This window comes from Nitrospira sp., from assembly GCA_016873435.1.
Taxonomy (GTDB): domain Bacteria; phylum Nitrospirota; class Nitrospiria; order Nitrospirales; family Nitrospiraceae; genus VGXF01.
The window spans coordinates 57,074-113,941 of the sequence record VGXF01000004.1; the positions used below are offsets into that span (position 1 = coordinate 57,074).

Here is a 56,868-nt window from a genome sequence, read left to right on the forward strand (position 1 = left end):
CGTCGCGCGCTGAGTACCGCCTGCTGCTGCGCCACGACAACGCCGATTTTCGTCTGACGGATATCGGTCGCAGACTCGGGCTCGTCCCGGATGCGGTGTATGCCCGTTTCGATGAAAAACGCATCCTCGTTGAGCGGGAGATCCGGCGCTTCAATGGATCGAGGGTTTCGGCATTTGACAGACTTCGCGAAAGAATCTTTTCCATTTCCCCAGAACCCCTGGCTCCGGACGCTACGCTGGCCCACGTGCTGCGCCGTCCCGGCATGAGCTACGATGCACTCCTCCATCTCCTTGGAGAGAAACCTACTAGCAAAGAATCATCGCAAGCTGTTGAAATATCTATAAAATATGACGGATATGTAAGACGACAACTGGAACAGATTTCTCGATTTGAAAAATTGGAAGGGAGAAAAATTCCCCTCGAGTTCAACTATGCAGGCGTATTAGGCCTCTCGCATGAAGTCCTTGAAAAACTCACGAAAATCAAACCCGCCTCTGTTGGCCAAGCGTCCCGGATTTCCGGCGTTACGCCTGCAGCCGTCTCACTACTCCTCATCGCGCTCGAACGTGATCGCCGTCGCTCACAGGGATCATCCTCGACTGTCCTGGCCAGCTAACCGCCTTGTCTACTCTTTCAGGCTAAGATCCTTTTTATCTAATTCCGCTTGACCTCTCCCATCAGTTTGGCGTAGATGTTCCACGTGGAACAGACACAATTTGTAGTGGAACTTATTGAAGGTTTATCTACATTTGGTATATCGTTATGCCAGGAACAGATTGACGCCTGCTCAACTTACTACGATGAACTAATCCGGTGGAATGCCCGGGTCAGTTTGACGTCGATCAAGGACAGAAAGGAAATTGCCATTAAGCACTTCGTCGATTCATTCGCCTGCATACAGGCCGTTGGAAAAGAGACAACCTCTCTGCTCGATATTGGCAGTGGAGCAGGATTCCCAGGGCTCCCCTTAAAGATTCTCAGACCTGATCTCTTGGTAACGCTCCTGGAGCCGAATGAAAAAAAGACGGCATTCTTGCGCTATCTCATTGGCACATTAAACCTAAAAAACATTTCAGTTGTTTCTAAGACGCTGAGAGAATTCGCCAAACCCGAGAGTGTGCGGATGGGATTTTCCTCCCTCATCACGCGCGCTTTGGCAGCGCAGGAGATTCTTCCGCTTGCTGTATCACTACTGACGTCAAGGGGCCACGTGATCCTATGCCGTGCCAAACCGTTCGATATGAGCCCAGAACAACATGGGCTGACTCTATTATCTGAGTTTTCCTATGAGCTGCCTTCCGGCTATGGTCACCGCGTTCTGACCAAACTACAGCTGAAAACGGCCTGATGTTCCACGTGGAACAATGGAGATTGCACTAATATGGCTCGTATTATTGCAGTAGCGAATCAAAAGGGAGGCGTTGGAAAAACAACGACTTCCGTTAACTTTGCTACATCCTTGGCGGTCTCGGAGCAGTCTGTTCTGCTGGTTGACCTTGACCCACAGGCTAATGCCACAAGCGGCTTGGGCGTGGCTACTAACAGCGCCTCCAAGACTGTCTATAACTGCCTCGTGCACGGGGAGAAGATTGAGAATGTCTCTGTCCCAACTTCGATCACGCACCTGTCCGTTGCACCAGCGACCACTGATCTTGTTGGCGCTGAAGTCGAGCTGGTCTCCATACCGGGGCGTGAGTCGCTGCTCAAGCAGGCACTCCAGAGCAGTCATGATCGCTTCGACTACATCATCCTGGACTGTCCGCCGGCGTTGGGCCTGATCACAATCAACGCGTTCACGGCCGCCTCGTCCGTCCTTGTACCCTTGCAGTGCGAGTACTATGCGATGGAGGGGCTGAGCCGGCTCATGGCCAATGTCGAGCGTATACGGCAGTCGCTTAACCCATCGCTAGAATTGGAAGGCATCGTGCTGACAATGTTCGATGCGCGCAATAGCCTCTCAAAACAGGTGGCTGATGAAATCCGCAAGCATTTCAAGGACAAGGTCTATCGTACGGTGATCCCCCGCAATGTCGCACTCGCCGAAGCACCCAGCTTCGGACGGCCGGCATTGCTCTACAACGTTGCGTCGACCGGCGCGCAGGCCTATCTGCAACTTACAAAGGAGATACTCGATGGAAAAAAAGGCTCTCGGTAAGGGACTGGGTGCGCTGCTGCCGGAAACGCTTCCGAAGATTTTTCCCATCGAGCGGGAGGCAACGCAGGAGATCTCGGTCGACCGGATCGTGCCAAACCGCTACCAGCCCCGCCAGACCTTTGAGCCGGGGGAACTGGCGCAGCTGGCCGAGTCAGTGAAACGCAATGGCGTCCTGCAACCGGTGCTGGTCCGGCGCATGGCTGACGGGCTCTTCGAATTGATTGCGGGCGAACGGCGCTTTCGCGCGGCCAAGCTGGCCGGCCTCAACCAGATTCCAGCAGTTGTGCGGAACAGCAACGACGAACAGTCCATGGAGTTTGCGCTAATCGAAAACCTGCAGCGTGCAAATCTAAATCCGATGGAGGAAGCGCGAGCCTATCAACGTCTCGTGGCCGAATTCGGCCTGACTCAGGAAGCACTCGCGCAGCGGTTTGGTAAAGATCGCTCGTCTATTGCCAACTCGCTGCGATTAATTAGTTTACCTAATGAAATAAAAGAGTTGGTCGAATCGCTCAAACTTTCCATGGGCCATGCCAAGGTGCTACTTGGCCTGACAAAACTGGATCTGCAACTCAAGCTGGCCCAGCGCATTGTTGCGGAGCAGCTCTCCGTGCGCCAAGTGGAACAATTGATTGCCGCGGAAGGGCACGAAGGAAAAGTCAGAGTGGCGGCCCGGAAGCCAGCGGCGTTTCCTGATCTCGAGGCTGCGCTCAGAAAACGCCTGGGCACCAAAGTGCTGATTCACAAAAAAGGCACGGGCGGGCGCATCGAAATTCATTACTATCAACCCAGCGAGCTGAACCGGCTGGTCGAGGCAATGCTAGCTTAGGCTGCTCCCGGCACAAATAGGAATTTTCTTGCCTTAGGCCCCACCTCGTTCTAAGCTCGCCTCCGAAGCGTCGGTCCCTGAGATTAGGGACTGCGGCCTCGCCTCATTAGCTACTCAGCGTAGGAAAAACAAGCGGTTCTCTGGCTCTAGCCGAGCAGGACAACCCTGGTTCCTCAAATTGAGGCCGTTGACGACCACCTCATACGCTATCAGCCATTGAGAATCGCTCAACGCAAGAGGCGGGCCTAAGGAATAATCCGGCTGCTCCCCCTGGCAACCGTGACTGGCTGGGGCAACGCGCCGACGCTCGCAATGGAAGAGGGCGTGCTGCTTAACGGCAACCTCGAGATGCTGCACGCGGACGTACGCGAGCGCGCGCGAGGCGATACGCGCCGTAAATCCGCAGACGTCTAACGTCGAGCGCGTCACGGGCTAAGCCGGAGCGGTGGATGAACCCGCTGATCGTGCCGGCGACAGCCTCAAGAGGTACACATGTGGGAAAAAAGTAAAAACAAGCGCCCCAAGGACGAAGAAGAGAATTTCACCTTCCTAGGCCGGGGGGTAGACTTCAAGGGCATCGTCAACTTAGAAGGGACGGTGCGCATCGACGGCCGCCTGGACGGGGAAATCTATACCAAGGGCACGCTCATCGTCGGCGAGCACGCCGTCATCAAGGGCGTTGTCATTACCGGCACCCTCATCAGCCACGGCAAGATCAGGGCCACTGTGACCGCCTCAGAAAAAATTCAGGTGCTCAAACCCGGCATTTTAATAGGCGACATTCGCACCCCCTCCTTCATGATGGAGGAAGGAGCGCACTTCCACGGCCTCTGTGACATGGGCCCCGCTGCCTGGGATGCGGAGGAGCGCCAGGACTTCGAAAAGGTCGACGACCTCGCGGCCCATCGCGGGAAAGTCCGCCTGCAAGATCTGCCCTCGTGACAGTACATACCCTCTTCCTGTAGCATGACGCGGGTGTCCGGAACGATCCGGACGCTGATATCGCTCACCATTCCTTCGCAACGATTAGGATTCGGATCATGTCACGGCCTCGCGTCATCGTCGGAATGAGTGGCGGCGTCGACAGCTCTGTTGCCGCCGCGCTCCTTGTGCAACAGGGCTACCAGGTGCAGGGCGTCACGCTCCAGGTCTGGGAGCCGGAGGATGAGTCTGCCGCCGTCTCCAAACGCTGGCAGGAGCGTAGTTGCTGCAAGATCGGCATCGCGAAGCATGTCGCCAAGCGCCTGGCAATCCCCTACGAAATCATCGATACCCGGCAGACGTTCCGCACCAGCGTCATCGACGATTTTCTCTCCGGCTACCTTGCTGGCACCACGCCCAATCCCTGCGTCCGCTGCAACGAGCGGGTGAAGCTGCGTTCGCTAATCGCGCTGGCGGAGGAGCGCGGCGCGGACTTCGTCGCCACCGGCCATTACGTACAGATAGGACGAGACGACACCGGACTGAGCCTGCAGCGCGCAGCCGATCTGCGCAAGGATCAGAGTTATTTTCTGTATCGCCTTCGTCCCGAATGGCTCCCACGCCTGTTGTTTCCTGTGGGAGGCCTGCAGAAGGCAGACGTGTGGCGGCTCTCGGAATCGCTTGACCTGCCACCGGACGAAATCAAGGAAAGCCAGGAAATCTGTTTCGTGACGCAGGGCGACTACCGCGCGTTTATCGAGTCGGAGGCCCCGCAGGCAAAGATGCCCGGCCGATTTGTCGGCACGGACGGCAGAGATCTTGGCGCACACGACGGCATCGCCTTCTACACCCCCGGACAGCGCCGCGGCCTAGGCGTATCGGCAGGACAGCGCCTCTACGTGCAGCGCGTGGAACCGGCCACCAACACCGTCAGGCTCGGCGCTGACGAGGATTTGCTGCGTTCCGACTGCACCGTCGCCGATCTCAATGTATTCGACCGCTCGCTGCTAGAACAATCACGCGCGGCCGAGGTCAAGGTCCGCTATGCCACGCCCGCGGCAGCGGCTATGCTGACGCCCAATCCAGACGGCACACTCACCGTGCAATTTTCCGTTTCGCAGCGGGCCTTGAGCCCGGGCCAGTCCGCCGTGTTTTACGAGGGCGATCGCGTCCTCGGCGGTGGAATTATTCGTTAAGATTTCCCCCCGTTTCCCTTCTTGACAGGTCCCTTTTCGCAATGCTACTGTGGCCCGTTTTTCGTGCCCCACCGCACGAATTTTTCCTTGTTCATCGCGGAGTTTCGAGATTTTTAACAAGAGCCCACTATGATCAAATCCTCCATCGCGCGCCGGTACGCCAAAGCCTTTTTCGAACTGCTGGACACCAAGAGTATTGAAGCGGCGCGCACTGGGCTGACCGCTCTCGGACAGGCCGTCGAGCAATCCGCCGAACTCAGACACGTTCTGGCGTCACCGGCCTTCACCGCCGACGAAAAACTCGCGGTGTTGAACGCGCTGGTGCAGAAGCTCCCTTGTCCGCCTGTCACCGCCAGTTTACTGGGCCAGCTCGTGCACAAGAACCGCCTCGAATTTCTCACGGACATCGCGGACGCCTTCGCTGAACTTGCCGATCAATCCAGGGGCACCAGGCAGGCGTCCGTGACGTCGGCCGCCGCGCTCAATGCGCTCGAGCAGGACCGCGTGCGCACGCGCCTGCGTGACCTGCTTAAGGGCGACGTGGATGTCACCTTCCAGACTGAGCCAAAGCTGATCGGGGGCTTACAGATCCGGATCGGGAGCACGCTCTACGATAGCAGCGTGCGCAGCCGATTGAACGCCATGCAGACGACTTTGACCAAGGAGTAGCTGATGCAGATCAAAGCGGACGAGATCAGTTCGATCATCAAGGAAAAGATCAAGGGCTTCGACAAGCGCGTCGACGTCAGTGAGACGGGTTCCGTCATACAGGTCGGCGACGGTATCGCCAAGGTCTATGGACTGGACGGGACGATGGCCGGCGAGATGCTGGAGTTTCCCGGCAACCTATTTGGCATCGCACTGAATCTTGAAGAGGACAACGTCGGCGCCGTATTGATGGGCGACGACACCGGCATCAAGGAGGGCGATCCGGTCAAGCGCACGGGGCGCATCGCGGAAATCCCTGTGGGCGAGGCGTTGGTCGGACGCGTGGTCAACGCCATCGGCCAGCCGATCGACGGCAAGGGCCCCATCAAGTCGTCACACTCCTCGCGCATCGAGGTTGTCGCGCCGGGCGTGGTCACGCGGCAGTCCGTCCGGGAGCCACTCCAGACCGGTATCAAAGCCATTGACGCCATGATTCCAATCGGCCGCGGCCAGCGCGAGCTGATCATTGGCGACCGGCAGACGGGCAAGACCGCCATCGCCGTGGACACGATCATCAATCAGAAGGGCCTCGGCGTCTTCTGTATCTACGTCGCCGTGGGCCAGAAGCGCTCGACCGTCGCGCGCGTGGTGAAAACTCTCGAGGAGAACCACGCGATGGACTACAGCATGGTCGTCTCGGCCACCGCGAGCGATCCAGCGCCCCTGCAGTTCCTCGCGCCCTTCGCTGGCGCGGCCATTGGCGAATACTTCCGCGACAACGGTAAGCACGCGCTGATCGTCTACGACGATCTCTCCAAGCATGCCGTGGCCTATCGCCAGCTCTCGCTGCTACTGCGCCGGCCGCCAGGACGGGAAGCCTATCCGGGGGATGTGTTCTACCTGCACTCCCGCTTGCTGGAGCGCGCGGCCAAGCTCAACGACAAGCTGGGTGGCGGCAGCCTCACGGCGCTCCCCATCATCGAAACACAGGCGGGCGACGTGTCGGCCTACATTCCGACCAACGTCATCTCAATCACAGACGGACAGATATATCTCGGCAGCGACCTCTTCTATTCGGGCATCCGGCCCGCGATCAACGTCGGCCTCTCCGTCTCGCGCGTCGGCGGCTCCGCGCAGATTAAGACAATGAAGCAGGTGTCCGGCACGTTGCGGCTCGACCTCGCGCAGTACCGCGAAATGGCCGCCTTCGCGCAGTTCGGCAGCGAACTCGACAAGGCAACGCAGGCCCAGCTCGCGCGTGGCGTCCGCATGGTGGAACTGCTCAAGCAAGGCCAGTACAAACCGATGCCCGTGGCCGACCAGGTCCTTGCGATCTACGCCGGCACGCAGGGGTATCTAGACGACGTGGCGGTGGACAAGGTCCAGCAGTTCGAAGAAGACCTGCTGCACTACGTGACGCAGAATCATCCGGAACTGCGCAAAGAGATCGCCAGCATCAGCAAGATTGACGACGCCGTGGGTGCGAAGCTCAAGCAGATGCTCACGACGTTTAAGCAGAAGATGGGATACGGCGCGAAAGGATAACGATGACTGCATAGTGATGAACCAGAAACAGAAACAATCACCCTTCTGTTCATTCAGCGTTCATCCTTCATCGCTGTAGACTAAGATGCCAAGCTTACAAAGCCTCCGCCGCAAGATTTGGGCGGTCAAAAATACGCAGAAGATCACCAAGGCCATGAAGATGGTGGCCGCGGCAAAGCTGAAGCGCGCGCAGGATCGCGTCCTGGCCTCGCGCCCCTACGCGCACAAGATGCGCGAGGTGCTAGCCAGCCTGAGCCGCCGCGTGAACCGGGCGTCCCACCCGCTGCTCCAGAAGCGGGGCGGTAGCAAGATCGAGGTTCTGGTTGTCACGAGCGACCGAGGACTCTGCGGGGCTTTCAACGCGAACATTCTGCGCAAGGCCGTCGAAACGCTCCGGCAGCACGAGGCCAACGGGAACAAGGTTGCCGTGAGCATCGTGGGCCGCAAGAGCCGTGACTTTTTCCAGCGCCGAAACTGGGCCATTCGCCAGCAGTGGACGGATCTCTTCGACAAGCTCAGCTTCGAGCATGCGCTGGACATTGGGCAGGACCTCACGGACAACTTCGTCAAGGGCACCTTCGACGAGCTCTACGTGATCTACAATGAATTCAAGTCAGCGATTCAGCAGCGCGTCATCGTCGAGCGGCTCTTTCCGATCGAGGCGCTCGAAGCAGACGGGACGACGGCGGCCGCGCTGGGTGGCAGCTACGAATTTGAGCCGGACGAAGAGGCGCTCCTCAAGACACTGCTCCCGAAACATTTTCAGGTGCAGACCTATCGCATTCTACTGGAATCATCCGCCGCAGAGCAGGGCGCACGCATGGCCGCCATGGACGGCGCAACGCGCAACGCGGGGGAGCTGATCAAAAAAGTCACACTTTATTACAATAAGACGAGACAAGCCTCCATTACGAAGGAACTCATGGACATTGTGGGCGGCGCTGAGGCGCTCAAATAAATTACCCGGTGCATGTTTAAAAGTACCCGTTCAATTTTCAGAAGATCGAATGCGACCAATGCAACATTCAACAGTGAAAATTCAACATTACACAAAAGGTGACTGATGAGCACAGCGGGCAAAGTTCTCCAGATCATCGGCCCGGTCGTGGACGCGCAATTTCCACCCGGCCAGCTGCCGAACATCTATAATGCGCTGCGGATCGAGGAGGCCGAGGACACGAAGGCCGGGCGGCCGGCGATTCAGCTGACGCTCGAGGTCGCGCAGCACCTTGGCGAAAACCGCGTCCGCGCGGTCGCCATGACCTCCACAGACGGCGTCGTCCGCGGAATGAACGTCAAGGATACGGGCGCTCCCATTTCGGTGCCAGTCGGACGTGAAACCCTGGGCCGCCTCATCAACGTGCTCGGCGAGCCGGTGGACGAAATGGGCCCACTGAATGCCAAGAAGAAGTATCCGATCCACCGCCCGGCGCCGAAGCTGGACGAGCAGGAGACCAAGACTGAGGTACTCGAGACCGGGATCAAGGTCGTGGATCTGCTGGAACCCTATTCGAAGGGCGGCAAGGTCGGTCTCTTCGGCGGCGCAGGGGTCGGCAAGACCGTAATCATCATGGAGCTCATCAACAACATCGCGCTCCACCACGGCGGCTTCTCGGTGTTCGCGGGCGTGGGCGAGCGGACGCGCGAGGGCAACGATCTCTGGCACGAAATGCGGGACTCGAAGGTTATCGATCCCAAGGACTTCACCAAATCTAAGGCCGCGCTCGTCTACGGGCAGATGAACGAGCCGCCGGGCGCGCGTCTTCGCGTGGCGCTCACAGGCCTCGCGGTCGCAGAATATTTTCGCGACGAGGAGAACCAGGACGTATTGCTATTCGTGGACAACATCTTCCGATTCACGCAGGCGGGCTCGGAAGTGTCGGCGTTGCTGGGCCGCATGCCCTCGGCGGTCGGCTACCAGCCGAACCTCGGCACCGAGATGGGCGCCTTACAGGAGCGCATCACCTCCACCAAGCGCGGCTCGATCACGTCGGTGCAAGCCATTTATGTGCCCGCCGATGACCTGACCGATCCGGCGCCGGCCACGGCTTTCGCGCACTTGGACGCAACGACCGTACTCTCGCGCCAACTCGCCGAGTTGGGGATTTATCCGGCCGTGGACCCACTGGACTCCACATCGCGCATTCTCGATCCGCAGGTCGTGGGCGAAGAACATTACAAGGTCGCGCGCGGCGTGCAGTCCGTGCTCCAGCGCTACAAGGACCTACAAGACATTATCGCGATTCTTGGGATGGATGAACTGTCGGAAGACGACAAGCGCGTCGTGGCGCGCGCGCGGAAGATTCAGCGCTTCCTCTCGCAGCCGTTCCATGTCGCTGAGGCCTTCACCGGCTCGCCGGGCAAGTACGTGAAGCTCAAGGACACGGTCCGCAGCTTCAAGGACATCCTTGAGGGCAAGTATGACGATCTGCCCGAGCAGGCCTTCTACATGGTGGGCTCGATCGAGGAAGTCATCCAGAAGGCGGAAAAGCTTGGCGTCAAACGTTAGACGTGCAACCTAACCGGTGACGACGTCACCGCGAGAGCGTCTCACGTTTAACATTTCACGAGAAAAGATGGCTGGCAAGATTCTGTTAGAAGTCGTGACCCCCGAGCACCTGCTGCTCAGCAAACAGGTGGACGAGGTCATTGCGCCTGGCGTGGACGGCGAATTTGGCGTCCTCCCGGGACATGCGCCATTTCTGACCTCGCTCAAGATCGGCGAGCTGCAATACAAGATGGATAACGTCTGGCACTACATGTCCGTCCTGTGGGGCTATGCTGAGGTGAATCAAACGAAGGTCACGATCCTCGCCGAGGTCGCCGAGAAGGCTGAGGATATCAACGTGGAGCGCGCGGCGCAGAAAGTCGCCGACGCCGAGCAGCGCCTGAAGACCGGCGGCCTGCCGTCCGACGTCAAAGACGCCCAGATCAGTCTCGAAAAAGCCCGTCTCCGCCAGAAACTCGCCGAACGCGCGCGCAGCGCCGCCCGCCACTGACCGGTCACAAATCGCTTTGTTCCCTCCGTCCGTTCCTGTAGAGTAACAGCGTTTTAAACACCTTCCGGAGCCCCATGCAGCCAACGGAATTTCCGCAATACCTACACGACCTCGCTAAGCATCACGCCGCACTCGACCCCATGCACCTGATGTACGACAACGTGCTCAAGTCGGGGTATCTGCATTTCGGCTTCTGGCCGACGGAGCAGGCGCGGGAAGTCGGTCTGCTGGCGCGTTTCGCGCAGGCCCAGGAACGGTTCGCGGACGAATTTCTCGCCTACTTGCCGCCCGGCCGTCACCAGGTGCTGGATGTCGGTGCCGGCATGGGCCGCCTGGCTCACGAGATGACCGTGCGCGGTCACACCGTCACCGCGATCACGCCGTCGTCCGTGCAAGCCGAACATATTGCGAAACGATATCCCGCCGTTACCGTGAAGCAGGGGCGGCTTCAGGACATTGGCCCGTCGCTTGCGGCCGGCGGGTACGATGTCCTGGTCTTCTCGGAAAGTTTCCGCTATATGCCGCTTAAGCAGGTGCTCCCACTGTTCGAACGGCTGCTGAGCCCTCAGGGCCGGATCATCATCGGCGACTGGTTCGCGCAGGACTCGGCGCCCCCGAGCCGTGGGCACGACCATTTGGAAGCCGCGTTCCGCGCCCAGGCGCAGGCGCAGGGGTGGACCGTGCTGAGCGAACGCGACATTACACAAAACATCCTGCCCACACTGACGATGGCGCAGGAAATTCTCTGCGGGCTCTATCTGCCGCTGGCCGGACTGGTGCTGTCAAAATTCGCGCAAAAGCGCCCGCGCCTGTTTCGACTCTGCCTGCCCTGGATGACGCGCGCGCTGGAGCGAAAGCTGCTGCCGCAACTGATCGGCCGCTTCGAGCCGGCCGTCTTCGCCAGCCATTACCGCTATCTCTTTCTCGTGCTGGGACGCGCCGCAGCCCGCTGATCCGCTTCGTTTCGCTCCGACCGCACGCGACATGATTACGGAATTTCTCATCACCGCTGGCGAAAAACCGAAGCGGCTCGACGTGTTTCTGGCCAACCGTGAGCCGGACCTCTCGCGTTCCGCCATTCAGCGCTTCATCGAATTGGGCCGAATCCAGGTCAATGGAGAAAAGGTCAAGCCGAGCCAGAAGATCAAACCGGGTGACCACATTACAATGGATACGCCCAAGGCCGAGCCGCTGACGCTCAAGGGTGAGTCGATCCCGCTCGATATCCTTCACGAAGACGAATCGCTAGTTGTCCTGAACAAACCGGCCGGGCTCGTCGTGCATCCGGCCCCTGGTCATTGGTCCGGCACGCTGGTCAATGCGTTGCTGCACCACTTCGAGCGACCAGGTGGCTCACTCTCGACCGTCGGCGGCAAAGAACGGCCAGGATTGGTCCACCGGTTGGACAAGGACACCTCCGGCGTCATGGTCATCGCCAAAACGGACAAGGCCCATCGCGGACTCGCTGCGCAGTTCAAGGACCACACGATCACGCGCAGGTATGAGGCACTGGTCTGGGGCGTCCCGAAAAAAGGACACGGGCTAATCGAACTTGCCATCGGACGCGATACAAAGGAGCGAACAAAGTTTTCTGAGAGGACGGCGCGCCCCAAGCCCTCCGTCACGGAATACAAGGTCGTCGAGCGGTTCGCCACGCTGGCTGCGCGCGTGGATCTCTTTCCCAAAACCGGCCGCACGCATCAGTTGCGCGTGCACATGACCTCCATCGGCCATCCGCTGCTCGGCGACCCGACCTACGGCGGCCGCAAGGTGAAGGCGCTCGAACATCTCGAAATCCCGCGCGTGATGCTGCACGCCAAAACCCTCGGTTTCCAACATCCGGTGACTGGGAAACAGATGGAATGGACTTCTCCGCTGCCGCTCGACATGGAGACAATCCTCACGGCGCTCCGCGGGACCACGCGCACGTCTTGACAGGTTTCCACCGGCGGCGTATCTCTCACGACATGGAACTGACAGAAGGACTCGATCTCCTCGGCAATTTGATCGCCACGCTCAAGCAATATGCCTCGAAGCTGCCGGAGCGGGTGCCGTTGGCCGCTGTGCCGGGCGGCATCAAGCCAACGATCGAAGCCATTGACGCGTACGAACAGGCCATCGCGCGGTTTCGCACGCAGAGCGGCAGTTCCGTCTTTCGGAAATTCAACGAGCCGCTGATCGAATCCCTGGAATCATTCGAGGCAGGCAAGTTACTGAGCGCCGTTCAGCCGCTGCTGGCCGTGCTCGATCATCTGGACGTGCTGAAGCGCGACAAGCAACTCGCGGTCAACCAGTCGGATGAGAAACGGATCGCCGACTACCGCGCCGCGCTACATAAGATTTTACCGGGCAATAAACCTGAACTGGAGGGGGCCGGGCGCGGGCTGTAGCCGCACCAATGTTCAATGCCAAATGTTGAATGTTAACTGGCAGACACTGCCGGGAGGTTCAATCCAACATTCATCCTTGAAAATTGGACATTGCAACTAATGGCCCATCTTCGGGCCGGCCGCGTTGGCGCCCTGGGTCACCAGCTTCACACGCACGAGCTCGTGACAATGCGGACATTTCGTGCGAACTGTCGTCTCATCGAGCACTTCCATATCCTTGCTATTTATCCACATCAGCTTGAAGCAGCGCGGACAATTCCGAACCTTCGTCATGTCGTTCACCCTCATCATTGATTTTGGTCTTGCATCAGCGGGGATTACCATAATATAAGGAAGCGGCCGCTCTCAAGAGCATGCTCACTTTCTCCGAACGCACAGACTTCGCCCCCGCCCATCTCGTCGCCCTCTACCGCTGCGCCCCCTGGGCCGAGACTCGTAAAACGGATGACATCATGGCCATGCTCTCGCATTCGGACCTGGCCATTTCCGTGTGGGACGGCCCGCGGCTGATCGGTTTCGGACGCGTGCTCACGGATTATGTCTACCGGGCCTCCATCTGGGACGTCGTCGTGGACACGGAATACCAAGGCCAGGACATCGGCACCCTGATCATGGAAAGGATTCTGCAGCATCCGAAACTCGCCCGCGTGGAAAAATTCTGGCTCTGCACGCGCGACAAGCAGACCTTCTACGAGAAGCTCGGCTTTAGCTCAAAAGAACAAACCGGCATGGTTTGGGATCGCCAGACACATCAACCACCGAAGTAATCTCCTCCTGGCGACGAAGAACTAGGCGGCCCCGCACGCGAAGCGCTTAGGCGAGAACAGCACGGAGAGGATAAACACTGCTGTGGCCAATAAGACGATCGCGGGGCCGGACGGCAGATCAAATGCCGCCGAGAGCACCACGCCGCCGGTCGCGCAGAGCATCCCAATGACGACCGAGAGCAGCGTCATTTGTGAAAGACTGTTCGTAAGCTGGTAGGCTGTCGACGCGGGAATCAACACCATCGCGTAGACGAGAAGGGCCCCTACCGTTTTGAGTGACACCACCACCGTCACCGCCACCAGTGTGAGCAACAGATAAAAGATCCTCCGTGCCGGCACGCCGGACGCTTCAGCCATCTCCTGATTGAAAGCAATAAAGTAGAGCTCCTTGGAAAACAGTATCAGTATGCCCATGACACAAACTCCCAATGCGGCAATGACGCGCAATTCATCCGGGGTTACCGACAGCACGCTGCCGAACAGGTAGCCATAGACCTCAGCGTTGTAGCTTTTCATCAGGCCAAGAAACAGGATCGCCAGCGCCATTGTTGCCGTGTAGAAAATACCAATCGAGACGTCGAGTTTCATCTGTCCCCGCTCTTCCAGCAGGCCCGTGATCCAGACAGTCGCCAGCCCGAAGAGGATCGCCACCGCCAGCGGAGGCCAGCCCATGAGATAGGCCAACGCCACGCCAGCGAAGGCGGCGTGCGCCGTGCCCGCGCCCACGAAGGCGAGCCCCCGCAGCACGACGAAGACACCGATCGCGGAGCAAACCGCACCAACCAAGATGGCCGCTACCAGCGACCGCTGCATGAAATCGTATGTGAGTATTTCCAGCATCAATGCCGCATTAGTGATGGTGGTGATAGTCTGCGACCGTGACGAGATCCTTTTCCGTGATGACGAGGTCCTTGCCGTAGACATCTCGCAGAATTTCCGGTCGCAGAACCTCCTTGGGAGGACCGGCCGCCGCCAGTCTGTTTTTCAGCAGCACGAGCCGGTTGACGCGCTCACGGATCATATTGATGTCGTGGGTGACCAGCAGCACGGTCAGCCCCAGGTCACGATGGAGCTGCTGGATCAGATCCAGGACGCTGTACTGTGTTGTGATGTCGATGCCGGTGGTCGGCTCGTCGAGCAGGAGCACTTGCGGCTGCTGCGCCAGGGCCCGCGCGATAAACACCCGCTGTTGCTGGCCGCCCGAGAGGTGTCCCAGCGCCGTGCCCGCACGGTCCTGCATGCCGACGTTTTTCAGCGCCCGCAGGGCGATCTCGCGGTCTTTTTTTGAAGCCCGAGCAAACAGCCCCAGTGCCCCGTAGCGGCCCATCGTGACCGCCTCCAGCACCGTGATGGGGAAGTTCCTATCCAGCGATTCCGTCTGCGGTAGATACCCAATGCGCGCCCGGTGGTGGCACCGCAGTTTCTCGCAGGCGCAATCGAAAATTTGCAGATGGCCAGACACGGGGGGCAGGAGTCCCAAAATGGCACGGCAGAGCGTGGTTTTGCCAGAACCGTTCGGACCGATGACGCCAACAAACTCGCCCTCGGCGATATCCAGCGAAATGTCGTGCAGCGCCACCACGCCTGGAAATCCGAAGGTGGCCTGCTCGAATTTGATAATGGATTTGGCCATGGTGGTCAGGGGATGCGGAGCGCCTGCACCAATTGCGCCACATCATAACGAAGCATATCGAGATAGGTGCTAGTGCCCGGGACGCCACCCGGGATGGCCGTCAGCACCACCAGCTGTGCGCCGGATTCCCGGGCCAAAATACGCGGCAATTTTTGATTGAGCTGCGGCTCCGAGACGATTACGCGGATATGATCGGACCTGATCTTCCTGGCCAGTTCCTGGAGATGGCGTGCCGAGGGTTCGGCGCCCGACTGCGTGACGATTTCTCCGGCGATATCAAAGCCGAATCGCCTGGCGAAATAGGGCCACGCCGGATGGTGGACAACAATCCGGCGTTCGGGCGCCCCCCGCAACATGTCCATCAGTTCGGTTTCCAGCTGGCTGATTTCCCGGCGATAGCGGGCCGCGTTGGCACTGTATTCTCCAGCATGTGCCGGATCGACGGCCGCCAACGCTTCCGTGATCCGCCCCACCATCAGCTTCGCATTGTTTGGATCGAGCCAGATGTGCGGGTTGCCGTCGCCATGACTGTGCGAATCCGATCCAGCAGGGTGATCGGCGAGGCGCGGGATCTGTTCAGACGTGGTGACCACGCGCAGACCCGCGTTACCCGCGTTGCGGATTAGCGGACCAACCCAGGCCTCCAGTCCCATGCCGACTTCGACAAAGACCCAGGCCTTGCGCACGGCGAGGAGATCGCTCGGCTTAGGCGAATAGGTATGCTCGTTCTCTTGCCCCGACAGGAGCGAGACGACGCGGACGTGCGTGCCGCCGACCTGTTCGACGAAATCCTTCAGGACCGGAATCGTCACGACGACCGTCAGCGGTGTCGAGGCAAGAGCGGGGCCGGCAAGCACGGCGCCGCACAGCGCCGCGATGAACAGGATGCTCCGGCCAGACATGCGCGGACCGTAGCACCCGATTTCCGTCAAAGTCAAACCTCACTTGACCGCCTCCGACGGTTCGGATAGCGTAGCGCGTACGGTGTGAGAACGTCATCCTATGATTCATAGCCGCTGGCTGATAAAACGAACCGCCATCGGCCTTGCCCATACACCAGCGACCATCACCCCGTAGTCATTTGCATATGCGCGTTGTCGGCTTGATGTCGGGCACCTCGGGAGACGGCGTGGACGCCGCCCTCGTGGACATCCGTGGAGCGGGCCATGATCTCAAAGTCAAACTGCTGGCCTTCGTCTCCACCGTCTATCCGCCAGAACTGCAGCAGCGCATCCTCGCGGCTTCCACCAAGGGCACCGTCGCCGATATCTGCCACTTAAATGCCGTCCTTGGCGAATGGTTCGCCAAAGCTGCCCTACGCGTCATCAAGCAAGCAGGGCTCGAGCCGGCCAAGGTCGACCTGATCGGCTCGCATGGCCAGACCGTCCATCATATGCCGCAGCCGGTGGGAGAACCGGGGATCGGCACCATCCGATCCACCTTGCAGATCGCAGAGCCGGCGATTATTGCCGAGCGTACCGACGTCACAACCATTGCGAACTTTCGTCCGCGAGACCTGGCGGCGGGCGGCGAGGGCGCCCCGCTGACGCCCTATGTCCATCATGTCCTTCTGCGCGACAAGAAACGGTCTCGCCTCATCGTCAATCTCGGTGGCATCGGCAACGTCACCTATCTGCCGGCTGGCAAAGGGATCGACGGCGTGCTGGCCTTCGATACGGGACCGGGCAACATGGTGATGGACGGGCTGATGCAGCGACTGACCAAGGGCAAGGAGACCATGGACAAAAACGGTCGGCTAGCTGCGAAGGGGAAGGCAGCCATCGGCCTACTGGCCAAGCTCCTCGCGCATCCCTTTCTCCAGCGTAAGCCGCCGAAGTCCACTGGCCGGGAAGAATTTGGTGTGTGCTTTGTGGAGCAACTACTCGACGCCCGGAAAGCGCACCGGCTCAAACCCGAAGACCTGCTCGCCACCGCGGCGCTGTTCACGGCGATTACGATCGGCAGCGCACGCAAGTGGCTCCCGGGTCCGGTGGACGACGTGATGATCGGGGGCGGCGGCGTCCGCAACCGCACACTCATGAGTAATTTGTCCTCGGTCTTTTCACCGGTGCCTGTGCGCACACTCGAGGCTGCTGGCTGGAACAGCACGGCCTTTGAAGCTGTGGCCTTCGCCGTGCTGGCCCATCAAATGTTTCGCGGCGAGCCGGCCAACGTGCCCTCCGTTACCGGCGCCAACCACCCGGTCATTCTCGGCACCATCGTGCCGGGCCGCAGGATGCCCTGATCCATGCCCGCTACACCGGTTTGGACGACAGTGCCCGCGGCTCTTTTGATCGGACCGCCGCCTCTGACTGTGCCCGAAGTACGGAGAGTCCGTCCAACGCGCGGTGGTCATAGAAGATGGACGTTGTGCGCCCGTGAAATAATGCTGGGGGCATCGATTCGAGGGATATTGTGAGCGCATTTCAGGTTTCGCTGCACGCCCAACCGCTGCTGACCAAGGATGAGGTGGTCTTTTACAATCTGCTACGCCTAACCGTGCAGGACCAGTATCTGGTCTTTGCACAAGTGCCGGTCTGGTGCCTCGTGGACGTGCAGGCCAAGACCCCTCACGCCCGCGCGGCTTTTTTCAACACGATCGCCCTGCGGCGCGTGGACTTCGTGCTCGTCCATCCGGGCACGCTGGCCACGGAGAAAATCATCGAACTGGACGACCCGGCTGTTCCAGCGGCGCAGAAGGAGGACCGGAACAAGCTGATCGACGGGATTTTTACGGAAGCCGGCATTGCGCTGGTGCGACTGCAGAATCCCGGTACCTATACGTGCCCAACACTGGCCACCGCGCTGGGCCTTGGGGACTAGGTCCAATGGCACCGAGCGATCTTCCGTATCTCAAACACGAAGTATCTGAACCACCGCTGCACGAGCCGCCGCCCAATCCGGCCGGGGGACGCACGCTGATCGTGGATGCAAGCGACCCCGGAGCCTATGTGCGGCCCAGCGCCGCGCTCAAAGACGCGCGGGACGATGACCAGATTTTCGTCCGCCCCGGCACCTATGAAGACAAGGTCTTTGTTACCGAACGGCCGGTCTTGCTGGTGGGTGCGGGTCGCGAACACGTGCAGATTTTCTCTCGGCGCAGCGGGCCGCTGTACTTACAGCGCGTGACGGGCGGGCGCATCAGCGGCATGACCTTCCGCTATGTCGGCAGCGACCAGCACTCTGCCATGAATATCCTGGATTCCACCTGCACGATCACGAACTGCCGCGCGATGGAGGGCCTCCTGTCGGGCGTCGTGATCTACGGACCGAACTGCCGGCCCTCGTTCATGGACAACGACGTCTGCTTCAACCGGGAGTCAGGCATTTTCGTGTTCGGCGGGGCCAAGCCCTACGTGGCGCAGAACCGCTGCTACGGCAATCACCATTTCGGAATCGCGGTGCGCGACCCCGGGTCGCACCCGGATCTTGTGCGGAACTGCTGCGAGCGGAACATGCTGAGCGGGATGCTGCTATTCCATCAAGCGGAGGCGATGATGCTGAACAACATCTGCCGGGACAATCACTACTGGGGGTTGGTGACCACGCCCGAATGCCAGACCTCTCCGGCCCGGGAGAAGCTTGGAACCCACAACGAACTGGCGTCCAATCCACGCGGGGACGTGCAGGTCACGGAGCAGCCCCTCGGTGAAATCGGACGCTAGCGGGTTGAAAAAGATGGACTCCGCAGCCTGAGCCTGCATGTTCGGGTGGGAGCCGGCGAGATTATTAACCTACCGGCGGAGCCTCAAGGAAACTACGCCGCGCTCCAGAAGCGCACCGCTAACGGGGCAGAAATACAGGCAAAACAATTTGGTTGCGGGGGAAGGATTTGAACCTTCGACCTTTGGGTTATGAGCCCAACGAGCTACCGGACTGCTCCACCCCGCAGGCGGATACTAACACAGACGGCGCGAGTTGCGTCAAGGCAACTACCCGCAAATAGTGAATAGACAATGGCGGAGAACCGAAACAATTTCGGAGCTATGCGCTGCTTGCTGTCAGCCTCTCCTGCCCTGATCGGTTGATTTCCCTCCGACCGCGTGCTACCACAGCCCCATGCGTATTGTGTTCATGGGCACGCCGGAGTTTGCCATCCCCTCATTGAACGCCCTGTTGGACTCGCCTCACGATGTGGTTGGGGTCGTCACACAACCGGACCGGCCGAAGGGCCGCGGGCAGGAACTAGCCACCTCGCCGATTAAGCAATTGGCGCTGGAGCGCGGGGTCCCGATCCTGCAACCACTGAAGATGAAAGATCCGGCGTTTCTGGAGGCACTGGCTGCTTGGAAACCAGACTTGATCGCCGTCACGGCGTTCGGGCGCATTCTTCCAAAAGTCGTGCTCGACCTGCCACCGAAAGGCTGCATGAACGTCCACGGCTCACTGCTGCCGAAATACCGAGGCGCAGGCCCCATTCAATGGGCCATCATCAAGGGCGAGCATGAAACCGGCATCACGACCATGCTAATGGACGAGGGCATGGACACGGGTGCGATGCTCTTACAGGAGACACTACCTATCACGCCGGTCGATACTGCCGGCACGCTCTCAACCAGGCTGGCCGAGGTGGGCGGACGGCTGCTGGTCACGACGATCGCGGGACTGCTGGACGGGACTGTAGCGCCTAAGCCCCAGGATCATAGCCGCGCCACAATGGCCCCGCTGCTCCAAAAGGAGGATGGCCTCCTTGACTGGACGCAATCGGCTGTTGATCTCGTCAACCGCATCCGTGGCCTCACACCTTGGCCCGGCGCCTATACTTTTGCGAAGAACGAACGCTGGGCAATTTGGCGAGCCTCGGTGATGGAGCAGTCCGGGGGCGGAACACCCGGGACCGTGCACAGTACCACCAAAGATGCAATCCTTGTCACGACCGGCAAGGACCTGCTGGTACTCACAGAATTACAGCCCGCCAACAGCCGCAAAATGACCGCCGCGCAGTATCTGGCTGGACACCCGATCCCACCCGGTCTCGTGCTGGGCGCCGGGCTGGCCCCGGCAACCAACGAGTGACGACACATCAACCTTCTAATAAACCGCCTCGCCGGGCCACGGCGAGAACGCTGGCCCAGCGCGTGCTGCTCGATGTCGAGCAGCACGAGACCGCAGCCAATGAAACGCTTGACGAGCAGCTTCGCCGGTTTCCGCTCGAAGCCCGCGACCGGGCCCTCGCGCAGGAACTGATCTACGGCGTACTACGCCACCGAAGCCGTCTGGACTGGCGACTTGATCAGGTGGCGAGCAAACCGATGGCCAAACTGCCGGCCCACATCCGGACCGTGCTCCGCCTAGGCGCGTATCAATTATTATGTCTACACAAAATTCCCCCCTCAGCGGCTGTCAACGAATCCGTCTCACTGGTTAAAACAGGCCGGACCGCACCCGGCTACTGGACCGGTTTCGTCAATGCGGTGTTGCGGGCCTTGATTCGCACCGATATACCTGAAGAACCCGCTGATGGACCGGTCCCTTCGCTCTCGATCCGTCATTCCTGCCCACCCTGGCTGACGGAACGATGGATTGCGCGATTCGGAACGGAGCGCGCGGCGGCGCTGTGTGAAGCTACCACGACGGTTCCGCCTCTAACGATCCGCGCCAACACCCTGCGTATCTCGCGCGATGTGCTGCAGGCCGGGCTCGCCGAGCTCGGCTATCAGGCACGGTCGACGGCCGTCAGTCCGGTCGGGCTTGTGCTGGAGAAATGCGGCTCCATCGAGGAGATTCCGTTGTTCCACGAAGGACTATTTTATGTCGAGGACGAGGCGGCACAACTCATTCCGTTGCTGCTCGATCCGCAGCCGGGTGAATTAGTGCTAGATGCCTGCGCCGCGCCGGGAGGTAAAACGACGCATCTGGCCGCACGCATGGAGAACCAAGGGGAAATCATCGCGCTCGACCGGAGCGCCGCGCGATTGAAATTCGTGGGAGAGAATTGCCGTCGGCTGGGTATCACGATCGTGCACCCGATCCGCGCCGATGCGACCGCACCATTTTCATCGACAGCGCGCGACCGCCACTTCGACCGCATTCTTGTGGACGCCCCGTGCAGCGGACTCGGCGTGCTGCGGCGCCATCCGGAAGCCAAGTGGCGGAAGGAGGCCGCATCGCTGGCGCGGCATCCCGCAATACAACGACAGACCCTCGATCAAGTCTCCCGTCTCTTGCGACCCGGCGGGGTCCTCGTCTATAGTACGTGCTCGAGCGAGCCGGAAGAAAACGAACAGGTGATTGACCAGTTCTGCCGGGAGCACCAGGACTTTCACCGTGAATCCATCGCGCCGTGGCTGCCCCCCTCCGGCTCCTCCTTTGTGACCATCCAGGGCGATCTATCCACCATGTCGAACGACCAGTCCATGGATCTGTTCTTTGCGGCCAGGTTGCGAAAGGCATCGTGATGTCGACCGTTCGAATCGCGCCGTCCATCCTCTCGGCTGATTTTGCCCGTTTGGCCGATGAAGTCGCACGCGTTGAAGCCGGCGGCGCGGACTGGCTGCACGTGGACGTCATGGACGGTCATTTCGTCCCGAACCTGACGATCGGCCCCCCGATCGTCGAAGCGCTTCGAAAAGTGACAAAGCTGCCGCTTGACGTCCATTTGATGATCACGAACGCTGACGGCTATATTAGAGAATTCGCCGACGCCGGGGCGGACTATCTGACCGTCCACGTCGAAGCCTGCCCGCATCTGCACCGGACGGTGCAGTCCATCAAGGAACGCAAGGTCAAGGCCGGCGTGACGCTAAATCCGGCTACCCCGCTGTCATCCGTCGAGGCAATCCTGCCGGACGCGGATCTGCTCCTGATCATGTCTGTCAATCCGGGCTTCGGCGGCCAGTCGTTTATCCCCGCGTCGCTGGAGAAAATTGCACAGGCCCGTGCCATGATCACCCGCACCGGTAGCCGCGCCGTCTTGGAAGTCGACGGTGGCGTGAAGGTGGAGAATGCGGCGAAGATCGTACAGGCTGGCGCAGACATTCTCGTCTCCGGTTCCACGATTTTCTCCAGCAAGGATTACGGCGCGACAATCCAGGCCCTGCGGCAGGGCGGAAACACTTCGGCGCAATCCGCCCGAGCGGCCGCTACGCGGTGACCGTGGATATCGCCTCTCTCATCGGCAGCCTGCACCCGCTTGAGATCAAATTCCTTCTAGGGCTCCGCGAAGCCCACGCCCGCGGCCCGCTGAAGGAAGAGCAGATGGCCCAGGTGGCGGGGCTCGAACCCTCCCAGCTCAGCATGGCCGTCGAGTGGCTTCTGGCCAAAGCACTGATCCAGGTGGCGTCGGAGACCACGACCCCGATCGTGTCGCTGACCAAAACCGGTACACACTATTTCGAGAACTCCGCACCGATCGAGCGCATTCTCTCTCGCCTGCGAGAGACCAGCGAGACCGGCAAGCGCCTCACCATTCAGGATTTGCAGACGCAGGAGGAACTGGAACCAACCGCCGTCAGCAGCGCCATCGGCACTCTTAAGAAAGAAGGAGCGATCCGTATCGTCCCGGGCGGATTTGTCGAATCCACGGGCAGCGCAAGCCCCTCAACGGAAACGTTGCGCGAACTGTTGAAGCAGCTCTGTGGGACCTCAAAGGATTATCGAAACTTGCCGGAACCGATGCAGCGCGTGGTCAATCAGTACGCCGTCAAGCGGGGCAATACGAATGAGCCATTCCGGATCGATGACCATGTCGAGCGGACCTTCGCGCTGACTGAAAATGGACGTGGGGCCGCCGATGCGCTCGTGCAGCAGGGCGTGGCGGACGAGGTCTCCCAGCTCGCACCGGAGCTTCTCAAGGACGGTAGTTGGCGGACGAAGCGATTTCGGAAATACACGATCAGCTTGCGGGCGCCGCGCATCGCAGCGGGCAAACGGCATCCCTATCGCGAGTTTCTCGACCGCGTCAAAACGAAGCTAGTCAGTATGGGCTTCCAGGAGATGCGCGGCTCGCTGGTGGAAACCGAGTTCTGGAATATGGATGCGCTCTTCATGCCACAGTTCCATCCAGCGCGGGACATCCACGACGTCTACTTCGTCAAGGAGCCGACGCATGCCTCCGACATCGCGGAGCCATTCTTCTCCCGCGTGGCCGCAGCCCATCGCAACGGCGGGCATACCGGCTCCTCCGGCTGGAACTACGACTTCAACGAAGATCGCGCCAAGCGCCTAGTACTGCGAAGTCAGGGCACCGCGGTGTCAGCCCGTACGCTGGCCTCTGGCCCGGCCGTGCCAGGAAAATACTTTTCCATCGCGCGCTGCTTCCGCTATGACCAAGTGGACGCGACGCACGCGACCGACTTTTTCCAAATTGAGGGTATCGTCCTTGGCAAGGACATTAATTTCCGCACACTCCTGGGTCTGCTTGAACTCTTCGCGCGCGAGGTGGCGCAGGCGAAGGAGATCAAATTTTTACCGGCCTACTTTCCGTTCACGGAGCCGTCGGTCGAGCTGCACGTCCGCCATCCGCGCCTGGGCTGGATGGAGTTGGGCGGTGCCGGCCTGTTCCGGCCGGAAGTCACGACGCCGCTTGGCGTGACTGTGCCGGTGATCGCCTGGGGGCTCGGCCTGGACCGCATGGCGATGGTGGCGCTGGGCATCCACGATATCCGCGATCTCTTCTCCTGCGATCTGGACATGATCCGCACGACGCGAGGACGGTTCTAACATGCCGACAATTTCCGTCAATTTAAAGGATCTGTCGCAGCTCCTCGATCAGGGGCCGGTTACGACTGCCCAGGTCGAGACCTGGCTGCCGCTCGTCAAGGGCGAGCTCAAGGATCACGATAGCGCCACGAATGAACTGCGGATCGAACTGCAAGACAGCAATCGTCCTGATCTATGGTCCTGCGAGGGCATTGCGCGCCAGATCCGGATCAAGTTGGCCGGCAAAGGCTCTACCTATCCCTGCTTCAAGTCGAAAAAACCGACGAAGCAGCTTCTGGTATCTCCTGGGCTCGACCAGATCCGGCCCTACGTGGCCGCATGCACGGCCGTCGGGTACCGCGTGACCGTCGAAGGACTCGCCCAGTTGATCCAGATGCAGGAAAAGCTGGCCGACATTTTCGGACGCAAGCGACGCACTGTTTCGATCGGCGTATACCAACTGCCGAACATCGTCTTCCCAGTCGCCTATACGCTGGCAAAACCCCAGGATGCCAAGTTCACGCCGCTTGGCTTCGACGAACCGATGTCGCTGGCCGAGATTCTCTCGGTGCATCCCAAGGGCGTCGAATATGGACCGATCCTTGCCGGGCATGCCCGCGTGCCACTCTTGCGGGATAAAGAAGGGCAGATCCTGTCACTGCCGCCAGTGATCAACAGCCGCGAGATCGGCGAAGTGCGGGTTGGCGACGACGCACTCTTTGTTGAGGTGACGGGCACTGATCTGCCCATGGTGATCCTGACGCTCAATATTTTGGCTGTGAATCTAGCCGACCGCGGCGCGGCCATTGAACCAATCGCGGTCTCCTATCCCTATGCCACGCCGATGGGAAAAATAGTGCGGACGCCGCTGGATTTCTCGAAGCGCCATACGATTCCAGTCAAAACGATCGAGGCGGCACTGGGGCAATCGTTCGGCGCCATGCCCATCGCCCGCGCGCTGGCCGCCTACGGATATCGCGTCACGCCTGAACGGGGCGCCGTCGCCGTGACGCTGCCGCCCTATCGCAACGACGTGATGCATGCGGTGGATGTGGTCGAGGACGTGGCGATCAGCCGGGGGTACGGGGAGTTTGCGCCGGTCATGCCGTCGCAATTCACCGTCGGCGGCCTCTCGCGCGTGGAGCAGATTTCGGATCGGATTCGCGATCTCATGGTCGGGCTCGGCTTTCAGGAGGTTATCTCGAACATCCTGGCTTCGCGCCAGGAACTCTGCGACCGCATGCGGCTAGGCACCACGCAGTGGAGCCAGTTGGTTGAAGTGGACAACGCCATGTCGCAGAGCTTCTCCTGCCTGCGGCAGTGGATCACGCCGTCGCTGCTGCGCGTGGAATCAGCCTCAACACGCGTCTTCTACCCGCACCGGCTTTTCGAAGTGGGCGAGATCGCCGTCTACGATCCGACCGACGTACAGGGCACGCGCACGGTCATGGCCCTAGGAGGGCTCATCGCGCACGCCGGCGCAAACTTTTCAGAGATCCATTCCTGCCTGGACCTGCTCCTGTTCTATCTGGACTATCCCTACACACTGGAGCCGGTCGCACATCCATCTTTTCTGGAGGGACGAGCGGGACGGATCATGTCTGGCGGACGGGCTATTGGAGTGATCGGCGAACTGCATCCTGAAGTGCTGGAACAGTGGCAGAGCGGGATGCCCGCCGTGGCCTTTGAGCTGGAAGTAGACCCGCTAGCTGAAAAACCGTGAACAGAGCTGAGAATTAAAGAGTTGAGAATGGAGAATGCTCCACTCTCAACTCTCCGATCCTAATTACGCCGCGCCCGCCTTGGCCATTGCGGCGAGCTTGTCGAACCCCGCCGGATCGTTGATCGCCATCTCGGACAAAACCTTCCGGTCGAGCATCACCTTGGACTTTTTGAGCGCACTGATGAACCGGCTGTAGGTAAGACCGTGCGCCCGCACGGCCGCGTTGATGCGCGCGACCCAGAGGCTGCGGAAATTCCGCTTCCGCTTCCGCCGGCCGACATAGGCATACTGCTGGCCCTTATCTACCGATTCGGTCGCGCTGCGGAAGAGCCGGCTCTTTGCCCCGTACTGGCCCTTCGCCAGTTTGAGCCGTTTTTTACGACGTTGTCTGGTCTTGGAACCGCCTTTTACCCGTGGCATGGTGCTGTTCTCCTTCTCTATCTACCGAGTGTTACCCGTTATACGGCATCAGCCGCTTCATCGACAGGGTCATGGCCGGACTGACGATGACACTGTCCGACAGGCGCCGCTTCCGGTTGCTGGCCTTGCTGGTTAGCAGATGCCGCCGGCCGGCCTTTTTCCGAGCGATTTTCCCGCTGCCCGTTTTCTGAAACCGCTTCTTCACTCCGCTGTGACTCTTCAATTTCGGCATGACTCGAATACCTTCCTTTCCCCTGGTTAACTCTTCGGCGCCACCACCATGATCAGGCTCCGGCCTTCCATACGTGGCGCATATTCGATGGTGCCGACCGTCGCCAGCTCCGCGATCACATTACTCATCAACGTCCGGCCCATCTCCTGATTCGCCATCTCGCGCCCGCGAAAGGTCAGCGTGACCTTGGCCTTGTTGCCGTCGGCCAGAAAGTTCTTGATCTGGCGGACCTTGATCTCCAGATCGTGCTTGTCGGTCCGCGGCCGGATCTTGATCTCCTTGACCTGCGTAGACTTCTGGTGCCGCCGGCTCTGATGCTCCTTCTTCTGGAGCTCGTACTTGTATTTACCGTAATCCATGATCCGGCAGACAGGCGGCTGCGACGTCGGCGCCACCTCCACCAGATCGTAACCTGATTCCTGGGCCCGTCGGAACGCATCCGGTGTGGGCATGATGCCCAGCTGCTCCCCCTCAGCCCCGATCACACGGACCTGCGGGATCCGGATCTCCCGATTCACTCTGAGTTTAACGATACTCCACCTCTGGTTTCAGATTATGTGCTTAACACCGCCTGCGCGGTGTCCTTCTTCAATAAGTCGATCACGGCCGGGACTGGCATGCTGCCCAAATCCGCCTTACTCCGTCCCCGCACAGCCACCTGGCCGCTCTGCATCTCGCGGTCGCCCACGACCAGCATGAAGGGGATCTTGGCCTTCTCAGCCTCCCGGATTTTGAACCCAATCTTCTCATTCCGCAAGTCGGATTCCACCCGAAAGCCGGCGGTGCGCAACTGGGAGGCCACCGTCTCAGCGTAGGCCTGCTGCTTGTCGGTGATGGGCAGGAGAATCACCTGCACCGGCGCCAGCCACGTCGGGAAGGCCCCCGCATAGTGCTCGACAAGAATGCCGAAGAACCGCTCGATGGAGCCCATGAGCGCCCGGTGGATGATAATCGGCTGGTGTGCCTTGCCGTCTTCGCCGGTATAGGTCAGCTCGAAGCGCTGCGGATTGTTGAAATCCACCTGCACGGTAGAGCACTGCCAGGACCGGCCCAGCACGTCTTTGATCTTAATATCAATTTTGGGACCGTAGAACACGCCTTCCCCTGGATCGATCTGGTAGGCCACGCTGCGGCTCTTGAGCGCGGCCTCCAGCGCGGCGGTCGCCAGCGCCCAGTTCTCAGCTGAGCCAACAGCTTTCTCCGGCTTTGTCGAGACGTAGACTTCGAATTCCGTGAAGCCGAAGGTGCGGAGGATAAAGAACGTAAAGTCCAGCACGCGGCTTACTTCGGATTCGATCTGGTCCGGCCGGCAGAAAAGATGCGCATCGTCCTGCGTGAAGCCGCGCACGCGCAGCAGGCCGTGCAGCACGCCCGTCCGCTCGTAGCGATAGACCGTTCCCAGTTCACCGTAGCGAATCGGCAGGTCTCGGTAGCTGCGCAGGTGCGACTTGTAGATCATGATGTGGAAGGGACAGTTCATCGGCTTGAGCTGGTACTCGCTGTTTTCCACCTTCATGGTCGCGAACATATTGTCGCGGTAATAGTCCACGTGCCCGCTGGTCTTCCAGAGATCGAGCCGTGCCACGTGCGGCGAATACACCAGCTCGTAGCCGGCCTTGAGGTGCTGCTCCCGCCAGAAATTCTCGATCAGCAGCCGCACCAGTGCGCCCTTCGGATGCCAGAGGACCAAGCCAGGCCCGATCTCGTCCTGGGTCGTGATGAGATCGAGTTCCTTGCCGAGCTTGCGGTGATCACGGCGCTTGATCTCTTCGAGCTTGTCCAGATGCGCCTTGAGTGCGTCCGGTGTCGGGAAGGAGGTGCCGTAAATGCGTTGCAGCATCGGGTTGCGCTCGTCGCCGCGCCAGTAGGCGCCGGCGCTCGACAGTAGCTTGAACGCCCCGACGTAGCCCGTGCTCGGCAGATGTGGCCCTTCGCAGATGTCGGTGAAATCGCCCTGCTTGTAGAGCGAGATTACGGGGTCCGGAATGATGGTTTCGATGATTTCAGCCTTGTAATTTTCGCCTTGATCCTTGCTGAGCTTGATCGCTTCGGCGCGCGGCATTTCAAGCCGCGCGATCGACAGGTTGCGCTTGATGATCTCTTTTGCGCGCTCCTCTATTTTTGTCAGATCCTCCGGCGTAAACGGGCGGTCGAAGGCAAAATCGTAGTAAAAGCCCTCTTCGATCGCCGGGCCAATCGTCATCTGCGCGGAGGGGAACAGCTCCTTGACGGCCTGGGCCATGATGTGGGTGCTGGTGTGGCGGTAAACGTCCTTCCCGTCCGGCGAGTCGAAGGTGATCGGCTCAATCGAGGCATCGGCCGTGAGCATCGCGGATAAATCCCTCGGCACGCCATTGACCTTGGCAGCCAGGATATCCCTCTTGAGCGACTTGCCGCCCAAGGCCTCACCTGCGGTCGTGCCGGCCGGCACGGCCTTGCGGGTTCCGTCCGGTAATGTGATCTGAATGGTCTGTGCGCCCATGGCACTCCCAAAAAAAGAAAAGGCATCGGAACCGCAGCCGAGGCGGTTTGATGCCCCAACCTGCACAATCTTGAGCGTTCTATTGCATCAAGACGCTATAGCTGCACGGTCCGTACGATGTTTCTCCGCTGCCCCAATCAACAAGAATCGTTGAGTCGACGGCGGTACCAGCAAGCTGGGTACGATGGTAGGCGCGGACGGTCTTGAACCGTCGACCTCTACCGTGTCAAGGTAGCGCTCTACCCCTGAGCTACGCGCCTGTCGTCGGTGGCCATGCTAATCCAGCCCCAGGAAAATTGTCAAGAACGCATGCGTGCTAAGATCGCGGAAAATAATGCGAGTTTGTGGTTGGAGAAGGCCAAAACGGGGTGGGTACCCCCCCCGATCAAACAGCACTGAGTTTGGACGCGCGGCCGCGTTTGACGGGAATCCGGAATTCCATGATTTTCTTCCGTAACGTGTTACGGTTCATGCCCAATAAATGGGCAGCTTCAATCTGGTTGCCGTTGGTTTCGCGAAGTGCCAGCGCGATCAGGGGCCGCTCGACTGCTGAGATGAGCATCGGATGGAGGTCGCGTGCGGAGCCCTTACGCATGGTTTTCACAAAGGCACTCAATTTGGTCTCGATGATATCGTCCAAGGCCGCCTCGCGCCGGGCTTGTGTCGGCAACCGCCCCCATCCGTTCGTCATGACCTGCAGAACTTCGGCCGATTGGATCAACACGCTGGACGAGCCCATCACAATCATGGTGCGCGTTGGCTCCACGAGCTGCGAAGCCTCAACAAAGTCCTTGAGCGACCCCTGCCGGGCCTCCACCAGCACTGCATCAAATCCCTGTTTCACCGCAGCGCGCGGAATGGCGGTCACGTCGCATGCGGCGGTAACCGTGAAGCCTCCAAGGGTCTGTGTGATTTTTTCGTGTAGCGCGGGATCGCTACTGAGCAGAAGAACACTGAAGGCTACAGACCGCATCTGGGCAACGTTGTTTCCGAATGAAGGGTGCGCATTATCTCGACCGGCGCACTGGTTGTCAATCGTCATTTGGTTAAGCAACTTAAATGCCGCGTGCGCGCGCTACAATCGGTTGTAGGGTGCCTGAGAAATCGTCAATTTTGGGGGCAGTGAGGGCTTCGTGTTAAAAAAATATTTTCCCTGCCCTGTGCTTGTATGGATTTCCACACAGCGGCACGGGTCATACACGCGCGTGTTATGCACACCCGCATGTTGACAGGTTGGTGACAAAGCCGCGGCGTCCGCGGGCTATGGGGCAACTCCGCTGACGCAGACGCCCGATGCCTCTGTTTTCAAACCGGCTGCGGGCGTTTTTCTTGTCGGACTTGACAGTTTTGACTCAAGAACGGTATAAGCGTACTCTGTTTTATTTCCCATCGGAATAGTAGGAAATGAAATGAGGGTGTCGCTCAAAGCCATGTATGGCATTTTGGCCACGCTTGATCTGGCGCTCCAGAATGGCTCTGCGCCGGTGCAGTCCAAGGCCATTGCCAAACGGCAGGCGATCCCGCTCCGGTTTCTCGAGCAGGTTCTCAATGCAATGAAGCAGGGCGGGTTGGTCAACAGTCTGCGCGGTGCCCAAGGTGGCTACACATTAAGAAAAAAACCGGCAGAGATTTCGCTCGCCGAGATCGTCGAAACACTCGACGGGCCACTGGTGCCGCCTTTTAACAGATCCTCGGCTCCGAGGCTACGCGGCCAGATGAAACCCGATGCGTTGCTGGGTTCCGTGTGGGAACGGATGTACCAGGCCCAATTGAGCGTGCTCAGCACCGTGACGCTAAAGGAGTTGGCCGAGCGCCAGCGGCAGCTTGAGCAGCAGAAAACGCTGATGTACCACATTTAAGGGGACGACCATGACGCCTCCACAGACGACCCATCCGGTCGAAGTCAAAACCGCACCGATCCCCGCGCATATCCGTGAGGAGATCGAGGTGTTTGAAGAGGAAGTGCGTAAGATGCTCGCGGGCGACCTGTCCGTGGACATCTTCAAGCCCTTCCGCCTCCAGCACGGCATCTACGGCCAGCGCCAGCCGGGGGTGAACATGGTCCGCGTCAAGATCCCCTTCGGCGGACTTACGGCTAACCAGTTGCGCCGAATGGCTGAGATGGCCGAGACCTACGCTACCGGCGTCGGGCACGTCACCACGCGCCAGGACATCCAGATGCATTTCGTTCCGCTCAAGGACGTCGGCACGATCATGCGCGGCCTGGCCGAAGTCGGCCTAACAACCCGCGAGGCCTGCGCCAATACGGTGCGCAACGTCACGGCCTGCCATCTCGCAGGCATCTGCCAGGGCGAGGTCTTTGACGTGACGCCCTACGCCAAAACCGTGGCGCTACATCTCTTGCGCAATCCGCTCAATCAGAGTCTTCCGCGCAAGTTCAAGATTGCCTTCTCCGGCTGCCGCCATGATTGCGCGCTCACACCGATCCACGATATCGGCCTGCTCGCCGCCAAGCGCGAGGACGGCATGATCGGCTTCCGTATGGTGGTGGGCGGCGGGCTGGGCTCCGCGCCGCGCATTGCACAGGTGCTGCGCCAGTTCGTGCCGATGAACGAGCTGATCCCGACTATCGAAGCCGTTATCAAGGTCTTCGACACGCTCGGTAACCGCAAGAATCGCAACAAGGCGCGCATGAAGTTCATCATCGAGAAGCTGGGCTTCAAGGAATTCGCGCGGCGGTGGGAGGAGGCCTACGCATCCATGGGGTACGCGCGACCCGACCACGCGTCGATCAACCTGCTAACGCACCAGGACGACCCGGTGCCGCTCATCATGCCGGCGTCGGTGAAGTCCAACGGCGGCGGCAACGCGGGGAACGGGCAGACGGCCATCAAGCAGGAGACGCCGTTTCAGATGTGGACGCGGACGAACGTTGTGCCGCAGAAACAGGCGGGCTATGCGGCGGTCGTGATCAAGCTCCAGATGGGCGACGTGACATCGCAGCAGATGCTGGCCGTCGCGGATATGGCCGAGCGCTACTCCAACGGAAATCTTAGGACCACGATCAACCAGAATCTGATCGTCCGCTGGGTACCAGAAACGGCGGTGCGGGCACTCTACGACGATCTCGCCGCCGTCGCGCTGGCCGATCCCGGCGCCGAACTGGTCGAGGACATCATCGCCTGCCCGGGCACTGATACCTGCGGTCTGGGCATCACGTCATCCAAGGGCATGGCGCGTGCCATGGCCGAGGTCTTTCCGCCCGGCCGCGTGCCTGCAGACTTGAAAGACGTGAGCGTGAAGATCAGCGGCTGCCACAATTCCTGCGCGCAGCATCACATCGCCACGATCGGCCTGCACGGCGTGGGCAAGCGGATGGGCGAGCATGTGGCGCCCTACTATGAACTGCACCTGGGTGGGCGGGTGGACGGCGAGGCAAAGATCGGCCAGATGACGGTCAAGTTACCAGCGCGACGCGTGCCGGAGGCGATCGGCCATCTCGTCGAGGTCTATCGGCGTGACCGCAAGACAAACGAGAGTCTGCCGGCCTTCATCGATCGTGTCGGCAAGGCAGCACTTAAAGAGGAATTGATCTCCTACACGATCGCGCCAACCTTCGAGGAGGACCCGACTTTCTATTACGACTGGGAAGGCGACGCGCCGTTTATTACCGAGGACCTCGGTCCGGGCGAATGCGCCGGCGGCGCGTTGGAAATGATGGGCGACCGGATTCTCGAGGCGGAGCAGGAGCTCTATCAGGGCAAGCTACTCGTCGAGAAGCACCAGTACTCGGTCTCCGTAAACAAATCCTACCGTGCGGTGCTGGCGGCGGCCAAGGCGATGTTGGTCACCGAAGGCCTCGATCCCTCCACGGATGCGGAGACATTCAGCGAGTTCGAGCAGCGCATCGCGGCCAAGGGCGTGGTGCCGGCGTCGCACCGAAATCTGTCCAGGGAATTCGGCAACCTCGGGCCAAAAGATACGACGCAGCAATTTGCCCAGGCCAAGGTGGAGTTTGCACGCGGCTTCGTGCAGGTCTGCAAGACAGCCATCGACCAGGTTGGCCGTGATCTCAAGCTGAAGTCAGTGGAACTGGGGGCCGCGGCGCCGAAGCCCGCGCCGGCCCCTGCGGCCACGCAGGAGGGGCCGTCCACGACCGGCGCGCCGGTGTACGATCTACGCGGCGTCGCCTGCCCGCTGAATTACGTCAAGACCAAACTGAAACTCGAGATGATGGATGCGGGCGAGCAGCTGGAAATCTGGCTGGATGCGGGGGAGCCAATCAAGAACGTGCCGATGAGCCTCCGCAACGACGGGCACAAAATTCTTCTGGAAGAACCGCTACAAGCGGAGAAGGTGCACTTCAAGGTGCTGGTGGAGAAGGTGGACGGCTGAAACATGACGGGCCCGATTCAACAAAAGATACGGCCAACAAACGAGGCGCTCAAGGCACTGAGCGACTCGTTCGAGTCGAAACAGCCGCAAGACGTGCTGGCCTATGCACTTAAGCAGTATGGCTCGAACATCCTCCTGGCCTGCAGCTTTGGCGTGGAGGACGTTGTGCTTGTGGACATGATCCAGAAGATCGCCCCACGAACGAAGCTCTTCTATCTGGACACGGATTTTCTGTTCAAGGAAACGCACGACGTGAAGGACCGCGTGATCGCCAGGTACGGGCTGAAGCCCGAGCAAATCATCCAGATGCAATCGCTCCTGACGCCCGAGCAGCAGGCGGCGCAGTACGGCGACGCGCTCTGGTCGCGCACACCGGACCAGTGCTGCCAATTGCGGAAAATTGAACCGCTGACGCGCGTATTGAAGGGCTATGCGGCCTGGATCACGGGTATCCGGCGCGACCAGGCCCCCGCACGCGCGGGTGCGGGCTTGGTCGAATGGGACCAGAAGTTCAATCTGGTGAAATTTAATCCGCTGGCAAAATGGAAAGCCGAAGACGTGTGGGGCTATATCAAAGTGTACGACGTGCCGTACAACGAACTGCACGACCGAAACTATCCCAGCATCGGCTGCACCCACTGCACCGCACCGGTGATGCCGGGCGAAGATCCCCGTTCGGGTCGCTGGAAAAACTTCGCCAAGACCGAGTGCGGGCTGCACAAGTAATCTCTACAACAGCGTACGGACGAGTTGGCCATGGGCATGCAAGAGTTTATTGCGAAAATCGGCGTGGGGCAGAAGGCCTCGAAGGATCTCACGTGGGACGAGGCCAAGCAGGCGATGCGCCTGCTGATCGAGGGCCAGGCCACGCCTGCGCAAGTCGGGGCATTTCTGCTTGCGATGCGCTTCAAGATGGAGTCGGTCACCGAAATGGCGGCCTTCACCGCCGCCGCGAAGGCCTATGTTGCACCGCTGCCCGTGCCGCCCGGCCTGGCGCTAGTGGATCTGCCGGTCTATGCGGGTAAGCAGGATACGTTTCATGCGTCGATTGGATCTGCTGTTGTCGCGGCAGCCAGCGGAGCCGCGGTTCTCATGCACGGTCACGACATCATTCCAAACCGGCCCGGTCCGGCCAGCGTGCTGGCGCAGCTCGGGATCGCGACTGAATTGGCACCGAAGCAGGCGGCAGATGAACTGGCAACGAAAGGGTTTGCCTATCTCGATATGGCGCTCTACCACCCGCCGGTCGCGCGCTTTCTCGATCTGCGGCTGGAGTTGGGCGTTCGTAACCTGTTCCATCCCGTGGCCCGGATGCTGAACCCCGCCCGCGCACCGGCCCAGATCATCGGTCTCACGCATCCACCCTATTTCGAAAAGACGGCGGAAGCCCTCGCGATGCTCGGCACAAAGCAGGCGCTGATCCTCCGCGGCGTGGAGGGTGCCCCGGAGCTGTCACTCGCGTCGGTCACGAAGGCGCTGGAACTGCGCGGGGAGCGGATCACGCCGATGTCGCTGCAGCCGAAAGACGCGGGCCTGGCGATGGGTACCCACCAGCCGATGGCGGGCTTCCCGCCTGGGCAAGCTCACAGGGAAGCTGAATTGCTGCGGAAAATTCTGGCCTATCAATTGGCTGGAGGACAGCGCGACTGGATCGTTATGAACGCGGCGCTGCTGCTCTACGTGGCCGGCAAAAGCGCGACCGTCCAGGCCGGCGCCAAACTGGCACAGCAGACACTCGAGTCTGGCGCGGCAGCAAAGAAACTGTCGGAGTTGGCAACGGGAGTAGCGGTCAAATGAAGCATTTACGGCAGCTGGAAGATCAAAGCGTCTATATTTTCCGCGAAGCCTACAAGAACTTCGACAACCTCGGCATGCTCTGGTCCATGGGCAAGGACTCGACGGTGCTCCTGTGGCTTGCGCGCAAGGCCTTCTTTGGCCAGGTGCCCTTCCCGCTACTGCACGTGGATACAAGCTACAAGATTCCCGCGATGATCGAGTATCGCGACCGGCTGGCCCGCGAATGGCGCCTCAATCTCGTCGTCGGCCAGAACAAGGAAGCACTCGCCAAGGGCATGAATCATACGCTGGGGCGGGTCGAATGCTGCACGGCCCTCAAAACAATGGGCCTCAAAAATCTCATCGCGGAGAAGGGCTACACGGGGATCATCCTGGGCGTGCGGGCCGACGAGGAGGGCACGCGCGCCAAGGAGCGGTATTTTTCCCCGCGCGACAAGCACGGCGACTGGGATTTTCGCGACCAGCCGCCCGAATTGTGGGATCAATACAAGACGACGTTCCCGCCGGGGACGCACATCCGTATCCATCCGCTGTTGGACTGGACCGAGATCAACATTTGGGAATACATCAAGCTCGAAAACATTCCTTTCATCGATCTCTATCTCGACAAGGGCGACGGCACGCGCTATCGCAGCCTCGGCTGCGCGCCTTGCACCTTACCGATCAGGTCGACGGCCAAAACGGTGGACGACATCATCGAGGAGCTGCGCCATACGAACGTGGCCGAGCGGGCGGGCCGCGCCCAGGACGAGGGCCGCGGCATGGAGCTATTAAGAAAAGACGGGTACATGTAAGCCATGACGACCAAGACGCAAGCGGAAACCATCACCAAACCCAACGAGACGATGAACATCGTCATCGTCGGCCACGTGGACCACGGCAAGTCCACTCTGCTGGGCCGGCTCTATGCCGACACAGGGTCGCTGCCGGAAGGGAAGATCGAAAAGGTCCAGGCCATCTGCCGCCAGCAGGGCAAGGAATTCGAATATGCCTTCCTGTTCGACGCCTTTCTTGAGGAACAAGAGCAGGGGATCACGATCGACACGGCACGGACCTTCTTCATCTGGAACAACCGGCAGTACATCATTATCGATGCGCCGGGCCACAAGGAGTTCCTCAAGAACATGGTCTCGGGCGCGGCCCGTGCCGAGGCCGCACTTTTATTGATCGACGCGCTCGAGGGCGTGAAGGAGCAGTCCAAGAAGCACGGCTATTTGCTCTCCATGCTGGGCGTGAAGCAGGTGGCCGTCGCTGTCAACAAGATGGACCTCGCCGGCTACCGGCAGGACGTCTTCGCCGGCATCGAAAAGGAATATCGGGAGTTTCTCGGCCAGTTCAAAGTCACCCCCGCGCAGGTCATTCCCGTGAGCGCCAAGTTTGGCGAAAACATCGCCGCGCGCAGCAAGCAAATGCCCTGGTATCAGGGACCAACAGTGCTAGATGCGCTGGGGCTCTTCACGAAGGAAACCGCGCGACCGGAGCAGGCGCTGCGTTTCCCGGTGCAGGACGTCTATAAATTCGACGCGCGCCGGATCGTCGCGGGCCGGATCGCGTCAGGCAAGCTCAAGGTCGGCGACCGACTGGTCTTCTCGCCGTCGAATAAAACGGTCAACATCCGGACGATTGAAGCCTTCAACATCGAGCCGCCGCCGACCGAGGCCATAGCCGGGCAATCTGTCGGCATCACGCTAGACGAGCAGATTTTCATCGAGCGTGGCGAGATCGCCTCGCACGCAATGGCGATCCCGCTGGTCTCCACCGCATTTCGCGCAAACCTGTTCTGGCTGGGACGCAGGCCGCTTGAACAGGGGCGTAAATATACGCTCCGGCTGGCCACCCAGGAAGTGGCTTGCGAAGTGGCCATCATCCACCGGATCGTGGATGCCTCCGATCTGGCGCTTCAACAAGGTGGGACTACGGTCGGTCGCAATCAGGTGGCTGAGGTCACGTTCCGCACGAAGGCACCGATGGCCTTCGACCTGTCCTCGACCGCGGAAATTACCGGCCGATTCGTCGTCGTGGACGAGTACGACATCGCTGGCGGCGGCATCATCACCGAATCGGTCCGCGATGAACAGGAATTTTTGCGCGACGAAGCGCGCAAGCGCGATTTTGCCTGGGTCAAGGGCGAGGTTAACGCGGAAGCCCGCGCGCAATATTATGGACACCGGGCAGCGCTGGTGCTGCTCACCGGCGGCGAGCACACGGGCAAGTCATTTCTGGCGCGCAAGCTGGAATCGTTGCTGGTCGCAGAAGGGCGGCATGCGTATCTCTTGGACGGCGAAAACCTGCGCCGCGGCCTCGACGCCGACCTACTGGAGTCCGACGCAAAGGAAATGGCCCGCCGCTACGGCGAAGTGGCCCGGCTGCTCATCGATACGGGGCTTATCGTCGTCTCAACGACCAATCCCTTCGGCGCGGCCTATCGGCAGGCCCTGCCGTCCATTCGAACACTGGTTAATCCAGCGCCGGTGTTGGCCGCACACCTAAGCAAAGCGGAGGAGGAGGCTCCGGCCAACACCGACCTGACGTTCGCAGGGCCGAAAGACTTTGACGCCGCTGCGCGGCAGATCATCGAGGAACTGAAGAAACGCGGCGTGCTCGCTCTGGCCGTGGGGGTCCGCCCGACTTTTCAGTACTCCATCTAAGTTGGTTTGACTGGTCCAAAAACCCTGTGCTACGGTATTTACTAAAGAGGATGTGGCGAAAGGGAGTGAAGCGAGCAGCTATCTCGTGCCTCTAGACTCGCTCCTTTGGCCTGCGACAATGTTATATGGCTGATAAAGATCTCAGGACAATCCTCGGCAATCTCCAGTACAGCGACGACGCGAAAGTCGTCCAGCAGATCACCGAGCAGATGAAACAGGTCCAGGCCCGCATGGCTGGGATCAGGCACAAGCTCGTCGTAATGAGCGGCAAGGGCGGCGTCGGCAAGAGTATGACGACGATCAACCTCGCACTCGCGCTGGCCCGGCTCGGACACAAGGTCGGCGTACTGGATGTGGACCTGAACGGCCCCTGCGTCCCGCGCATGCTGGGGATGCACGGTCAGTCACTGACAATCACTCCCGACGGCGCCACGCCGCCGGTCGGTCCGTTGAACATGAAAGTTGCCTCGATGGATTTCTTCCTCGGTGACGCCTCGCCGGTGCGGTGGAAGGGCCCAATGGATGTCAGCCCCGTCTGGCTAGGCCTGATGGAAATGAACGTGATCCGCGAATTCTTGGCCGACGTGAAATGGGGCGAGCTGGACTATCTTCTGGTCGACCTGCCGCCCGGGGCCGCGGCCGACAAGCCGCCAGTGATCGCGGGCTACATTCCCGATCTCGACGGTGCGATCGTCGTGACCACGCCCTCAGAAGTGGCCTCCGACGTCGTCCAGAAATCCGTGTCCTACGCGCGTGACATGGGCATCAAGGTCCTCGGCATGGTCGAGAACATGAGCGAATACCGCTGCCCCGCCTGCGGCGTCGAGTCTGCCCTCTTTGAGGGCGATACGCAGGCCCTGTGCGATGCCTTGAATGTCCCGCTGCTCGGGCGCATTCCCTTCGATCGGACCTTTGCCAAAACCTTCGACAAGGGGGAGCCGTTACTCGATCCGACCTATCCCACGATCAAAAAATACCTGGACGTGGCCGGACGGATCATCCAGATTGTGGACCTCAAAAAGGTCTTGGCTCAAAAGCTCTAGGGGTATATAAAGGAGCCGCCATGAAGTTCGTTTGTCTGAATTGTGAAACGTATATGACCTTCCAGAAGGTCGAAAAGCCCGCAGAAGGCTCGCTGGGCGTGTTCTTTGTCTGCCCGTCCTGCAACGCCAAGTTTTCGATGGTGACCAACCCGGGTGAAACTCAGATGGTCAGCTCGTTGGGCGTGCAGCTTGGCGGACGCAGCGTGGCGGCGCAGCCCTTCGAAATGACTCGCGGCACTCTGAAAGACGAAGCGCAGGCGGGCTCGGGGCAAATGGCGGCCTATTTAAACGAAAAGATTCAGGCCGGACAGCCCGCCTCTACTAAAGCTTCGGCCGGCGCCCCTGCCTCGGCGAGCGGGGAAACCAAAAGCGGCGGCTGCCCTTTCTCGGCCATGGTCGCGCAGATGGGCCTGACCGGCTCGGACATGAAAGCCGGCGCGGCGTCCTCCTTCACGTGGAGCGCGGATGCCAGGGACAAGCTCGAAAAGCTGCCCGCCTTCGTGCAGCCGATGGTCAAGGCCAGCGTAGAGGCTTACGCGCGCAAGCACGGCTACGCGAATATCACGCTGCAAGTGATGGACGATTCCAAGAACGATTCAAATGGCATCGCCTGGACGCAGGACGCGGAGCAGCGGCTGGAAAACATCCCGGATTTCATCCGCCCGATGGCGCGCCGCGAGATCGAGCGCATCGCCAAGGAACGCGGCCTAGCCTCTGTCACCGCGCAGGTGATGGACGAGGCCAAAGACAAGTTCATGAAATTCATGTGACGCGCTGGCGTGCGGCTCACACCTCGAGGCTCGAGGCAAAACTGAGGCTCATCCGGTCATTCGGATGGGCCTTTTTCTTATCCCTGGCGCTTACTGTCGCGTGTTTTGCCAACGTGGTCCTGGCCCAGCTCGGTGAATCGTCCCCTGGAAGCGGCCAGGAAACCATACACGAGCACGAAAATAACCCGGGCGGAACCACTGCCAAAGGACCTCATTGGGAAGGCTCACCAGAAGGGATTGCGTATTCCGAACGCAATCATCACCTTGCCGGCATCGCTGTCATTCTCATCGGTCTCATCGAATTGCGGGAAGCGCTCTTGGCCCGCTGGCTGGCCTGGTCGCGGTTTCTCGCGCCAGCGGCCCTGTTCGGCGCAGGCGCCTTCCTCCTGATTTGGAGCGACCACGGAGCCTGGCCGATCGGCTCAATGAGCTTCGCGGAGAGCTTCTTCGGCCACGACCACGAGATCATCCAGCACAAGACGTACGGCATCCTGCTGTGCGCCGTGGGCATCGTCGAAGCGCTGCGGCGCGCGGGCCGGCTGGTGCACGCGGCCTGGAGGCTGCCGCTGCCGGTCTTCGCCATCATCGGCGGGGCAATACTCTTCATGCACAGTCATGGTGCTCATCCCTCCGCGCAGAAGATCGCGCTGCATCATGCCGTGATGCAAACACTGGCCGTTCTCGCCGGCTCCTGTCGGCTTGTCTCCATGAGCATGGCACAAACGGCGGCGCGGGGCGGGGCATCGAAGCTGGATTTGCTCTGGGCCGTGCTGATTCTTGCCATCGGCCTCCAGTTGCTCTGCTATTCCGAGTAGGAGGTGCGATGGACGGGGCGGCGTCCAAAAACCCGCTGCTCGGCTCGCCCCTCTTGCTCGGCATCGCCCTCTGGAACAGTCTTGTCGCCGTCTGCGCAACCAAACATTCGGAACGGTTTTCCCGCGTTGACTGTGCAGGGGAACACCGATAGAATGCCTCCCTGTTTCGTGTCCATATTTAGGAAGGCGAGCACGCTCCATGGGCGGCCACAGTCATTGGGCAACGATCAAGCGGCACAAGTCCGCGCAGGATGCCAAGCGCGGCAAGATTTTCACGCGCATCATCCGCGAGCTGACCATCGCGGCCCGGTCCGGCGGCGACCCCAACGGCAACCCGCGCCTACGGCTGGCCATTGCCAAGGCGAAGGAGGCCAACATGCCGGGCGACACGCTCAAGAAAGCCATCCAGCGTGGCACGGGCGAACTGCCGGGCGTGACCTACGAGGAATTTACGCTGGAAGGATACGGCCCGGGCGGGACGGCGCTGCTGCTGGAAATCACCTCAGACAATCGCAACCGCACAGTCGCGGAAATCCGAAGCCTTTTTACGAAGAACGCCGGCAACATGGCAGAAGCCGGCGCCGTGGCCTGGCAGTTTCATAAAAAAGGCGTGCTGACTGTAGAGCGCAGCAAGGTCGACGAGGACAAGCTCCTGTCACTCGCCCTGGATGCCGGAGCAGAGGACGTGAAGTCCGGCGAGAAGGCCTTTGAGGTCATCACCGAGCCGACCGATTTCGAGGCCGTGAAGAAGGCGCTGGCTGACGCCACGATCCAGACGGCGTTGGCCGAAATCTCCTTTGTCCCACAGAACACGATCAAGCTGGACGAAAAGAACGCCGAACAGATGCTCAAGCTCATGGAAATTCTCGACGAGCACGACGACGTGCAGAAGGTGCACGCCAATTTCGACATTTCTGACGAGGTCATGGAGAAAGTCGCCGCAGCAGCAGGTTAACCGAACGATATGATTGCCGCGCTCACCGGCCGGCTGGCTACCAAGGCCCCCTCTTCCATCACGCTCGACGTCCAGGGTGTCGGGTACGAAGTCTTCATTCCGCTCAGCACGTTTTTCGCTCTCCCCGAAGTCAATGCCTCGGCCTCCCTATGCGTTTACACGCACCTGCGCGAGGACGCCATCCAGCTTTACGGCTTTGTCACGGCAACGGAGAAGGACGCCTTCCTTCTGCTGACCGGCGTCAGCGGCATCGGTCCAAAACTGGCTCTGAGCGTGCTCTCGACATTGAGCGTCCCCGATCTAGTGTCCGCCACGCAGGCCGGCGATCTGGACAAACTCGCCTCCGTCCCCGGGATAGGCAAAAAGTCCGCCGCACGGATTGTGTTAGAATTAAAGGACAAGATTGAACGGCTGCGCGTCACGCCCGGCCCGTCAGCACCGGCCGGCGGCGGGTCACTGGGTAAGCTTGAAGATGATGCCCTGTCGGCCCTGATCAATCTGGGGTACAAGACGGCGGACGTGCGGGACGCGATCAAGCGGGTGGCCGGCGCAAAATCTGAACCGATACCGCTCAAGGAATTGATCCGGGCAGTCCTGAAGGAGTTGGCGTGAGGAGGGGCGTGATCGACGTCATCTGCCGCCTGCCCCGGTCGAGCGGCATCCCCAGCGGCGTGCTGGCCATGGGGCCCTACCTGTCAATCCTGCAACCGGCGTTCGCGCATGGAATCCATCAACCTGAGAATCCCAGCGTGCGCGTGCCGCGCGAGGCGGTCGTGGCTCCAAAAGAAACCACAGCGGCGCCCAAGACCCCGCTCATGATCTGCGGCAAGTATGCGGAAGGCTGCGGGCAGTCGGCCGGGGACTTCTGCCTGTCCGCTGCGGCAGCAAGAACGGTAGGCTCAGAACGCACTGCCAGGTCCCAGACATGACGGGAGGCCTGCGCAAGGGGATTGAAGGCGGAGTGCGGTGTCCGCCGGACTGCGTGGCCAACCTCCCGATACCGGGACAGGGCACGCTCCCACCGCTGCCAAAGGCCTCGGAATGAGCGAACCGGAAGATCGCCTCCTGACGAACGAGTCGACCGACGACGAGCGCAGCATTGAGGCGTCGTTGCGCCCGCAGACCCTGCCCGAGTACATCGGCCAGGCGAAGATGAAGGAATCGCTGCGCATCTGCATCGAGGCGGCAAAACAGCGGCGCGAGGCCCTCGACCACGCCATCTTCTACGGCCCGCCGGGACTCGGCAAGACCACCATCGCGCACGTCATCGCCCATGAAATGGGCGTGGCCATTCGCTCCACATCGGGATTGGTCCTGGCCCATGCGGGCGACCTCGCCGCAATCCTGACCAATCTGCAAGAGCATGACGTCCTGTTCATCGATGAAATTCACCGGCTCCCGGCCTCAGTGGAGGAGGCGCTCTATCCCGCGATGGAGGATTTCCAGCTAGACCTCGTCGTTGGGCAGGGGCCGTCCACCCGCACGATCAAACTGGATTTGCCGCGCTTCACGCTTGTTGGCGCCACAACCCGTGCCGGCTCGCTGACCTCGCCGCTGCGGGAGCGGTTCGGGCTTGTTCACCGGCTGGATTTCTATTCCCCGGATGATCTGACCACGATCGTTACGCGCTCCGCGGGTTTGCTGGGCATTCCCGTCGAGGCAGCGGGCGCCCGTGAAATCGCCGGTCGCGCGCGGGGCACGCCCCGCATTGCCAACCGGCTGATCAAACGCGCACGGGACTTTGCTCAGGTCAAGGCGACGGGCAGGATTTCGAAACAGGTGGCCAAGGACGCGCTGGACTGGCTGGGCGTGGATGCCGCAGGATTTGACGACATGGATCGCAAAATCCTGTCCACCGTCATCGACAAGTTCAATGGCGGACCAGTCGGGGTAGAGTCCCTGGCGGCTGCCGTCAACGAAGAGAAGACGACGCTAGAGGACGTCTACGAACCTTATCTCATCCAATCCGGCTATCTGGAGCGGACCGCCCGCGGCCGACAGGCTACCCGACTGGCCTATTTGCACTTTGGGAAGAAAAAAGACCTCCTACCCTGATAAAGCTGTCGCACTTCCCAGGGTCATTTTTGACCTGTGAATAGACCCCACCGGATCACGTTCATCTCCTTGATATTCCTTGCAAAGCTTGCACGCCTTCTTGTATCATCGGCCCTGTGAAATCTTTAGAAAGGACGGGTGCTGGTGTGAGTTTGCCAGCCCCATGTGGTCATGAAAGACCGGACGGGTCCCCCCCAGGAACTTCAGGCGCACCGGATAAAAATTGACCGGATCGACGACGACATCCTGCGCCTGCTGAACGAACGCTCGCAACACGTCATCGAGATCGGCAAGCTGAAGCGGAAAGCCGATTCCGAGGCCAATCTCCACACGCCGGCCCGCGAAGCGGAAATCATTGCCCGGTTGACGCGGCAGAACCACGGCTCCTTCCCCAACGAAGCGATCCGGTTCGTCTACCGCGAGATCATGTCCGCCTCGCTGTCGCTGGAGGGGCCGCAGAAGGTCGCCTATCTGGGGCCGCCGGCCACGTTCACGCATCTGGCCTGCATCCAGAAGTTCGGTACCTCAGCGGAATACCTCGCGGTGGCCAGTATTAAGGACGTGTTCGACGAGGTCGAGCGCGGGCGAGCGCATTTCGGCGTCGTGCCGATCGAAAATTCGACGGAGGGCGTGGTCAACCACACACTCGACATGTTTTTCGACTCGAACCTCAGCATCTACGGCGAGGTGCTGCAGGAGGTGTCCCACTACCTGCTCTCAAAGACAGGGCGCATGGAGGGGATCAAGAAGATCTACTCGCATCCGCACGCTATCGCCCAGTGCCGGAACTGGCTGGAGACGAATCTGCCGAACGTGCCAGTTTCGGAAGTAACGAGCACGGCGCGCGCGGCCGAGTTGTGCAAAACGGAGGCGTCCTCCGCCGCCATTGCGTCGGAACTGGCCGGACAGCTCTACGGTCTGACGGTGGTCAAGGCGCGGATCGAGGATAACATCAACAACTTCACCCGCTTCCTGATCCTGTCGAAGACAGCTCCTGAGCGTACGGGTAAGGATAAGACGTCGGTGATGCTGTCGGTCAAAGACAAGGTCGGCGCGCTCTACGATTTGCTGCGCCCGTTTGCCTCACACGGACTCAACATGACAAAGATCGAATCGCGGCCGTCTCGGCGCAAGGCCTGGGAATACATCTTCTTCGTGGATGTCGAAGGCCACGCGGAGGAGGAGCGAGTCAAAAAAGCGCTCGATGAAATCAAGAGCCGATGCCTGTTCATGAAAATTCTTGGATCGTACCCCGCCCACAGTTGAGAAACGTGACGCGTTGTGCGTGAAGTGCAAAACAAGATGCAAGTAACACGTTGATGACAATCAAAGTTCATCCCGATATTGAGTCGCTCTCGCCCTACGTACCGGGCAAGCCGATCGACGAACTGCAGCGCGAGCTGGGACTCTCGAAGATCGTCAAGCTAGCCTCGAACGAGAACCCGCTCGGGCCCTCGCCCAAGGCGCTGGCCGTGCTCGCCGAGTCGTCTGCGACGCTGCACCGCTATCCGGACGGCGGCGCCTTCAAGCTACGAACGGCCCTTGCCGACCGCTGGAAGGTGGCGCTTGACCAGGTGCTCCTTGGCAACGGCTCCGACGAAATCATCGGCATGCTGGCGCGCGCCTTTCTCGCGCCCGGGGACGAAGCCGTACTCGCCGACAACACCTTCGTCATTTATCAAATGGAGGTGACCGCCGCGCATGGCAAGGCCGTCATTGTACCGTTGCAGGACGGCCGCCACAATTTGGCCGCTATGGCGAAGGCTGTCACGCCTCGCACGAAACTGCTGTTCGTCTGCAACCCCAACAATCCGACGGGCACAATGGTGAACGCGACTGATGTCGAAACGCTCATGGCGAAGGTGCCGGACCATGTGATCGTGGTCTTTGACGAAGCGTATGTCGACTACGCCTGCGATCCGCGATTTCCGGATACCCTCGGCTACGTGAAGCGGAAGCGGAACGCGATCGTGCTGCGGACGTTCTCAAAAATTTACGGCCTGGCGGGCCTGCGGATCGGCTACGGCCTCACGACGACGGAGATTGCAAACTACCTCAACCGCGTGCGGCCGCCGTTTAACGCCAACAGTCTCGCGCAACGCGCGGCGCTGGCAGCGCTTGGGGACGAGGAGCACGTGGCGAAGAGCCGTGCACTCAACCACGCGGAAATGGCCTTCGTGCGGGAGGGGCTTGCGGCGCACGGCTTCCAGCCGTACCCCAGCGAGGCGAACTTTCTCTGTTTTGACGTCAACCGCGACGGCCGCGCGGTCTTCGAGGCGCTGCTGCGCGAGGGCGTCATCGTCCGTCACATTCACGGGTCGTGGATACGCGTCACCATTGGACTGCCGGAAGAAAACCGACAATTCCTGCAGGCACTGCAAGCAGTTCTCGGTCGGCAATGAAAGGAAGGGTCAAGCTGCCATGATTATCGTGTTGAAACCCGAGGTCACGGAAACGGAAATCGAGCACATTATGGAACGCCTCCAAGAACTGGGGCTGAAATCCCACGTCTCGCACGGGCAGGAGCGGACAATCATCGGCGTCATCGGCGACGACCGGATTCTCCAAAATCAGCCGCTTATCGCTCTGCCGGGCGTGGAGAGCGTCCTGCCTATTTTGGCACCGTGGAAGCTGGTCAGCCGTGAGTTCCGCAAGGAGAACACGGTCATAGACATCGGCGGCGTCAAGATCGGCGGCAAGAAGCTGGCGATCATGGCTGGCCCCTGCGCGGTAGAGCGGCTGGAACTGACGGTCGGCATCGCCCAGGAAGTGAAGTCCGGGGGGGCGAGCATCCTGCGCGGCGGCGCCTACAAGCCCCGCTCCTCGCCCTATTCCTTCCAGGGCCTGGGTCGCGAAGGGCTCGACTATCTGATTGAAGCACGGAAGAAGACCGGCCTCCCGGTGATCAGCGAAATTCTGGACACGCGCGACATCGAGCTGTTTCTCGAGAAGGCCGACATCATCCAGATCGGCGCGCGCAACATGCAGAACTTCGAGTTGCTTAAGGAAGTCGGCGCCTACGACAAGCCCGTGTTACTCAAGCGCGGTCTCTCCGCAACAATCAAGGAGTTTTTGCTGTCCGCAGAGTACATCATGTCCCGCGGCAACCGGAACGTCATGCTCTGCGAGCGCGGCATCCGCACCTTCGAGACACAGTACCGCAACACACTTGACCTCTCGGCCATCCCGACGTTGAAGGAATTGTCACACCTGCCGGTTATCGTGGACCCAAGCCACGCCACCGGCAAGTGGAACCTCGTCGCCCCCATGTCCAAGGCGTCGATCGCCGCAGGCGCCGACGGCCTGCTGATCGAGGTACACTCGAATCCGGAATGCGCGCTGTGCGACGGCGAGGAGTCCATCAAGCCCAGCAAGTTCAGGGACCTGATGCAGGACATCAAGAAAATTGCTGAGGCGGTCGGACGGGAAGTCTGAGCTCTATGTCCCAGTTGCTCGGCAACTCCGCCTCCGTCACGGCTCCCCGGCCGAACGCGCCCGTGTATTTCAATCAGGTGGCCATCATCGGCGTCGGCCTCATCGGCGGCTCGCTGGGGATGATCCTTAAACAGGACGGCCTCGCAGGCACGATCGTCGGCGTGGGCCGGCGGGTGGAAAATCTCAAGACCGCCGTCGAGCTGGGTGCCATCGACCGCTATGTCTCTGACGCGACAGCGGGCGTACGCGACGCCGACCTCGTCATTCTTGCCACGCCCGTCGATACCTACGAGCGACATCTCAAGGAATGGGGCGCCTCGCTCAAACCTGGCTGCATCGTCAGCGACGTCGGCAGCGTCAAGGGCACGCTGGTGGAACTGTGCGAGCGGTTACTACCGACGAACGTCCGCTTCGTCGGCGCGCATCCAATCGCCGGCAAGGAAAAAACCGGCGTCGCCGCCGGCTCGCCGACCCTGTTCAAGGGCGCGCGCTGCATCGTGACGCCGACAACGCAGACGGACGCGCAGGCCTTGCAGACGATCCGCGCCATGTGGGAAGCCGCGGGCTCCACCGTCATTACGATGGCGGCCTTGGTGCACGACAAAGTGCTTGGTGCCGTCAGCCATTTGCCGCACGTGGCGGCCTTTGCACTCATCAACGCGCTGATTGAAGTACAGAAAACGACGCCCGCTCTCGATCTGAAGGCCCATTCGGGCGGAGGGTTGCGAGACACGACGCGGATCGCGGCCAGCTCGCCCGAAATGTGGCGCGACATCTTCGTCTGGAACCGCGAGAACATTGTCGAGCAGATCGAGTTGTTCGAGCAGCAATTGCAGAACTTCAAACGATTGATCAAGGCCGGGGATGGAGCCGGCATCGAACGCGAACTGGAGCGGGCTAAGCAGGTCCGCGAAAAACTCAACTCCTGATAGCCCCACATGGCGTCTCTCACCATCACACCGCGCGGACCGTTGAAGGGTACGATCACCGTCCCCGGCGACAAGTCCATCACGCATCGCGCCATCATCCTGAGCTCGCTGGCTGAGGGCGAGAGCACGATTGCGGCGTACTGTCGCGGCGAAGATTGTCTGAACACGATGCGCGCCTTCCAAACGATGGGTATCCAGATCGACGAGCGTCCCGACCAACTGCGCGTGTGCGGCAAGGGCCTCTGGGGTCTAACTGAGCCGGCGCAGCCTATTGATTGCGGTAATTCTGGCACGGGTATCCGCCTGCTGGCCGGTGTACTCGCGGGCCAGGACTTTTTCACAATTTTGACAGGCGACGATTCCATTCGCCGGCGGCCGATGGGTCGCGTGGTCAAACCGCTACGCGAGATGGGCGCAACCCTTGCTGGCCGCAAGGGCGGTGAATTGGCTCCACTGGCGATCACGGGCAGCCGTCTGCGCGGCCTTGACTATCAATCGCCAGTGGCAAGCGCGCAGATCAAGTCCTCGCTGTTGTTGGCTGGCCTCTACGCCGAAGGGATCACACGCGTGCGCGAGCCACGTGCCTCGCGCGACCATACAGAGCGAATGTTTCGCCACTTCGGCATTCCGATGCAAGAAGACGCAACGTCCGTTTCCATTCAGGGCCGTCCTTCGCTCGGCTGGCAGGGGAAGTCAATGGTCGTCCCGGGCGATCTGTCAGCCGCAGCCTTCTTCATCGTGGGGGCTTTGTTGGTCGAGGGCTCAGACGTCACGATCACGAACGTCGGTGTCAATCCGACGCGAACCGGTATCCTGGACGTACTGATTGAGATGGGCGCCAAAATTGATGTGCTGAACCGGCGTGAAGAAGCTGGTGAGCCGGTGGCGGATCTCCGCGTACGACCGTCGGCGCTGCGTGGCATCACGATCGGGCCCGACCGGATTCCCCAGACAATTGATGAATTCCCCATCCTGTGCGTGGCGGCGTCATTGGCAGAAGGCGAAACCGTCATCAGCGGGGCGGCCGAGCTGCGGGTCAAGGAAAGCGACCGGATCGCCACCATGGCAGCGGAACTCAAAAAGGTCGGCGCGGCGATCTCCGAGACAAAAGACGGCTTGATTGTGCAAGGGCTTCGAGGCAAAAATACCCGGCGGTTGAAGGGCGCCTCCTGCCTCAGTTACGGGGATCACCGGGTGGCCATGTCGATGGCCATTGCCGCACTGGTGGCGGACGGCGAGACGACCATTCAGGACACGGCCTGCATCGACACGTCGTTCCCTGAATTCGACTCCGTGCTCTCGACATTGTTGGGCACACGTTGAGGACGACAATCAGCGCCCCCCGGACCGATACGCCGACGCCGCGCACTGTGGGGCGGCGACTGATTGTAACGATTGACGGCCCCGCGGGAGCGGGCAAGAGCACGGTGGCGCGGCAGCTGGCGACGAAGCTGGGATATTTGTATCTGGACACGGGCGCCCTGTACCGGGCGGTTGCCTGGAGAGTCCGGGCGGCGGGCGTGGATCCCGGGAACGAGCAGGCGGTGGCCGCGCTGCTCCCAGCCACGCAGGTCATGATGGACCAGCACCGCGACGGGGTGCGCGTGACGGTGAACGGCACAGACATCACGGCCGAAATCCGAACGCCGGACATCAGCACGCTGGCCTCAAAGGTGTCGGCGCTCCCGACCGTGCGCGAGTGGCTGCTGCCGGTTCAGCAACGGGTGGCGGAGCGCGGTGGCGTGGTGGCGGAAGGCCGCGATCTCGGCACGCGGGTGTTCCCCGGGGCCGAGGCGAAATTTTTTCTCGACGCCGACGTCAGTACCCGTGCGGCACGCCGGCAGCAGGATTTGACGGGGGCGGGCAACGCAGCGGGACTGGCGCAGACCCAGCAGGAGATCGAGGCGCGGGATCAGCGCGACCGGTCGCGCGCCCTGGCCCCGCTGGCACCTGCGGCAGACGCGGAGCAAATCGACTCCTCGTCGCTGACGGTCGAACAGGTGCTGGCACGGATGCTCGCGACGATCGCCACGAAGCTGTGAGCAATGTCGCCTACGGCATCCTGTGGCTTGTGGTCAGCACGCTGGGGCGGCTGTGTTTTTGTTATCGGGCCACGGGGCGTGAGCTTGTCCCAGGTGGCGGCGTATTGATCGCGGCAAACCATGCGAGCTACGTCGACATTCCCTTCACGGGAATCGGCCTCCGGCGGCGCATGTGGTATCTAGGCCGGCAGGATTTGTTCCTGCCCGTCCTGCGGCCGATCCTGCGCTGGCTGGGATGGATTCCGATTCGGCTGGACCGGCTGGACCGGAACGGATTCGGCACGGCGATCCGCCTGATCCGCAAAGGCAAGGTCGTCGTGATCTACCCCGAGGGCACACGCACTCCGGACGGACAGTTGAGGCCGGGCCGGCCTGGCCTCGGGATGATCGTGGCGGAAACCGGCTGCCCGGTGGTCCCCGCGTATTTGTCGGGCACGCGGGACGTGTTGCCGATCGGCGCGCGGCGGCTGGCGTTCAAGCCGGTTGGAATTACATTCGGGGCACCGATTGATTTTTCGGACGCTGTCACGAAACTGGAGGGGAAAGAGTTCTATCAGCACGTGGGCCGGACCGTCATGGCCCGTATTGCCGAGCTGGGGCAGGTCCCCCCGCCGGCCGAACGCCCGGAATACCGGGCACCCGCCCCCTCTCGCAATGCTGAGTGAGACGGGCGGACATTTATCATCAGCACCCGGCGGAAGCCGGACGTTCGCGAAAGGTTGGTATTAGCACTATGAGCACCGCAGCTAAGCACACGGGAGACCAGATGGATCGGAACGCGCTTGCCGCGCTCTACGAGGAAACCTTCCGAAATTTTGAGGAGGGGACGATTATCGAGGGCCGGATCGTGGCGATCGGACACGGCCGCGTCGTTGTGGACATCGGCTACAAGTCCGAGGGGATCATCCCCGCCGAGCAGTTCAACAGCGAGGAACTGCAGGGCCTGAAGGTGAGCGACCGCCTGACAGTCTACATCGAGGAGCGGGAGGACGCCGACGGCAACCTGATCCTCTCCAAGGAAAAAGCTGACAAGATGAAGGTCTGGGAGGACCTGGAGAAGGCCCACAACGAGGAACGCGTCGTGGACGGCAAGATCCTCTCCCGCATCAAGGGCGGCATGATGGTGGACATCGGCGTGAAAGCGTTCCTGCCGGGCTCGCAGATCGACCTGCATCCCGTGCGCGACCTCGACGGCCTTGTCGGCAAGAGTTTCCCGCTCAAGATTATCAAGATCAACCAACGCCGCGGCAACGTGGTCGTCTCGCGCCGCGTGCTGCTGGAGGAATCGCGCGACAAGCGCCGCCAGACCACGCTGGCCAACCTCAAGGAAGGTCAGCTCGTGCAGGGCATGGTGAAGAACATCACGGAATACGGCGCCTTCATCGACTTGGGGGGCATTGACGGCCTCCTGCACATCACCGACATGTCGTGGGGCCGCGTGGGCCATCCGTCGGAAATGTTCATGGTCGGCGACCGTGTCGAGGTCATCGTCCTAAAATATGACCGGGAGACCGGCCGCATTTCACTCGGCCAGAAGCAAAAGGGTGCGGATCCCTGGACCGGCGTCGCCGCCAAGTACCCGATCGGCGCGCGTGTCAAGGGCAAGGTCGTGAGCCTGACCGATTACGGCGCCTTCATCGAGCTGGAGCCGGGTGTCGAGGGCCTCGTGCACGTCTCCGAGATGTCCTGGTCGCATGAAGTGCGGCATCCGTCGCGCCTGGTCTCCGTCGGCGACCAGGTCGAGGCGGCCGTGCTCAACATTGACCCGGGCAACCGCAAAATCTCTCTCGGCATGAAACAGACCGCCCCGAATCCCTGGGACATGGTGGAATCGAAGTACCCGGTGGGTACGCGCATCCAGGGCAAGGTGAAGAGCCTCACCGATTTCGGCGCCTTCGTGGGCCTAGACGAGGGTATCGACGGCCTGATCCACATTTCCGACATGTCGTGGACGAAGCACGTCAAGCATTCGTCGGAGCTGTTCAAGAAGGGGCAGCCTGTCGAAGCGGTCGTGCTGCGGATCGACAAGGAGAAGGAGCGCCTGTCGCTGGGCTACAAGCAACTCTCCCGCGATCCGTGGGATGTGGACATACCCGAGCGCTATAAGGTCGGCGACAGCGTCACCGGCAAGGTGTCGAACCTGACCGATTTCGGTGCCTTTGTCGAACTGGAAGGCGGCGTGGAGGGACTGATCCACATCAGCGAGGCCAATCTCCAGCCTCCGGCGCGCCTGGAGGAGAAGTTCAAACCGCAGGACGACGTCACGGCAAAGATCATCAAGGTGGACCGCGAGGAGCGCAAAATCGCGCTGAGCCTTCGCGAGCACCAGATGGATTCGGACCGCCGGCAGATGGACGAGTACCACTCGTCGCAGGGCGCGGTGGACCAGAGCCTCGGACGCGCGGCGAAGAAGACGAAGAAGCGCGAGCGGGACGACAACTGAGCGGCCGGAGTAAACCATGACGGATGACGTCACCACCACCCCGCCAGCCAAAAAGCCCGGGCGGCGCCTGCTCTGGTGGGCGCTTGGCGGGCTCGTGCTACTGCTCGTAGGCAATGCACTGTTCTCGGACCTGGACATGCCGGGTGAGGACCGCATCGGACTGGTGCGCGTCGAGGGCGTGATCCTGGACTCGAAGGACACCGTCTCGGAACTGAAACGGTTTGGGGACAGCTCCTCGATCAAGGCCATTGTCCTGCGGATCGACAGCCCGGGCGGCGGCGTCGTCCCGTCGCAGGAAATCCACGACGCGGTCCAGCGGGTGCGGACCAAGCAGAACAAGACAGTCGTGGCCTCCATGGGCACGGTGGCCGCATCGGGCGGCTATTACATCGCGGCGGCGGCCGACCGGATCGTCGCCAATCCCGGCACACTGACGGGCAGCATTGGCGTGATCATGGAAATGGTCAACCTGGAAGGCCTCCTTCACAAGGTCGGCGTTGAGGGCGTGGTCATCAAGAGTGGGCGCTACAAGGACGTCGGCTCGCCGTTTCGGAAGATGAACCCGGAGGAGCGCAGGATTCTCCAATCTGTTATGGACGACGTGCACGAGCAGTTTATCGAGGCTGTGGCAGAAGGGCGGTCGCTGGGCGTTAAGGACGTACGGCCGCTGGCCGACGGGCGCATCTTCACCGGCCGGCAGGCGGTGGACGCCAAACTGGTGGACGAGTTGGGCGACCTGGACGACGCTATCCGCATCGCCGCGGAGATGGTCGGCATTGAAGGGGAGCCCGCGGTAGTCAACCCGAAAAAGCGGTTTTCTATTAGGGACATCATCGACAGCAGCGTGCAGGGTCTCTTGCCAAAACTCGACATGCGGCCAGGCATCCAACTCAAGTATCTGATGGCGTTCTAAGCGGGCGTAAGAAGGGAGTCAGCCATGACCAAAGCGCAGATCATCGAAAAGGTGTCGGAACAGGTCACGCTCCTGACGAAGCGTCAGGCCGAGGTCGTCGTCAACACCATGTTCAACGGTGTGCGCGATTCGCTCCACCGTGGCGACAAGACAGAGATCCGTGGCTTCGGCAGCTTCCGGCTGCGGAGCCGGCGCATGAAGGAGGGCCGCAACCCAAAAACCGGGGCGACCGTGGCCGTCCCAGCTAAAAAGGTGCCGTTCTTCAAAGCTGGAAAAGAACTCAAGGAACTGTTAAACAAGTAGTATCACCGTGGGCACATCCAATTCACACGACAAGTCCGCCGGGGCCGCGATTGTCTGGACCGACGAGGCGCTACAACGCATGGAGCGCGCGCCGGTGTTTCTGCGCGGCATGGTGACGAGGCTCGCCGAGAAAAAGGCGCGCGAGCTGGGCCACACCGAGATCACTGGCCCGCTCCTTGACCAATTTAAAAGCCAGATGATGGGCGGCATGGGTGGCTCAGCCGGAATGGCTGCCGCGGCCGCAGACATGGCCGCGGGGCGCCTGCCGTGGACAGCCGCCGCACGCGAACGCCTTGAGGCGGTGCCGGAATTCATGCGCGGTATGATCCGCCAGATCGCCGAGGAGCTGGCCCGCGAAGGCGGACATATGGAAGTCAACATTGAGCTCTTCGAAAAGGTTGAGGCACTGGGGGACGTGCAGGAAGCAGCCCGTCCGCCAATGGAGTGGACCGACGGTGCACAGGCACGGCTGCACGACAAGATTGGGCAATCCCCGCCGATCGCGATGGATTTCGTCTCCCAGATGCTCCGCCGTGACACCGAGGACCTCGCCCGCGAAAAAGGCCTCACGAAAATTGACGAGGCGGCGCTCGCGCACCTGTGGGATGCGCCTCAGGAACGGATGGCATGGAGCGACGAGGCCTGGAAACGCCTGCAGACCTCGCCGGATTTCGTCCGAAGCGGCATCCGCAAGGCTGCCGAACGGCGGGCGCGCAAGCTGGGCCTGAAAGAAATCGATTCGGACCACTTAACGACGTTCCGCAACGAAGCCATGATGAAGGCCGTCAAGCGGATCCGTTCGTTCGGCTACAATCAGCTGACTTTCGATGCCTTCGACACGGCGCTGGAAAAGACGAAGCGGTTGAAGGGGAACGAGCAGGCAGACAAGCGCCTCAAGGAAATCCGTCAACACTTCAAGGATCCCGACGCTCACAAGCCTGAGGGCGGGACCCTCGGGGCGGACCTCATGGACCGTTTCCGTCGTTATCTCAAGGGCGACGGCTCGCTATAGACGCAGTGTTCAGACGTTCCCGCCCGGATGCTCAAAAAGTTAATCGCACAACTGCCCCCGCACACGCGGAGAGGCGTGCTGTTTCCTGGCAAGACCGCAGCGAGCAGACAACCGCGGCAAACTGTTTAGAGCGAGGGGGCGTCGGAGGGCGCACGGCGTGACGAACACGGAGCGCTGCGTCCGCCCGCGATGCCGACTTGGTGGGGCGGGCGGGGCTATGGACGGGATGCGAGAACGCAGCTGGTGAACTTTGTCAGCGTTCGGTCAGTGGGTGGCGACCTGGCCGGGCCAAAACTTATGTCTGATCTGCGGTAACGGCTCGTTGTCGAAGTTAGGGATATCGTAGAGGCAGCGGTCGATCGTCGCAACTTCCTCCGGCGTCAATTCCAGCGTCACCGACTTCTTCCAGAACTGATCCAGCAGGAAATAGTCGCCGCCCTGCGGACGCTCCGCCAGCAGGGCCTGCATTTTCTTGAAACCGTCGGTATCCACGCCAGGCACCCGTCCCTTGTTCCGGTCGATGCACCACTTGAGGACTTCCGCGATGCCATACATGGTCAATGGAACTTTCACTTTCTCCGCCATGATCCCCTCTACCTCTTGAACGTGATGGATATCCGCGCCACCCTATCTGCTCAACGGTGGCCATTGTAGCCTAGTCATTCCTTATTCTGCCAGAGGGAAATGCCTTCCCGAAAGGCGGAGGCAACCATTGCGGACCTCCTCAGGCCCCCGCTATACTGGGTCCGCTCGGCTCCGCAGCCGCGCTGGACAAGGAGCCGGATTCCGTGACACATCGCCCGCCCACGCACTACCGGCCGGCATCCCGGAGGGCACTCCTGCTGGGCCTGCTCCTGCTGGCCGGGATCCCGGCCATGACCGGCTGCCCTGAGCGCGAGCCCTTCACGCCGCCCGATCCCTTCTATCTGTTTGCCACCTATCCGGTTGGGAAGAACCCCACCTCGGTCACAACGGCCGACTTTAATCGTGACGGGGTGACCGATCTCATCACGACCAATATCGGCGACGATTCCCTGTCCATCCTGTTCGGCAACGGGGACGGCAGCTTCAAGGAACAACAGCGGCTGCTGGTCAGCGTGGAACCGCGGGCCCTCGCCCTGTATGACTACAATGGGGACGGGCAGACAGACATCGCCGTGGCCTGCGCCGGCAGCGACCAGGTGGTCCTTTTTCTTGGATTGCTGAACGGGCGGTTTGCTGAGGGGCACCGCTACCCGGTCCAGCGGACGCCAGTGTCGATTGCGGCCGGCGATCTGAACGGGGACCGGAAGCCCGATCTAGCCGTGGCGTTGCGCAACGACAAGATCGCCATCTTTCTGGGGGCCGGCGACGGCACCTTCACGCCGGGCCCCCGGTACGAATACGGTGACACACCGACTTCCATTGCCGTCGCCGATCTCGACCACGATGGACGGCTCGACCTGCTCGTCACGAACGGCGGGCCGATGAGCAATGCCGTCACCGTCTGGACCGGCAACGGCGATGGCAGTTTCCGTGATCCTGTGGATTACAAGACCGGCAAGAGCCCGCTGGGGGTATCCTTCGCCGACTTCAACCGCGACCGGAAGACCGACCTGCTTGTCATCAACGGGGAGCGCGACAGCTTTGTCGTCTTTCTGGGAAGCGGGAATGGGACGTTTCAGGACGGCAAGGAATCCGGTGCGGATGCCGGGCCGGTCGGCGGCACGGCCGGCGATTTCGATGGCGATGGGGCTACGGACGTCGCCATCGTCAACATCCAGTCAGGCAACCTTTCGATTCTGTTTGGACGTGGCGACGGTACGTTCCACTACCCACCCCGCAATTACCGCGTCGCTTCGGGCCCCTTCGCCATCACACCGCTCATGCTCAAGAAGGAAGTGCTGGGGGAGCCCGGCCTGGCGGTCGTCAACAATGGGGCCGGCAGCATCTCCATTTTTCTTCATCGCGGACTGAAGGTTACCGCGCCAGCCCATTCTTAATCGAGAGAGGATGATTCGTGTGCCGGTCACTTGACAGAACTGATCGCTCCTAGTACAACCGCAACTACGCTAGCGTTTTCAGTCGGTTAGATGGGCTCAGATGATGAAACGAGCGCCCCATGAAGTGCCTGAAATGCAACGGACATATGATGGTTGAGCGGCACTATACGCTACTGAGCCGGCGGCTCTATGCGCGCTGTCTGAACTGCGGGTTCTGGCTGGATCTCGCCGACCTGCTCCGCTTTTTCCACAAAGTGATCGACAATGGCTGGCGCGGCGCGAAAATCCGCGAGCCCATCTCGCTGTGAGAGTCTTCCACGCCGCATGACCGTCCCACCCTCGATACGCTTCACGATTGTACGGATGGCCCTGGTCGCGGCGAGCGGCCTGATCGGCGCGTTCGCCTGGACACCGGTGGCGCTAGCCACCCACGGACCTGGGGCTAGCTTTGCAGCCGTCGGTAACGACCCCGACGATATCCGGTCTCTCTCCGTCTTTCGACATCAGCGAACAAAGGCCCAGAGCATCCTGTTGAAAGATTTGTCCACGGGCCGCACTTTATACGAAGTCGGCGCGAACCGGCGCGTGGCACCGGCCAGCCTCACGAAAATCATGTCGGCCCTCGTCATTCTGGAGTACGGCCAGCTGAACGATGTCGTCACGGTGAGCCGGAAGGCGGCATCCGCCAGAAAAACTCACCTGCGTCTCCGTCCTGGGTATACATTCCGACTCGAGGATCTCCTGAAGGCGATGTTGATTACCTCGGCCAACGACGCCTGCCTTGCGGCC

Annotated in this window: 59 protein-coding genes, 2 tRNA genes and 1 pseudogene (2 of these 62 only partly in view); 50 read left to right on the top strand and 12 right to left on the bottom strand. The window is 60.8% G+C overall.

Annotated elements, in window-relative coordinates; translation table 11 throughout:
- The 4 genes from mnmG to FJ248_04015 all read left to right on the top strand — a co-directional run.
- Nucleotides 1-617: the 3' end of a tRNA uridine-5-carboxymethylaminomethyl(34) synthesis enzyme MnmG gene (mnmG, locus tag FJ248_04000; protein ID MBM4120050.1), read on the top strand. 1,279 nt of this gene lie to the left of the window's left edge; 617 of the gene's 1,896 nt are visible here — the last part of the coding sequence; its start codon lies beyond the left edge, outside the window; its stop codon occupies nt 615-617.
- A 75-nt stretch (nt 618-692) separates the two neighbouring features.
- A complete protein-coding gene (gene rsmG, locus FJ248_04005) occupies nt 693-1,349 on the top strand; it encodes a 16S rRNA (guanine(527)-N(7))-methyltransferase RsmG (GenBank protein MBM4120051.1) in 657 nt (218 codons plus the stop codon).
- Nucleotides 1,350-1,382: 33 nt separating this feature from the next.
- Nucleotides 1,383-2,156, top strand: coding sequence for a ParA family protein (locus FJ248_04010; GenBank protein MBM4120052.1), 774 nt, complete (start codon nt 1,383-1,385; stop codon nt 2,154-2,156).
- The gene (locus tag FJ248_04015; protein ID MBM4120053.1) at nt 2,134-2,985 is read left to right on the top strand and encodes a ParB/RepB/Spo0J family partition protein; all 852 of its coding nucleotides are present in this window, start codon (nt 2,134-2,136) and stop codon (nt 2,983-2,985) included. Before FJ248_04010 ends, FJ248_04015 begins: the two co-directional genes overlap by 23 nt.
- Nucleotides 2,986-3,410: 425 nt before the next feature.
- On the opposite strand, the pseudogene FJ248_04020 reads toward FJ248_04015, so the two are convergent.
- Nucleotides 3,411-3,458 (bottom strand): annotated as a pseudogene (locus FJ248_04020) (hypothetical protein).
- 19 nt (nt 3,459-3,477) lie between these two features.
- Here FJ248_04020 and FJ248_04025 point away from each other — a divergent pair.
- The 11 genes from FJ248_04025 to FJ248_04075 all read left to right on the top strand — a co-directional run bounded on the left by FJ248_04025 (nt 3,478) and on the right by FJ248_04075 (nt 13,451).
- Entirely contained in the window at nt 3,478-3,927 is a 450-nt protein-coding gene (locus FJ248_04025) for a polymer-forming cytoskeletal protein (GenBank protein ID MBM4120054.1), read from the top strand.
- 98 nt (nt 3,928-4,025) lie between these two features.
- Nucleotides 4,026-5,102 (top strand): tRNA 2-thiouridine(34) synthase MnmA, encoded by a 1,077-nt coding sequence (gene mnmA, locus FJ248_04030; GenBank protein ID MBM4120055.1) that lies wholly within the window; start codon nt 4,026-4,028, stop codon nt 5,100-5,102.
- Nucleotides 5,103-5,231: 129 nt separating this feature from the next.
- On the top strand, nt 5,232-5,771 hold the full coding sequence (gene atpH, locus FJ248_04035; GenBank protein MBM4120056.1) for an ATP synthase F1 subunit delta: 540 nt from the start codon (nt 5,232-5,234) through the stop codon (nt 5,769-5,771).
- A gap of 3 nt (nt 5,772-5,774) precedes the next feature.
- Complete coding sequence (locus FJ248_04040; GenBank protein MBM4120057.1) at nt 5,775-7,295, top strand: F0F1 ATP synthase subunit alpha; 1,521 nt, start codon at nt 5,775-5,777, stop codon at nt 7,293-7,295.
- An 85-nt stretch (nt 7,296-7,380) separates the two neighbouring features.
- Nucleotides 7,381-8,253: an ATP synthase F1 subunit gamma gene (atpG, locus tag FJ248_04045; GenBank protein ID MBM4120058.1), complete on the top strand. Its 873-nt coding sequence runs from the start codon at nt 7,381-7,383 to the stop codon at nt 8,251-8,253.
- A 105-nt stretch (nt 8,254-8,358) separates the two neighbouring features.
- The gene (atpD, locus tag FJ248_04050; GenBank protein MBM4120059.1) at nt 8,359-9,804 is read left to right on the top strand and encodes a F0F1 ATP synthase subunit beta; all 1,446 of its coding nucleotides are present in this window, start codon (nt 8,359-8,361) and stop codon (nt 9,802-9,804) included.
- Between the two features lie 67 nt (nt 9,805-9,871).
- Complete coding sequence (locus FJ248_04055) at nt 9,872-10,294, top strand: F0F1 ATP synthase subunit epsilon (GenBank protein MBM4120060.1); 423 nt, start codon at nt 9,872-9,874, stop codon at nt 10,292-10,294.
- Between the two features lie 74 nt (nt 10,295-10,368).
- The gene (locus FJ248_04060) at nt 10,369-11,247 is read left to right on the top strand and encodes a methyltransferase domain-containing protein (GenBank protein ID MBM4120061.1); all 879 of its coding nucleotides are present in this window, start codon (nt 10,369-10,371) and stop codon (nt 11,245-11,247) included.
- Between the two features lie 31 nt (nt 11,248-11,278).
- Nucleotides 11,279-12,229 (top strand): RluA family pseudouridine synthase, encoded by a 951-nt coding sequence (locus FJ248_04065; GenBank protein MBM4120062.1) that lies wholly within the window; start codon nt 11,279-11,281, stop codon nt 12,227-12,229.
- Between the two features lie 32 nt (nt 12,230-12,261).
- Nucleotides 12,262-12,684, top strand: coding sequence for a hypothetical protein (locus FJ248_04070; GenBank protein MBM4120063.1), 423 nt, complete (start codon nt 12,262-12,264; stop codon nt 12,682-12,684).
- 353 nt (nt 12,685-13,037) lie between these two features.
- Nucleotides 13,038-13,451 carry a GNAT family N-acetyltransferase gene (locus tag FJ248_04075; GenBank protein MBM4120064.1) on the top strand — a complete coding sequence of 138 codons (414 nt, stop codon included), beginning with the start codon at nt 13,038-13,040 and terminating at the stop codon, nt 13,449-13,451.
- 21 nt (nt 13,452-13,472) lie between these two features.
- On the opposite strand, the gene FJ248_04080 is transcribed toward FJ248_04075, so the two are convergent.
- Genes FJ248_04080 through FJ248_04090 form a run of 3 tightly spaced genes read right to left on the bottom strand, consistent with a single transcriptional unit; the run spans nt 13,473 to nt 15,986 of the window.
- A complete protein-coding gene (locus FJ248_04080; GenBank protein ID MBM4120065.1) occupies nt 13,473-14,291 on the bottom strand; it encodes a metal ABC transporter permease in 819 nt (272 codons plus the stop codon).
- Nucleotides 14,292-14,301: 10 nt separating this feature from the next.
- Nucleotides 14,302-15,084, bottom strand: coding sequence for a metal ABC transporter ATP-binding protein (locus tag FJ248_04085; protein ID MBM4120066.1), 783 nt, complete (start codon nt 15,082-15,084; stop codon nt 14,302-14,304).
- Nucleotides 15,085-15,089: 5 nt separating this feature from the next.
- Nucleotides 15,090-15,986, bottom strand: coding sequence for a zinc ABC transporter substrate-binding protein (locus FJ248_04090; protein MBM4120067.1), 897 nt, complete (start codon nt 15,984-15,986; stop codon nt 15,090-15,092).
- Nucleotides 15,987-16,171: 185 nt separating this feature from the next.
- Here FJ248_04090 and FJ248_04095 point away from each other — a divergent pair, with 185 nt between their 5' ends.
- From FJ248_04095 to FJ248_04105, 3 genes are all read left to right on the top strand, one after another.
- Nucleotides 16,172-17,329 carry an anhydro-N-acetylmuramic acid kinase gene (locus FJ248_04095; GenBank protein MBM4120068.1) on the top strand — a complete coding sequence of 386 codons (1,158 nt, stop codon included), beginning with the start codon at nt 16,172-16,174 and terminating at the stop codon, nt 17,327-17,329.
- Nucleotides 17,330-17,481: 152 nt separating this feature from the next.
- Entirely contained in the window at nt 17,482-17,907 is a 426-nt protein-coding gene (locus FJ248_04100; protein MBM4120069.1) for a DUF2726 domain-containing protein, read from the top strand.
- Between the two features lie 5 nt (nt 17,908-17,912).
- A complete protein-coding gene (locus tag FJ248_04105) occupies nt 17,913-18,749 on the top strand; it encodes a hypothetical protein (protein ID MBM4120070.1) in 837 nt (278 codons plus the stop codon).
- Nucleotides 18,750-18,898: 149 nt separating this feature from the next.
- Here FJ248_04105 and FJ248_04110 read toward each other — a convergent pair.
- Nucleotides 18,899-18,975 (bottom strand) — tRNA-Met (locus tag FJ248_04110).
- Between the two features lie 168 nt (nt 18,976-19,143).
- Between FJ248_04110 and FJ248_04115 the strand changes: the two genes are divergently transcribed.
- Genes FJ248_04115 through pheT form a run of 5 tightly spaced genes read left to right on the top strand, consistent with a single transcriptional unit; the run spans nt 19,144 to nt 25,447 of the window.
- Complete coding sequence (locus FJ248_04115; GenBank protein MBM4120071.1) at nt 19,144-20,100, top strand: methionyl-tRNA formyltransferase; 957 nt, start codon at nt 19,144-19,146, stop codon at nt 20,098-20,100.
- Nucleotides 19,875-21,482 carry a 16S rRNA (cytosine(967)-C(5))-methyltransferase RsmB gene (rsmB, locus tag FJ248_04120; protein ID MBM4120072.1) on the top strand — a complete coding sequence of 536 codons (1,608 nt, stop codon included), beginning with the start codon at nt 19,875-19,877 and terminating at the stop codon, nt 21,480-21,482. The genes FJ248_04115 and rsmB overlap by 226 nt, the downstream gene beginning before the upstream one ends.
- Complete coding sequence (locus FJ248_04125) at nt 21,482-22,177, top strand: ribulose-phosphate 3-epimerase (protein ID MBM4120073.1); 696 nt, start codon at nt 21,482-21,484, stop codon at nt 22,175-22,177. Before rsmB ends, FJ248_04125 begins: the two co-directional genes overlap by 1 nt.
- Nucleotides 22,150-23,745: a phenylalanine--tRNA ligase subunit alpha gene (locus FJ248_04130; GenBank protein MBM4120074.1), complete on the top strand. Its 1,596-nt coding sequence runs from the start codon at nt 22,150-22,152 to the stop codon at nt 23,743-23,745. Before FJ248_04125 ends, FJ248_04130 begins: the two co-directional genes overlap by 28 nt.
- Before the next feature lies 1 nt (nt 23,746).
- Nucleotides 23,747-25,447: a phenylalanine--tRNA ligase subunit beta gene (gene pheT / locus FJ248_04135; protein ID MBM4120075.1), complete on the top strand. Its 1,701-nt coding sequence runs from the start codon at nt 23,747-23,749 to the stop codon at nt 25,445-25,447.
- Between the two features lie 63 nt (nt 25,448-25,510).
- On the opposite strand, the gene rplT is transcribed toward pheT, so the two are convergent.
- The 6 genes from rplT to FJ248_04165 form a co-directional block, all read right to left on the bottom strand.
- Nucleotides 25,511-25,867 (bottom strand): 50S ribosomal protein L20, encoded by a 357-nt coding sequence (gene rplT / locus FJ248_04140; protein ID MBM4120076.1) that lies wholly within the window; start codon nt 25,865-25,867, stop codon nt 25,511-25,513.
- Nucleotides 25,868-25,898: 31 nt separating this feature from the next.
- Nucleotides 25,899-26,099 (bottom strand): 50S ribosomal protein L35, encoded by a 201-nt coding sequence (rpmI, locus tag FJ248_04145; protein ID MBM4120077.1) that lies wholly within the window; start codon nt 26,097-26,099, stop codon nt 25,899-25,901.
- A 26-nt stretch (nt 26,100-26,125) separates the two neighbouring features.
- Nucleotides 26,126-26,632 carry a translation initiation factor IF-3 gene (gene infC, locus FJ248_04150; GenBank protein ID MBM4120078.1) on the bottom strand — a complete coding sequence of 169 codons (507 nt, stop codon included), beginning with the start codon at nt 26,630-26,632 and terminating at the stop codon, nt 26,126-26,128.
- Between the two features lie 20 nt (nt 26,633-26,652).
- Nucleotides 26,653-28,581, bottom strand: coding sequence for a threonine--tRNA ligase (gene thrS / locus FJ248_04155; protein ID MBM4120079.1), 1,929 nt, complete (start codon nt 28,579-28,581; stop codon nt 26,653-26,655).
- A gap of 185 nt (nt 28,582-28,766) precedes the next feature.
- Nucleotides 28,767-28,841 (bottom strand) — tRNA-Val (locus FJ248_04160).
- Nucleotides 28,842-28,966: 125 nt separating this feature from the next.
- Entirely contained in the window at nt 28,967-29,623 is a 657-nt protein-coding gene (locus tag FJ248_04165) for a hypothetical protein (protein ID MBM4120080.1), read from the bottom strand.
- Nucleotides 29,624-29,990: 367 nt separating this feature from the next.
- On the opposite strand from FJ248_04165, the gene FJ248_04170 reads away from it, so the two are divergent.
- From FJ248_04170 to FJ248_04285, 24 genes are all read left to right on the top strand, one after another.
- Complete coding sequence (locus FJ248_04170; GenBank protein ID MBM4120081.1) at nt 29,991-30,440, top strand: Rrf2 family transcriptional regulator; 450 nt, start codon at nt 29,991-29,993, stop codon at nt 30,438-30,440.
- 10 nt (nt 30,441-30,450) lie between these two features.
- The gene (locus FJ248_04175) at nt 30,451-32,937 is read left to right on the top strand and encodes a sulfite reductase (GenBank protein MBM4120082.1); all 2,487 of its coding nucleotides are present in this window, start codon (nt 30,451-30,453) and stop codon (nt 32,935-32,937) included.
- 3 nt (nt 32,938-32,940) lie between these two features.
- Nucleotides 32,941-33,663, top strand: coding sequence for a phosphoadenylyl-sulfate reductase (locus tag FJ248_04180; protein ID MBM4120083.1), 723 nt, complete (start codon nt 32,941-32,943; stop codon nt 33,661-33,663).
- A gap of 30 nt (nt 33,664-33,693) precedes the next feature.
- Nucleotides 33,694-34,734, top strand: a complete 1,041-nt coding sequence (gene trpD, locus FJ248_04185) for an anthranilate phosphoribosyltransferase (protein MBM4120084.1) — start codon at nt 33,694-33,696, stop codon at nt 34,732-34,734.
- Entirely contained in the window at nt 34,731-35,528 is a 798-nt protein-coding gene (locus FJ248_04190) for a sulfate adenylyltransferase subunit 2 (GenBank protein MBM4120085.1), read from the top strand. Before trpD ends, FJ248_04190 begins: the two co-directional genes overlap by 4 nt.
- A gap of 3 nt (nt 35,529-35,531) precedes the next feature.
- Nucleotides 35,532-37,382, top strand: coding sequence for an adenylyl-sulfate kinase (locus FJ248_04195; protein ID MBM4120086.1), 1,851 nt, complete (start codon nt 35,532-35,534; stop codon nt 37,380-37,382).
- A gap of 125 nt (nt 37,383-37,507) precedes the next feature.
- The gene (locus tag FJ248_04200) at nt 37,508-38,425 is read left to right on the top strand and encodes an Mrp/NBP35 family ATP-binding protein (GenBank protein ID MBM4120087.1); all 918 of its coding nucleotides are present in this window, start codon (nt 37,508-37,510) and stop codon (nt 38,423-38,425) included.
- Between the two features lie 20 nt (nt 38,426-38,445).
- Nucleotides 38,446-39,195 (top strand): hypothetical protein, encoded by a 750-nt coding sequence (locus FJ248_04205; protein MBM4120088.1) that lies wholly within the window; start codon nt 38,446-38,448, stop codon nt 39,193-39,195.
- Nucleotides 39,192-40,010 (top strand): hypothetical protein, encoded by an 819-nt coding sequence (locus tag FJ248_04210; GenBank protein MBM4120089.1) that lies wholly within the window; start codon nt 39,192-39,194, stop codon nt 40,008-40,010. Before FJ248_04205 ends, FJ248_04210 begins: the two co-directional genes overlap by 4 nt.
- A gap of 199 nt (nt 40,011-40,209) precedes the next feature.
- The gene (locus FJ248_04215) at nt 40,210-40,965 is read left to right on the top strand and encodes a YebC/PmpR family DNA-binding transcriptional regulator (GenBank protein ID MBM4120090.1); all 756 of its coding nucleotides are present in this window, start codon (nt 40,210-40,212) and stop codon (nt 40,963-40,965) included.
- Between the two features lie 9 nt (nt 40,966-40,974).
- The gene (gene ruvA, locus FJ248_04220; protein ID MBM4120091.1) at nt 40,975-41,577 is read left to right on the top strand and encodes a Holliday junction branch migration protein RuvA; all 603 of its coding nucleotides are present in this window, start codon (nt 40,975-40,977) and stop codon (nt 41,575-41,577) included.
- Nucleotides 41,578-41,585: 8 nt separating this feature from the next.
- On the top strand, nt 41,586-41,894 hold the full coding sequence (locus FJ248_04225) for a hypothetical protein (protein MBM4120092.1): 309 nt from the start codon (nt 41,586-41,588) through the stop codon (nt 41,892-41,894).
- Nucleotides 41,895-42,006: 112 nt separating this feature from the next.
- Nucleotides 42,007-43,020: a Holliday junction branch migration DNA helicase RuvB gene (ruvB, locus tag FJ248_04230; GenBank protein ID MBM4120093.1), complete on the top strand. Its 1,014-nt coding sequence runs from the start codon at nt 42,007-42,009 to the stop codon at nt 43,018-43,020.
- A gap of 171 nt (nt 43,021-43,191) precedes the next feature.
- Nucleotides 43,192-44,286, top strand: coding sequence for a prephenate dehydratase (pheA, locus tag FJ248_04235; protein ID MBM4120094.1), 1,095 nt, complete (start codon nt 43,192-43,194; stop codon nt 44,284-44,286).
- Nucleotides 44,287-44,339: 53 nt separating this feature from the next.
- On the top strand, nt 44,340-45,422 hold the full coding sequence (locus FJ248_04240) for a histidinol-phosphate transaminase (GenBank protein ID MBM4120095.1): 1,083 nt from the start codon (nt 44,340-44,342) through the stop codon (nt 45,420-45,422).
- A 19-nt stretch (nt 45,423-45,441) separates the two neighbouring features.
- Nucleotides 45,442-46,455 carry a 3-deoxy-7-phosphoheptulonate synthase gene (gene aroF, locus FJ248_04245; protein MBM4120096.1) on the top strand — a complete coding sequence of 338 codons (1,014 nt, stop codon included), beginning with the start codon at nt 45,442-45,444 and terminating at the stop codon, nt 46,453-46,455.
- A 5-nt stretch (nt 46,456-46,460) separates the two neighbouring features.
- The gene (locus FJ248_04250) at nt 46,461-47,384 is read left to right on the top strand and encodes a prephenate dehydrogenase/arogenate dehydrogenase family protein (protein MBM4120097.1); all 924 of its coding nucleotides are present in this window, start codon (nt 46,461-46,463) and stop codon (nt 47,382-47,384) included.
- Nucleotides 47,385-47,393: 9 nt separating this feature from the next.
- Nucleotides 47,394-48,707, top strand: coding sequence for a 3-phosphoshikimate 1-carboxyvinyltransferase (aroA, locus tag FJ248_04255; GenBank protein MBM4120098.1), 1,314 nt, complete (start codon nt 47,394-47,396; stop codon nt 48,705-48,707).
- Between the two features lie 47 nt (nt 48,708-48,754).
- A complete protein-coding gene (cmk, locus tag FJ248_04260; GenBank protein MBM4120099.1) occupies nt 48,755-49,426 on the top strand; it encodes a (d)CMP kinase in 672 nt (223 codons plus the stop codon).
- Nucleotides 49,423-50,091, top strand: a complete 669-nt coding sequence (locus FJ248_04265) for a 1-acyl-sn-glycerol-3-phosphate acyltransferase (GenBank protein ID MBM4120100.1) — start codon at nt 49,423-49,425, stop codon at nt 50,089-50,091. The genes cmk and FJ248_04265 overlap by 4 nt, the downstream gene beginning before the upstream one ends.
- Before the next feature lie 68 nt (nt 50,092-50,159).
- Nucleotides 50,160-51,869: a 30S ribosomal protein S1 gene (locus tag FJ248_04270; protein MBM4120101.1), complete on the top strand. Its 1,710-nt coding sequence runs from the start codon at nt 50,160-50,162 to the stop codon at nt 51,867-51,869.
- A 16-nt stretch (nt 51,870-51,885) separates the two neighbouring features.
- A complete protein-coding gene (gene sppA / locus FJ248_04275) occupies nt 51,886-52,782 on the top strand; it encodes a signal peptide peptidase SppA (protein ID MBM4120102.1) in 897 nt (298 codons plus the stop codon).
- A gap of 24 nt (nt 52,783-52,806) precedes the next feature.
- On the top strand, nt 52,807-53,085 hold the full coding sequence (locus FJ248_04280; protein ID MBM4120103.1) for an integration host factor subunit beta: 279 nt from the start codon (nt 52,807-52,809) through the stop codon (nt 53,083-53,085).
- 7 nt (nt 53,086-53,092) lie between these two features.
- On the top strand, nt 53,093-54,097 hold the full coding sequence (locus tag FJ248_04285) for a hypothetical protein (GenBank protein ID MBM4120104.1): 1,005 nt from the start codon (nt 53,093-53,095) through the stop codon (nt 54,095-54,097).
- 264 nt (nt 54,098-54,361) lie between these two features.
- Here FJ248_04285 and FJ248_04290 read toward each other — a convergent pair whose 3' ends face one another.
- Nucleotides 54,362-54,670, bottom strand: coding sequence for a hypothetical protein (locus tag FJ248_04290; protein MBM4120105.1), 309 nt, complete (start codon nt 54,668-54,670; stop codon nt 54,362-54,364).
- Between the two features lie 215 nt (nt 54,671-54,885).
- On the opposite strand from FJ248_04290, the gene FJ248_04295 reads away from it, so the two are divergent.
- From FJ248_04295 to FJ248_04305, 3 genes are all read left to right on the top strand, one after another.
- Entirely contained in the window at nt 54,886-56,079 is a 1,194-nt protein-coding gene (locus FJ248_04295) for a VCBS repeat-containing protein (protein MBM4120106.1), read from the top strand.
- A 119-nt stretch (nt 56,080-56,198) separates the two neighbouring features.
- Nucleotides 56,199-56,387, top strand: a complete 189-nt coding sequence (locus FJ248_04300; protein MBM4120107.1) for a hypothetical protein — start codon at nt 56,199-56,201, stop codon at nt 56,385-56,387.
- On the top strand, nt 56,344-56,868 hold the 5' portion of the coding sequence (locus FJ248_04305) for a D-alanyl-D-alanine carboxypeptidase (protein MBM4120108.1). The gene runs 444 nt beyond the window's last position; 525 of the gene's 969 nt are visible here — the first part of the coding sequence; the start codon lies at nt 56,344-56,346; the stop codon falls past the right edge of the window. Before FJ248_04300 ends, FJ248_04305 begins: the two co-directional genes overlap by 44 nt.

Bases quoted from the DNA above. Each gene is read 5' to 3' on its own strand.
- FJ248_04200 (MBM4120087.1), top strand. From the start codon at position 37,508: ATGGCTGATAAAGATCTCAGGACAATCCTCGGCAATCTCCAGTACAGC.
- mnmA (MBM4120055.1), top strand. From the start codon at position 4,026: ATGTCACGGCCTCGCGTCATCGTCGGAATGAGTGGCGGCGTCGACAGC.
- pheT (MBM4120075.1), top strand. From the start codon at position 23,747: ATGCCGACAATTTCCGTCAATTTAAAGGATCTGTCGCAGCTCCTCGAT.
- rpmI (MBM4120077.1), bottom strand. From the start codon at position 26,099: ATGCCGAAATTGAAGAGTCACAGCGGAGTGAAGAAGCGGTTTCAGAAA.
- rsmG (MBM4120051.1), top strand. From the start codon at position 693: ATGTTCCACGTGGAACAGACACAATTTGTAGTGGAACTTATTGAAGGT.
- aroA (MBM4120098.1), top strand. From the start codon at position 47,394: ATGGCGTCTCTCACCATCACACCGCGCGGACCGTTGAAGGGTACGATC.
- FJ248_04190 (MBM4120085.1), top strand. From the start codon at position 34,731: ATGAAGCATTTACGGCAGCTGGAAGATCAAAGCGTCTATATTTTCCGC.
- trpD (MBM4120084.1), top strand. From the start codon at position 33,694: ATGGGCATGCAAGAGTTTATTGCGAAAATCGGCGTGGGGCAGAAGGCC.
- FJ248_04060 (MBM4120061.1), top strand. From the start codon at position 10,369: ATGCAGCCAACGGAATTTCCGCAATACCTACACGACCTCGCTAAGCAT.
- FJ248_04070 (MBM4120063.1), top strand. From the start codon at position 12,262: ATGGAACTGACAGAAGGACTCGATCTCCTCGGCAATTTGATCGCCACG.
- FJ248_04105 (MBM4120070.1), top strand. From the start codon at position 17,913: ATGGCACCGAGCGATCTTCCGTATCTCAAACACGAAGTATCTGAACCA.
- atpG (MBM4120058.1), top strand. From the start codon at position 7,381: ATGCCAAGCTTACAAAGCCTCCGCCGCAAGATTTGGGCGGTCAAAAAT.
- aroF (MBM4120096.1), top strand. From the start codon at position 45,442: ATGATTATCGTGTTGAAACCCGAGGTCACGGAAACGGAAATCGAGCAC.
- FJ248_04075 (MBM4120064.1), top strand. From the start codon at position 13,038: ATGCTCACTTTCTCCGAACGCACAGACTTCGCCCCCGCCCATCTCGTC.
- FJ248_04280 (MBM4120103.1), top strand. From the start codon at position 52,807: ATGACCAAAGCGCAGATCATCGAAAAGGTGTCGGAACAGGTCACGCTC.
- FJ248_04215 (MBM4120090.1), top strand. From the start codon at position 40,210: ATGGGCGGCCACAGTCATTGGGCAACGATCAAGCGGCACAAGTCCGCG.
- FJ248_04080 (MBM4120065.1), bottom strand. From the start codon at position 14,291: ATGCTGGAAATACTCACATACGATTTCATGCAGCGGTCGCTGGTAGCG.
- FJ248_04015 (MBM4120053.1), top strand. From the start codon at position 2,134: ATGGAAAAAAAGGCTCTCGGTAAGGGACTGGGTGCGCTGCTGCCGGAA.
- sppA (MBM4120102.1), top strand. From the start codon at position 51,886: ATGACGGATGACGTCACCACCACCCCGCCAGCCAAAAAGCCCGGGCGG.
- FJ248_04090 (MBM4120067.1), bottom strand. From the start codon at position 15,986: ATGTCTGGCCGGAGCATCCTGTTCATCGCGGCGCTGTGCGGCGCCGTG.
- FJ248_04175 (MBM4120082.1), top strand. From the start codon at position 30,451: ATGACGCCTCCACAGACGACCCATCCGGTCGAAGTCAAAACCGCACCG.
- FJ248_04055 (MBM4120060.1), top strand. From the start codon at position 9,872: ATGGCTGGCAAGATTCTGTTAGAAGTCGTGACCCCCGAGCACCTGCTG.
- FJ248_04165 (MBM4120080.1), bottom strand. From the start codon at position 29,623: ATGACGATTGACAACCAGTGCGCCGGTCGAGATAATGCGCACCCTTCA.
- FJ248_04240 (MBM4120095.1), top strand. From the start codon at position 44,340: ATGACAATCAAAGTTCATCCCGATATTGAGTCGCTCTCGCCCTACGTA.
- FJ248_04300 (MBM4120107.1), top strand. From the start codon at position 56,199: ATGAAGTGCCTGAAATGCAACGGACATATGATGGTTGAGCGGCACTAT.
- FJ248_04250 (MBM4120097.1), top strand. From the start codon at position 46,461: ATGTCCCAGTTGCTCGGCAACTCCGCCTCCGTCACGGCTCCCCGGCCG.
- FJ248_04205 (MBM4120088.1), top strand. From the start codon at position 38,446: ATGAAGTTCGTTTGTCTGAATTGTGAAACGTATATGACCTTCCAGAAG.
- FJ248_04025 (MBM4120054.1), top strand. From the start codon at position 3,478: ATGTGGGAAAAAAGTAAAAACAAGCGCCCCAAGGACGAAGAAGAGAAT.
- FJ248_04115 (MBM4120071.1), top strand. From the start codon at position 19,144: ATGCGTATTGTGTTCATGGGCACGCCGGAGTTTGCCATCCCCTCATTG.
- FJ248_04195 (MBM4120086.1), top strand. From the start codon at position 35,532: ATGACGACCAAGACGCAAGCGGAAACCATCACCAAACCCAACGAGACG.
- rplT (MBM4120076.1), bottom strand. From the start codon at position 25,867: ATGCCACGGGTAAAAGGCGGTTCCAAGACCAGACAACGTCGTAAAAAA.
- FJ248_04095 (MBM4120068.1), top strand. From the start codon at position 16,172: ATGCGCGTTGTCGGCTTGATGTCGGGCACCTCGGGAGACGGCGTGGAC.
- atpH (MBM4120056.1), top strand. From the start codon at position 5,232: ATGATCAAATCCTCCATCGCGCGCCGGTACGCCAAAGCCTTTTTCGAA.
- thrS (MBM4120079.1), bottom strand. From the start codon at position 28,581: ATGGGCGCACAGACCATTCAGATCACATTACCGGACGGAACCCGCAAG.
- FJ248_04125 (MBM4120073.1), top strand. From the start codon at position 21,482: ATGTCGACCGTTCGAATCGCGCCGTCCATCCTCTCGGCTGATTTTGCC.
- ruvB (MBM4120093.1), top strand. From the start codon at position 42,007: ATGAGCGAACCGGAAGATCGCCTCCTGACGAACGAGTCGACCGACGAC.
- pheA (MBM4120094.1), top strand. From the start codon at position 43,192: ATGAAAGACCGGACGGGTCCCCCCCAGGAACTTCAGGCGCACCGGATA.
- atpD (MBM4120059.1), top strand. From the start codon at position 8,359: ATGAGCACAGCGGGCAAAGTTCTCCAGATCATCGGCCCGGTCGTGGAC.
- FJ248_04065 (MBM4120062.1), top strand. From the start codon at position 11,279: ATGATTACGGAATTTCTCATCACCGCTGGCGAAAAACCGAAGCGGCTC.
- ruvA (MBM4120091.1), top strand. From the start codon at position 40,975: ATGATTGCCGCGCTCACCGGCCGGCTGGCTACCAAGGCCCCCTCTTCC.
- FJ248_04040 (MBM4120057.1), top strand. From the start codon at position 5,775: ATGCAGATCAAAGCGGACGAGATCAGTTCGATCATCAAGGAAAAGATC.
- FJ248_04180 (MBM4120083.1), top strand. From the start codon at position 32,941: ATGACGGGCCCGATTCAACAAAAGATACGGCCAACAAACGAGGCGCTC.
- FJ248_04010 (MBM4120052.1), top strand. From the start codon at position 1,383: ATGGCTCGTATTATTGCAGTAGCGAATCAAAAGGGAGGCGTTGGAAAA.
- FJ248_04170 (MBM4120081.1), top strand. From the start codon at position 29,991: ATGAGGGTGTCGCTCAAAGCCATGTATGGCATTTTGGCCACGCTTGAT.
- FJ248_04085 (MBM4120066.1), bottom strand. From the start codon at position 15,084: ATGGCCAAATCCATTATCAAATTCGAGCAGGCCACCTTCGGATTTCCA.
- FJ248_04270 (MBM4120101.1), top strand. From the start codon at position 50,160: ATGAGCACCGCAGCTAAGCACACGGGAGACCAGATGGATCGGAACGCG.